The sequence below is a fragment of the Pseudomonas sp. B21-041 genome, assembly GCF_024748675.1.
In the GTDB taxonomy this organism is placed as follows: domain Bacteria; phylum Pseudomonadota; class Gammaproteobacteria; order Pseudomonadales; family Pseudomonadaceae; genus Aquipseudomonas; species Aquipseudomonas neuropathica.
Window position 1 is genome coordinate 1 of the sequence record NZ_CP087175.1, and the last position, 57671, is coordinate 57671.

52 protein-coding genes (1 of these 52 running past the window's edge) are annotated in these 57671 nt (G+C 59.7%); 27 read left to right on the forward strand and 25 right to left on the reverse strand.

The window, feature by feature from the left end; translation table 11 throughout:
• The 4 genes from dnaA to gyrB are packed head-to-tail and all read left to right on the forward strand — an operon-like array spanning window position 1 to window position 6220.
• Window positions 1–1536 carry a chromosomal replication initiator protein DnaA gene (dnaA, locus tag LOY43_RS00005; RefSeq protein ID WP_258709030.1) on the forward strand — a complete coding sequence of 512 codons (1536 nt, stop codon included), beginning with the start codon at window positions 1–3 and terminating at the stop codon, window positions 1534–1536.
• A gap of 39 nt (window positions 1537–1575) precedes the next feature.
• Window positions 1576–2679 carry a DNA polymerase III subunit beta gene (gene dnaN / locus LOY43_RS00010; protein ID WP_007911887.1) on the forward strand — a complete coding sequence of 368 codons (1104 nt, stop codon included), beginning with the start codon at window positions 1576–1578 and terminating at the stop codon, window positions 2677–2679.
• A gap of 14 nt (window positions 2680–2693) precedes the next feature.
• Window positions 2694–3797, forward strand: a complete 1104-nt coding sequence (recF, locus tag LOY43_RS00015; protein ID WP_258709031.1) for a DNA replication/repair protein RecF — start codon at window positions 2694–2696, stop codon at window positions 3795–3797.
• Window positions 3798–3802: 5 nt separating this feature from the next.
• Window positions 3803–6220, forward strand: coding sequence for a DNA topoisomerase (ATP-hydrolyzing) subunit B (gene gyrB / locus LOY43_RS00020; RefSeq protein WP_093429549.1), 2418 nt, complete (start codon window positions 3803–3805; stop codon window positions 6218–6220).
• A gap of 133 nt (window positions 6221–6353) precedes the next feature.
• On the opposite strand, the gene LOY43_RS00025 is transcribed toward gyrB, so the two are convergent.
• On the reverse strand, window positions 6354–7073 hold the full coding sequence (locus LOY43_RS00025; protein ID WP_034152192.1) for a response regulator transcription factor: 720 nt from the start codon (window positions 7071–7073) through the stop codon (window positions 6354–6356).
• Window positions 7074–7242: 169 nt separating this feature from the next.
• Here LOY43_RS00025 and LOY43_RS00030 point away from each other — a divergent pair, with 169 nt between their 5' ends.
• Window positions 7243–8775 carry an ATP-binding protein gene (locus tag LOY43_RS00030; RefSeq protein ID WP_258709032.1) on the forward strand — a complete coding sequence of 511 codons (1533 nt, stop codon included), beginning with the start codon at window positions 7243–7245 and terminating at the stop codon, window positions 8773–8775.
• A 169-nt stretch (window positions 8776–8944) separates the two neighbouring features.
• Here the strand turns inward: LOY43_RS00030 and LOY43_RS00035 are convergent, their stop codons facing one another.
• From LOY43_RS00035 to glyQ, 4 genes are all read right to left on the reverse strand, one after another.
• Window positions 8945–9724, reverse strand: a complete 780-nt coding sequence (locus LOY43_RS00035; protein ID WP_095049578.1) for a 1-acyl-sn-glycerol-3-phosphate acyltransferase — start codon at window positions 9722–9724, stop codon at window positions 8945–8947.
• Window positions 9725–9807: 83 nt separating this feature from the next.
• On the reverse strand, window positions 9808–10347 hold the full coding sequence (gene gmhB / locus LOY43_RS00040; RefSeq protein WP_176471260.1) for a D-glycero-beta-D-manno-heptose 1,7-bisphosphate 7-phosphatase: 540 nt from the start codon (window positions 10345–10347) through the stop codon (window positions 9808–9810).
• A 4-nt stretch (window positions 10348–10351) separates the two neighbouring features.
• Window positions 10352–12406: a glycine--tRNA ligase subunit beta gene (gene glyS, locus LOY43_RS00045; protein ID WP_095049576.1), complete on the reverse strand. Its 2055-nt coding sequence runs from the start codon at window positions 12404–12406 to the stop codon at window positions 10352–10354.
• Entirely contained in the window at window positions 12403–13356 is a 954-nt protein-coding gene (glyQ, locus tag LOY43_RS00050) for a glycine--tRNA ligase subunit alpha (protein ID WP_003187265.1), read from the reverse strand. Before glyQ ends, glyS begins: the two co-directional genes overlap by 4 nt.
• Before the next feature lie 81 nt (window positions 13357–13437).
• Here glyQ and tag point away from each other — a divergent pair, with 81 nt between their 5' ends.
• The 3 genes from tag (at window position 13438) to LOY43_RS00065 (ending at window position 15236) form a co-directional block, all read left to right on the forward strand.
• Complete coding sequence (tag, locus tag LOY43_RS00055) at window positions 13438–13995, forward strand: DNA-3-methyladenine glycosylase I (protein WP_220557226.1); 558 nt, start codon at window positions 13438–13440, stop codon at window positions 13993–13995.
• A gap of 40 nt (window positions 13996–14035) precedes the next feature.
• The gene (locus tag LOY43_RS00060; RefSeq protein WP_095049574.1) at window positions 14036–14923 is read left to right on the forward strand and encodes a lysophospholipid acyltransferase; all 888 of its coding nucleotides are present in this window, start codon (window positions 14036–14038) and stop codon (window positions 14921–14923) included.
• A 73-nt stretch (window positions 14924–14996) separates the two neighbouring features.
• Window positions 14997–15236: a PilZ domain-containing protein gene (locus LOY43_RS00065; protein WP_095049573.1), complete on the forward strand. Its 240-nt coding sequence runs from the start codon at window positions 14997–14999 to the stop codon at window positions 15234–15236.
• Window position 15237: 1 nt separating this feature from the next.
• On the opposite strand, the gene LOY43_RS00070 is transcribed toward LOY43_RS00065, so the two are convergent.
• The 5 genes from LOY43_RS00070 to def all read right to left on the reverse strand — a co-directional run bounded on the left by LOY43_RS00070 (window position 15238) and on the right by def (window position 19914).
• Window positions 15238–15552, reverse strand: coding sequence for a tetratricopeptide repeat protein (locus LOY43_RS00070; protein WP_095049572.1), 315 nt, complete (start codon window positions 15550–15552; stop codon window positions 15238–15240).
• Window positions 15553–15684: 132 nt separating this feature from the next.
• On the reverse strand, window positions 15685–17061 hold the full coding sequence (trkA, locus tag LOY43_RS00075; RefSeq protein WP_064389689.1) for a Trk system potassium transporter TrkA: 1377 nt from the start codon (window positions 17059–17061) through the stop codon (window positions 15685–15687).
• Between the two features lie 22 nt (window positions 17062–17083).
• The gene (rsmB, locus tag LOY43_RS00080) at window positions 17084–18394 is read right to left on the reverse strand and encodes a 16S rRNA (cytosine(967)-C(5))-methyltransferase RsmB (protein WP_095049571.1); all 1311 of its coding nucleotides are present in this window, start codon (window positions 18392–18394) and stop codon (window positions 17084–17086) included.
• On the reverse strand, window positions 18391–19350 hold the full coding sequence (gene fmt, locus LOY43_RS00085) for a methionyl-tRNA formyltransferase (RefSeq protein WP_220557227.1): 960 nt from the start codon (window positions 19348–19350) through the stop codon (window positions 18391–18393). Before fmt ends, rsmB begins: the two co-directional genes overlap by 4 nt.
• 57 nt (window positions 19351–19407) lie before the next feature.
• On the reverse strand, window positions 19408–19914 hold the full coding sequence (gene def, locus LOY43_RS00090; RefSeq protein WP_016984087.1) for a peptide deformylase: 507 nt from the start codon (window positions 19912–19914) through the stop codon (window positions 19408–19410).
• 160 nt (window positions 19915–20074) lie between these two features.
• Between def and LOY43_RS00095 the strand changes: the two genes are divergently transcribed.
• From LOY43_RS00095 to LOY43_RS00110, 4 genes are all read left to right on the forward strand, one after another.
• Window positions 20075–21100, forward strand: coding sequence for a LysM peptidoglycan-binding domain-containing protein (locus LOY43_RS00095; protein WP_095049569.1), 1026 nt, complete (start codon window positions 20075–20077; stop codon window positions 21098–21100).
• Between the two features lie 80 nt (window positions 21101–21180).
• The gene (gene dprA / locus LOY43_RS00100) at window positions 21181–22281 is read left to right on the forward strand and encodes a DNA-processing protein DprA (RefSeq protein ID WP_116254176.1); all 1101 of its coding nucleotides are present in this window, start codon (window positions 21181–21183) and stop codon (window positions 22279–22281) included.
• A gap of 55 nt (window positions 22282–22336) precedes the next feature.
• A complete protein-coding gene (locus tag LOY43_RS00105) occupies window positions 22337–22894 on the forward strand; it encodes an L-threonylcarbamoyladenylate synthase (RefSeq protein WP_093429535.1) in 558 nt (185 codons plus the stop codon).
• Window positions 22895–23134: 240 nt separating this feature from the next.
• Window positions 23135–23809, forward strand: coding sequence for a hypothetical protein (locus LOY43_RS00110; RefSeq protein WP_258709033.1), 675 nt, complete (start codon window positions 23135–23137; stop codon window positions 23807–23809).
• Between the two features lie 64 nt (window positions 23810–23873).
• On the opposite strand, the gene LOY43_RS00115 is transcribed toward LOY43_RS00110, so the two are convergent.
• Window positions 23874–24851, reverse strand: a complete 978-nt coding sequence (locus LOY43_RS00115; RefSeq protein WP_095049566.1) for an NADPH:quinone reductase — start codon at window positions 24849–24851, stop codon at window positions 23874–23876.
• A 150-nt stretch (window positions 24852–25001) separates the two neighbouring features.
• Between LOY43_RS00115 and hemF the strand changes: the two genes are divergently transcribed.
• Both hemF and aroE read left to right on the forward strand, forming a co-directional pair.
• Window positions 25002–25916, forward strand: coding sequence for an oxygen-dependent coproporphyrinogen oxidase (gene hemF / locus LOY43_RS00120; RefSeq protein WP_095049565.1), 915 nt, complete (start codon window positions 25002–25004; stop codon window positions 25914–25916).
• 9 nt (window positions 25917–25925) lie between these two features.
• Entirely contained in the window at window positions 25926–26747 is an 822-nt protein-coding gene (aroE, locus tag LOY43_RS00125; protein WP_258709034.1) for a shikimate dehydrogenase, read from the forward strand.
• 38 nt (window positions 26748–26785) lie between these two features.
• Here aroE and LOY43_RS00130 read toward each other — a convergent pair whose 3' ends face one another.
• The 4 genes from LOY43_RS00130 to betC all read right to left on the reverse strand — a co-directional run bounded on the left by LOY43_RS00130 (window position 26786) and on the right by betC (window position 32314).
• Window positions 26786–27727 (reverse strand): transposase, encoded by a 942-nt coding sequence (locus LOY43_RS00130; RefSeq protein ID WP_220558825.1) that lies wholly within the window; start codon window positions 27725–27727, stop codon window positions 26786–26788.
• Between the two features lie 311 nt (window positions 27728–28038).
• Window positions 28039–29607: a SulP family inorganic anion transporter gene (locus LOY43_RS00135; protein ID WP_258709035.1), complete on the reverse strand. Its 1569-nt coding sequence runs from the start codon at window positions 29605–29607 to the stop codon at window positions 28039–28041.
• Window positions 29608–29862: 255 nt separating this feature from the next.
• Window positions 29863–30783, reverse strand: coding sequence for a choline ABC transporter substrate-binding protein (choX, locus tag LOY43_RS00140; protein ID WP_095049562.1), 921 nt, complete (start codon window positions 30781–30783; stop codon window positions 29863–29865).
• A gap of 16 nt (window positions 30784–30799) precedes the next feature.
• Window positions 30800–32314, reverse strand: coding sequence for a choline-sulfatase (gene betC, locus LOY43_RS00145; RefSeq protein WP_258709036.1), 1515 nt, complete (start codon window positions 32312–32314; stop codon window positions 30800–30802).
• A gap of 114 nt (window positions 32315–32428) precedes the next feature.
• On the opposite strand from betC, the gene LOY43_RS00150 reads away from it, so the two are divergent.
• A complete protein-coding gene (locus LOY43_RS00150; RefSeq protein WP_095125089.1) occupies window positions 32429–33379 on the forward strand; it encodes a choline sulfate utilization transcriptional regulator in 951 nt (316 codons plus the stop codon).
• Window positions 33380–33460: 81 nt separating this feature from the next.
• On the opposite strand, the gene LOY43_RS00155 is transcribed toward LOY43_RS00150, so the two are convergent.
• The gene (locus tag LOY43_RS00155; protein WP_095049559.1) at window positions 33461–34126 is read right to left on the reverse strand and encodes an NAD(P)-dependent oxidoreductase; all 666 of its coding nucleotides are present in this window, start codon (window positions 34124–34126) and stop codon (window positions 33461–33463) included.
• A gap of 83 nt (window positions 34127–34209) precedes the next feature.
• On the opposite strand from LOY43_RS00155, the gene LOY43_RS00160 reads away from it, so the two are divergent.
• Window positions 34210–34536 carry a DOPA 4,5-dioxygenase family protein gene (locus LOY43_RS00160; RefSeq protein WP_095049558.1) on the forward strand — a complete coding sequence of 109 codons (327 nt, stop codon included), beginning with the start codon at window positions 34210–34212 and terminating at the stop codon, window positions 34534–34536.
• On the opposite strand, the gene LOY43_RS00165 is transcribed toward LOY43_RS00160, so the two are convergent.
• Window positions 34537–34938: a GFA family protein gene (locus LOY43_RS00165; protein WP_095049557.1), complete on the reverse strand. Its 402-nt coding sequence runs from the start codon at window positions 34936–34938 to the stop codon at window positions 34537–34539.
• A gap of 322 nt (window positions 34939–35260) precedes the next feature.
• Here LOY43_RS00165 and LOY43_RS00170 point away from each other — a divergent pair, with 322 nt between their 5' ends.
• The 9 genes from LOY43_RS00170 to LOY43_RS00210 all read left to right on the forward strand — a co-directional run bounded on the left by LOY43_RS00170 (window position 35261) and on the right by LOY43_RS00210 (window position 45846).
• Window positions 35261–36568 (forward strand): CitMHS family transporter, encoded by a 1308-nt coding sequence (locus LOY43_RS00170; protein ID WP_095049556.1) that lies wholly within the window; start codon window positions 35261–35263, stop codon window positions 36566–36568.
• 85 nt (window positions 36569–36653) lie between these two features.
• Window positions 36654–37421 (forward strand): TerC family protein, encoded by a 768-nt coding sequence (locus LOY43_RS00175; protein WP_007911817.1) that lies wholly within the window; start codon window positions 36654–36656, stop codon window positions 37419–37421.
• Window positions 37422–37855: 434 nt separating this feature from the next.
• On the forward strand, window positions 37856–39514 hold the full coding sequence (locus tag LOY43_RS00180) for a Na/Pi cotransporter family protein (protein WP_095125091.1): 1659 nt from the start codon (window positions 37856–37858) through the stop codon (window positions 39512–39514).
• Between the two features lie 170 nt (window positions 39515–39684).
• Entirely contained in the window at window positions 39685–41076 is a 1392-nt protein-coding gene (locus LOY43_RS00185) for a pitrilysin family protein (protein WP_095125092.1), read from the forward strand.
• Window positions 41077–41254: 178 nt separating this feature from the next.
• Complete coding sequence (locus tag LOY43_RS00190; protein ID WP_258709037.1) at window positions 41255–42283, forward strand: DUF2914 domain-containing protein; 1029 nt, start codon at window positions 41255–41257, stop codon at window positions 42281–42283.
• A 54-nt stretch (window positions 42284–42337) separates the two neighbouring features.
• Window positions 42338–43486 carry an ABC transporter permease gene (locus LOY43_RS00195; RefSeq protein WP_034152225.1) on the forward strand — a complete coding sequence of 383 codons (1149 nt, stop codon included), beginning with the start codon at window positions 42338–42340 and terminating at the stop codon, window positions 43484–43486.
• Window positions 43483–44286, forward strand: a complete 804-nt coding sequence (locus LOY43_RS00200; RefSeq protein WP_116254167.1) for an ABC transporter ATP-binding protein — start codon at window positions 43483–43485, stop codon at window positions 44284–44286. Before LOY43_RS00195 ends, LOY43_RS00200 begins: the two co-directional genes overlap by 4 nt.
• A gap of 1 nt (window position 44287) precedes the next feature.
• Entirely contained in the window at window positions 44288–45226 is a 939-nt protein-coding gene (locus LOY43_RS00205) for an MlaD family protein (RefSeq protein ID WP_095049550.1), read from the forward strand.
• Window positions 45223–45846, forward strand: a complete 624-nt coding sequence (locus LOY43_RS00210) for an ABC-type transport auxiliary lipoprotein family protein (RefSeq protein WP_095049549.1) — start codon at window positions 45223–45225, stop codon at window positions 45844–45846. Before LOY43_RS00205 ends, LOY43_RS00210 begins: the two co-directional genes overlap by 4 nt.
• A gap of 121 nt (window positions 45847–45967) precedes the next feature.
• Here the strand turns inward: LOY43_RS00210 and LOY43_RS00215 are convergent, their stop codons facing one another.
• The 5 genes from LOY43_RS00215 to LOY43_RS00235 all read right to left on the reverse strand — a co-directional run bounded on the left by LOY43_RS00215 (window position 45968) and on the right by LOY43_RS00235 (window position 50436).
• A complete protein-coding gene (locus tag LOY43_RS00215; protein ID WP_095049548.1) occupies window positions 45968–47197 on the reverse strand; it encodes a nucleoside recognition domain-containing protein in 1230 nt (409 codons plus the stop codon).
• Between the two features lie 217 nt (window positions 47198–47414).
• The gene (gene gltP, locus LOY43_RS00220; RefSeq protein ID WP_034152229.1) at window positions 47415–48746 is read right to left on the reverse strand and encodes a glutamate/aspartate:proton symporter GltP; all 1332 of its coding nucleotides are present in this window, start codon (window positions 48744–48746) and stop codon (window positions 47415–47417) included.
• Between the two features lie 702 nt (window positions 48747–49448).
• Entirely contained in the window at window positions 49449–49913 is a 465-nt protein-coding gene (locus LOY43_RS00225; RefSeq protein ID WP_095049547.1) for an inhibitor of vertebrate lysozyme family protein, read from the reverse strand.
• A 2-nt stretch (window positions 49914–49915) separates the two neighbouring features.
• Window positions 49916–50080 carry a DUF1328 domain-containing protein gene (locus LOY43_RS00230; RefSeq protein WP_003177151.1) on the reverse strand — a complete coding sequence of 55 codons (165 nt, stop codon included), beginning with the start codon at window positions 50078–50080 and terminating at the stop codon, window positions 49916–49918.
• Window positions 50081–50151: 71 nt separating this feature from the next.
• The gene (locus tag LOY43_RS00235; RefSeq protein WP_093429512.1) at window positions 50152–50436 is read right to left on the reverse strand and encodes a hypothetical protein; all 285 of its coding nucleotides are present in this window, start codon (window positions 50434–50436) and stop codon (window positions 50152–50154) included.
• Window positions 50437–50863: 427 nt separating this feature from the next.
• On the opposite strand from LOY43_RS00235, the gene algB reads away from it, so the two are divergent.
• Together algB and LOY43_RS00245 are read left to right on the forward strand one after the other, a co-directional pair.
• Window positions 50864–52210, forward strand: coding sequence for a sigma-54-dependent response regulator transcription factor AlgB (gene algB, locus LOY43_RS00240; RefSeq protein WP_095049546.1), 1347 nt, complete (start codon window positions 50864–50866; stop codon window positions 52208–52210).
• A gap of 10 nt (window positions 52211–52220) precedes the next feature.
• The gene (locus LOY43_RS00245; RefSeq protein WP_258709038.1) at window positions 52221–54011 is read left to right on the forward strand and encodes a KinB sensor domain-containing domain; all 1791 of its coding nucleotides are present in this window, start codon (window positions 52221–52223) and stop codon (window positions 54009–54011) included.
• Here LOY43_RS00245 and LOY43_RS00250 read toward each other — a convergent pair.
• The 3 genes from LOY43_RS00250 to LOY43_RS00260 form a co-directional block, all read right to left on the reverse strand.
• Entirely contained in the window at window positions 54008–55621 is a 1614-nt protein-coding gene (locus LOY43_RS00250) for an EAL domain-containing protein (protein WP_176471263.1), read from the reverse strand. The genes LOY43_RS00245 and LOY43_RS00250 overlap by 4 nt on opposite strands.
• A 76-nt stretch (window positions 55622–55697) precedes the next feature.
• Complete coding sequence (locus LOY43_RS00255; RefSeq protein WP_095049543.1) at window positions 55698–56480, reverse strand: N-acetylmuramoyl-L-alanine amidase; 783 nt, start codon at window positions 56478–56480, stop codon at window positions 55698–55700.
• Between the two features lie 101 nt (window positions 56481–56581).
• Window positions 56582–57671 carry the 3' portion of a diguanylate cyclase gene (locus tag LOY43_RS00260; protein ID WP_258709039.1) on the reverse strand. It continues 989 nt past the right edge of the window, so the window shows 1090 of its 2079 coding nt (coding positions 990–2079); the start codon falls outside the window, past its right edge; the stop codon is at window positions 56582–56584.

Sequence of the window (57671 nt, forward strand, 5' to 3'; positions counted from 1 at the left end):
GTGTCAGTGGAACTTTGGCAGCAGTGCGTGGAGCTTTTGCGCGAGGAGCTGCCTGCCCAACAATTCAACACCTGGATCCGTCCACTACAGGTCGAAGCCGAAGGCGACGAGTTGCGCGTCTACGCACCGAACCGTTTTGTGCTGGACTGGGTCAACGAAAAGTACCTGGGCCGCGTCCTTGAACTGCTGGATGAGCATGGCAACGGCATGGCGCCGGCGCTTTCCTTATTAATAGGCAGCAAACGCAGTTCCGCTCCGCGTGCCGCACCGAATGCGCCGCTTGCAGCCGCGCAGGTTTCCCAGCAGGCCCAGGCAAATGCCACGCCTGTGAGTACGCAGGCACCGATGCAGACGCAGACGCCCGCACCGACGGCCAAGCGCTCGACGCAGAAAAGCCCTGAAGTCAGCGATGAACCGTCTCGCGACAGTTTCGATCCGATGTCCGGTGCCGCTTCGCAGCAAGCCCCGGTTCGCGCCGAACAGCGCACCGTGCAGGTAGAAGGTGCGCTCAAGCACACCAGCTACCTGAACCGCACCTTCACCTTCGAAAACTTTGTCGAAGGTAAATCCAACCAGCTCGCCCGCGCGGCGGCCTGGCAAGTGGCGGACAACCCCAAGCACGGTTACAACCCGCTGTTCCTTTATGGTGGCGTCGGCCTGGGTAAAACCCACTTGATGCACGCGGTGGGTAACCACCTATTAAAGAAGAACCCGAATGCCAAGGTTGTGTACCTGCATTCCGAGCGCTTCGTGGCCGATATGGTCAAGGCGCTGCAACTGAACGCGATCAACGAGTTCAAGCGTTTCTACCGTTCGGTGGATGCTTTGCTGATCGACGACATTCAGTTCTTCGCCCGCAAAGAGCGCTCGCAGGAAGAGTTTTTCCACACCTTCAACGCCCTGCTTGAAGGTGGCCAGCAAGTCATTCTCACCAGTGACCGCTACCCGAAAGAAATCGAAGGCCTTGAAGAACGCCTCAAATCCCGCTTCGGCTGGGGCCTGACGGTTGCCGTCGAGCCGCCGGAACTGGAAACCCGCGTGGCGATCTTGATGAAGAAGGCCGACCAGGCCAAAGTCGAGTTACCGCATGACGCCGCGTTCTTCATTGCCCAGCGCATTCGCTCCAACGTCCGTGAGCTGGAAGGTGCGCTGAAACGCGTGATCGCCCACTCGCACTTCATGGGCCGCGACATCACCATCGAGCTGATTCGCGAATCCCTGAAAGACTTGTTGGCGTTGCAGGACAAACTGGTCTCTGTGGATAACATTCAGCGCACCGTCGCCGAGTACTACAAGATCAAGATCTCGGATCTGCTGTCCAAGCGCCGTTCGCGCTCGGTGGCTCGTCCGCGTCAGGTCGCCATGGCCTTGTCCAAGGAACTGACCAACCACAGCCTGCCGGAAATCGGCGATGTGTTCGGCGGCCGCGACCACACCACGGTGTTGCACGCCTGCCGCAAGATCAACGAACTTAAGGAATCCGACGCGGACATCCGCGAGGACTACAAGAACCTGCTGCGTACACTGACCACTTGATGAACACCAGCGCAGCTTATTAAGGCAAGGGACTAGACCATGCATTTCACCATTCAACGCGAAGCCCTGTTGAAACCCCTGCAACTGGTCGCAGGCGTCGTCGAGCGCCGACAGACCTTGCCGGTACTCTCCAACGTGCTGCTGGTTGTCGAAGGCCAGCAACTGTCGCTGACCGGTACCGACCTCGAGGTCGAGCTGGTCGGTCGTGTGCAACTTGAAGAGCCGGCTGAGACAGGTTCCATCACCGTGCCTGCGCGCAAGCTGATGGATATCTGCAAAAGCCTGCCCAACGACGCGCTGATCGACATCAAGGTCGACGAGCAGAAGCTGGTGGTGAAGGCAGGCCGCAGCCGCTTCACCCTGTCGACTCTGCCGGCCAACGATTTCCCGACCGTTGAAGAAGGTCCGGGCTCGCTGACTTGCAGTCTTGAACAAAGCAAACTGCGTCGCCTGATCGAACGCACCAGCTTCGCCATGGCCCAGCAGGACGTGCGTTATTACCTCAACGGCATGCTGCTGGAAGTGTCCGAAGGCATCATCCGCGCTGTGGCCACCGACGGTCACCGTCTGGCCATGTGCTCGATGAAGGCCGATATCGGCCAGCCGGATCGCCATCAGGTGATCGTGCCGCGCAAAGGTATTCTGGAACTGGCGCGTCTGCTCACCGAGCCGGACGGCAATGTCAGCATCGTGCTGGGTCAACATCACATCCGCGCCACTACCGGCGAATTCACCTTCACCTCGAAACTGGTTGACGGCAAGTTCCCGGACTATGAGCGCGTTCTGCCAAAGGGCGGCGACAAGCTGGTATTGGGCGATCGCCAGGCCTTGCGTGAAGCGTTCAGCCGTACCGCGATTCTGTCCAACGAGAAGTACCGTGGTATCCGTCTGCAACTGGCCAGCGGTCAGTTGAAGATCCAGGCCAACAACCCCGAGCAGGAAGAAGCGGAAGAAGAAGTGGGCGTTGAATACAACGGCGGCTCTCTGGAAATCGGCTTCAACGTGAGCTATTTGCTCGACGTGCTGGGCGTGATGACCACCGAGCAGGTTCGTCTGATCCTGTCCGACTCCAACAGCAGTGCACTGGTGCAAGAGTCCGACAACGACGATTCGGCTTACGTTGTCATGCCGATGCGTCTGTAATCAGCTGACCCTGGATGTCCTTAAGTCGTGTTTCGGTCACCGCGGTGCGCAATCTGCACCCGGTGACCTTCTCCCCCTCCCCCCGCATCAACATTCTTTACGGCGCCAACGGCAGCGGCAAAACCAGTGTTCTGGAAGCCATTCATCTGCTGGGGCTTGCCCGTTCGTTTCGTAGCACGCGGCTGTTACCTGTCATTCAGTACGAGCAACTCGCCTGCACCGTGTTCGGTCAGGTCGAATTGGCTGAGGGTGGGCACAGTGCGTTGGGGATCTCGCGCGATCGTCAGGGCCAGTTCCAGATCCGCATCGACGGCCAGAACGCCCGCAGTGCTGCGCAACTGGCGGAGATCCTGCCGCTGCAGTTGATCAACCCCGACAGCTTCCGCTTGCTTGAAGGTGCGCCGAAGATTCGTCGACAGTTTCTCGACTGGGGCGTGTTCCACGTCGAGCCGCGCTTTATGGCCACCTGGCAGCGGTTGCAGAAGGCCCTGCGCCAGAGAAACTCTTGGCTGCGACATGGTACACTTGACGCCGTTTCGCAAGCGGTTTGGGACAGGGAACTGTGCCAGGCCAGCGCTGAAATCGATGAATACCGCCGCGCCTACATCAAAGCCTTGAAACCAGTCTTTGAACAAACCTTGAGCGAACTGGTTGAGCTTGAAGGTTTGACGCTCAGCTATTACCGAGGCTGGGACAAAGACCGGGAATTGAGCGCCGTACTGGCTGGATCCGTGCAACGGGATCAGCAAATGGGTCATACCCAGGCCGGACCGCAACGGGCTGATTTGCGTCTTAGATTGGGCGCTCACAACGCCGCGGACATCTTGTCCCGGGGTCAGCAGAAGTTAGTGGTCTGTGCACTACGGATTGCCCAAGGGCATTTGGTCAGCCAGGCCCGTCGTGGTCAGTGTATTTATCTGGTGGATGACTTGCCGTCCGAGCTGGACGAGGGCCACCGTCGCGCGCTGTGCCGCTTGCTGGAAGACTTACGCTGCCAGGTATTTATCACCTGTGTAGATCACGAATTATTGAGGGAAGGCTGGCAGACGGAAACGCCAGTCGCTCTGTTCCACGTGGAACAGGGCCGTATCACCCAGACCCACGACCATCGGGAGTGAAGGCATTGAGCGAAGAAAATACGTACGACTCAACGAGCATTAAAGTGCTGAAAGGCCTGGATGCCGTACGCAAACGTCCCGGTATGTACATTGGTGACACCGACGATGGCAGCGGTCTGCACCACATGGTGTTCGAGGTGGTCGACAACTCGATCGACGAAGCCCTCGCCGGCCATTGCGATGACATCAGCATCATTATCCACCCGGATGAGTCCATCACCGTTAAAGACAACGGCCGTGGCATCCCGGTAGACGTGCACAAAGAGGAAGGCGTTTCCGCCGCCGAGGTCATCATGACCGTCCTCCACGCTGGCGGTAAGTTCGACGACAACTCCTACAAAGTATCCGGCGGTCTGCACGGTGTAGGTGTGTCGGTAGTGAACGCACTGTCCGAGGAGCTGGTACTGACTGTTCGCCGCAGCGGCAAGATCTGGGAACAGACCTACGTCCACGGCGTACCTCAGGCTCCGATGGCCATCGTTGGCGACAGCGAAACCACCGGTACCCAGATCCACTTCAAGGCTTCCAGCGAAACCTTCAAGAACATTCACTTCAGCTGGGACATCCTGGCCAAGCGCATTCGTGAACTGTCCTTCCTCAACTCCGGTGTCGGCATCGTCCTCAAGGATGAGCGCAGCGGCAAGGAAGAGCTGTTCAAGTACGAAGGCGGCCTGCGTGCGTTCGTTGAATACCTGAACACCAACAAGACTGCGGTCAACCAGGTGTTCCACTTCAACATCCAGCGTGAAGACGGCATCGGCGTGGAAATCGCCCTGCAGTGGAACGACAGCTTCAACGAGAACCTGTTGTGCTTCACCAACAACATTCCGCAGCGCGACGGCGGTACCCACCTGGTGGGCTTCCGTTCCGCTCTGACGCGTAACCTGAACAACTACATCGAGCAGGAAGGTCTGGCGAAGAAGCACAAAGTCGCCACCACCGGCGACGATGCCCGTGAAGGCCTGACCGCGATCATCTCGGTAAAAGTGCCGGATCCGAAGTTCAGCTCGCAGACCAAAGACAAACTGGTGTCTTCCGAAGTGAAGACTGCGGTCGAGCAGGAGATGGGCAAGTACTTCTCCGACTTCCTCTTGGAAAACCCGAACGAAGCCAAGCTGGTCGTCGGCAAGATGATCGACGCCGCCCGTGCCCGCGAAGCGGCGCGCAAGGCCCGTGAGATGACCCGCCGCAAAGGCGCGCTGGACATCGCCGGTCTGCCGGGCAAGCTCGCTGACTGCCAGGAAAAAGACCCGGCGCTGTCCGAACTGTATCTCGTGGAAGGTGACTCCGCGGGCGGCTCTGCCAAGCAGGGACGTAACCGCAAGACCCAGGCGATCCTGCCGTTGAAGGGCAAGATCCTCAACGTCGAGAAAGCGCGTTTCGACAAGATGATCTCTTCCCAGGAAGTGGGCACCTTGATCACCGCACTGGGCTGCGGCATCGGTCGCGACGAATACAACATCGACAAGCTGCGTTATCACAACATCATCATCATGACCGATGCTGACGTCGACGGTTCGCACATCCGTACCCTGCTGCTGACCTTCTTCTTCCGTCAGTTGCCGGAGCTGATCGAGCGTGGCTACATCTACATCGCCCAGCCGCCGCTGTACAAGGTCAAGAAAGGCAAGCAAGAGCAATACATCAAAGACGACGACGCCATGGAAGAGTACATGACGCAGTCGGCTCTGGAAGATGCGAGCCTGCACCTGAACGAAGAGGCCCCGGGCATTTCCGGTGAAGCTTTGGAGCGTCTGGTAAACGACTTCCGCATGGTGATGAAGACCCTCAAGCGTCTGTCGCGCCTGTACCCGCAAGAGCTGACCGAGCACTTCATCTACCTGCCGGCCGTGAGCCTGGAAATGCTTGGCGACCACGCCAAGATGCAGGACTGGCTGGCCCAGTACGAAGTCCGTCTGCGCACCGTCGAGAAGTCCGGTCTGGTCTACAAGGCCAGCCTGCGTGAAGACCGTGAACGTGGTGTGTGGCTGCCGGAGGTCGAACTGATCTCCCACGGCCTGTCGAACTACGTCACCTTCAACCGCGACTTCTTCGGCAGCAACGACTACAAAACCGTCGTCACCCTTGGCGCTCAACTGAGCACCCTGCTCGACGACGGCGCGTACATCCAGCGTGGCGAGCGCAAGAAGGCAGTCACCGAGTTCAAGGAAGCCCTCGACTGGCTGATGGCGGAAAGCACTAAGCGCCACACCATTCAGCGATACAAAGGTCTGGGCGAAATGAACCCGGATCAGCTGTGGGAAACCACCATGGACCCAAGCGTGCGCCGCATGCTGAAAGTCACCATCGAAGACGCCATTGGCGCAGACCAGATCTTCAACACCCTGATGGGTGATGCGGTCGAACCTCGCCGTGACTTCATCGAGAGCAATGCGCTGGCGGTTTCGAACCTGGATTTCTGATCCCGGTTTGCGTCAAACAAAAGGCCAACGCATTGCGTTGGCCTTTTTATTGGCAGATCAAAAGATCGCAGCCTACGGCAGCTCCTACAGAGATAGGTGTAGGAGCTGCCGTAGGCTGCGATCTTTTGCTCTTTTACTCGGATGCTGCAGACACACTCTCCAACCGATACCCATACCCATAAATCGTCAGCAACTGCCACCCTCGATCCGCCGTCAGCCCGAGCTTGTTCCGCAACCGGTAGATATGTGTATCCAACGGTCGCGACGACGCCATCTCTTCATGCGGCCAAAACCGCTCATATAGATAATCCCGCGACAACGGCCGGCCCAGATTGCTGAACAGACACCGCGCCAGTCGATACTCGCGTTCGGTCATGACGATGGGTTTTCCCTCGCGGGTAACAGTCAGTTCGGCGTCATCGAAGGTCAGGTCGTTGAAGCTCAGCACTTCCGTCGCCGCCGCACGTTGCTGGCTATGCCGACGCAACACCGCAGCCACACGCGCTTTCAGTTCATTCGGCCGGAATGGCTTGCTCACGTAATCATCAGCCCCGGCATTCAACGCCTGGACGATATCGCTTTCGCCATCGCGGCTGGTCAGCATGATCGCCGCCGGTGGCGCTTCCATGTGTTCGCGGGTCCAGCGCAGCAGGGCCAGGCCGGTGAGGTCGGGCAGTTGCCAGTCGAGGATCAGCAGGTCGAAGGTTTCCCGGCGTAGCTGTCGCAACAGGTCTTCGCCACGCTCGAAGCTGTGCAGTGACCACGGCTGTTCGCCGGCATCGGCCATTTGCTGCAGGGTTTGCTCGACCCGGCGCAGTTCGGCGGGTTCGTCGTCCAATATCGCAACGCGCATACGCGGTGGTTCCTTGTTGCTTGGGCAGTTGGGCGTCAACCATAGTCGCTTGGTCATCACCTTGAAAGTAAGCGGCCCGCCGTTGGTCGACGTCCGCTATGATTCTTCGAGTCTACGTCTCAGACCTGTGACCTATGAAAGCATTCATCCTGCCCTGCCCTTTTTCCCCATGAATAATCAGCGCCGGCGCGAAAGCCGTGAGCCAAGTCAGGTGCAGCGACTGTTTCGACAGTTGGTGCGTGAATGGTTGTGGATAAGTCTAGTGCTGTTGCCGCTGACTGCGCTGCTGTCTTATCGCGCGCAGATCAACCTGCACGATGCGCATCCGGCGATGGGCGCATTATTGTCGGTCGTTTGGGTGGCAGGCAGTCTAGGGCTGCTGTTATGGCGCCCGCGCTGGGCGCTTTGGGTCACGTTGATCGGCATGGCGTGCGCACTGCTGGCCAGTACGGGTCTGGCAGAAATGCGCCATTGGTGGTCGCCGACGCCGGCAGTGCTGGGCATGTTGTTCGGTTATCTGATCTGGAACTGGCGGCGCCTTAGTGTGGTGCTGACCTATTTCGGTTGGGAACTGGCGCGGCTGGACAGTGAACCGAAGGTGTTCCCCGAGCGCCGTCGTTCGCAATTTACTGGCGCCGATCGCTTGCAGGGCCAGATCATGGCGCTTGAACAGGCCATGAGCCGTACCCGCGATACGCGGCGGTTCATCGCCGATGGCCTGGAATACCTGCCCGTCGCCACGCTGATCAGCGATCCCAAAGGGCAGATCCTGCTGGGTAATCGCAAAGCTCGTCAGCTCTTCGATAACAATCTGGTAGGTGACGACGTTCTCGATCAACTGGCTCGACTCGGTTATCCGGAGTTGTCCACAGAGCAACGGCCGCCACTGTCGGCCATGCCGCTGCTGGAGTTTCGCGATTACAAGGAACGCAGCTTGCGGCTGGAGCGTGCGGCTTTACTGCCGGTGGATGGAGACACGCCGATCGGTTGGCTGCTCAGCCTCACGGACCTTAGCGCCGAACGTGCCGCCGAGGAGCAACGCAGCGTGTTACTGCGGTTTCTGTCCCACGACCTGCGCGCACCCCATTCGGCGATTCTTGCGCTGCTGGACGTTCACCGCCATCAGGCCGGGGCGGATTCACCGTTGTTCGAGCAAATCGAACGCCAGGTACGTCGCGCTCTGGACCTGACCGATGGATTTGTTCTGTTGGCGAGGGCCGAATCCGAGGCTTATCAGTTTCAACCGACGCTGTTCGCGATGCTGGTGCTGGACGTGCTGGATCAAGCGTTGCCCATCGCCCAGCAGAAACGTATCGAGCTGCTCAACAGCATGGATGATGAGTCCCAAGAGCGGCTGATCTCGGCTGACCAGGGCTTGCTGACCCGTGCACTGTTCAATTTGCTGGAAAATGCCATCAAGTACAGTCCGCCAGACACCACTATTCAGCTGCGTGTGAGCTGTCAGGAAGAATGGTTACGTTGTGAACTGTCGGATCAAGGCAAGGGTATCGCCGCTGATGAATTGCCCGACCTGTTCAGTCAATACCGACGTTTTTCTTCCGCACAGGGCATCGACGGCGTGGGCCTCGGCTTATCGATGGTCAAAGCGGTAGTCGATCATCACGGCGGCAAAATTGAATGCCGCAGCGTGGTTGATCAAGGCACCACCTTCCTGCTTGAGTTACCGCTGATCCCCGAATGATCAGGCACAAAAAAAACCGGCTATATCAGCCGGTTTTTTTACTTCCGAAAAAAACTTATGCACCTTTTACGGTGTTTTATGAGCTTGAGAAATATATAAGTAAATCAATAACTTAATTTCAATATTCAGGCTTTTTCAACAAAACCGTACACAGGTTATCCACAAAATCTCAGACAGCGATCTGATCATTTGCAGCCGGTGCCTGCGGAGCAGGTGGCAGTGAGCCCATTTCCCGTTGAGTCTTCTCGTTCCACGCTTGTACGCGGTCGTTCAGATGAGCAATGGCGCGAGGCCCTGTGCCTTCGGCATACATCGGCTCACCGATGACCACGGTGATCACCCCAGACTTCTTGCCCCAGCCGATTTTCGGCCAGAATTTGCCGGCATTGTGTGCAATCGGCAGGACCGGAAGCGCCGCATTCACTGCCAAAGCGCTACCACTGCGGGAGAACTTGCCGACAGTGCCGTAAGGAACGCGTGTACCTTCAGGGAAGATCAGCACCCAAACGTTGTCCTTGAGCAGTTCATCACCCTTCGCTGCGACTTGTTTCAGCGCGGCTTTCGGGTTGTCGCGGTCAATCGCGATCGGCCGCAACATGGCCATCGCCCAGCCGAAGAACGGCACATAAAGCAATTCGCGCTTGAGCACCTGGCTCAGCGGCGAGAAATAAGCGGAGAGAAAGAACGTCTCCCAAGTGCTCTGGTGGTTCGACTGAATCACGCAGGGCCGATCAGGTACGTTTTCCGCGCCTTTGATTTCGTAACGGATACCGAGGAACACCTTGGTCAACCACAAGGCACAGCGGCACCAGTACACGTTGATAAAACGATAGCGCGCCTTGAACGGCAAAAATGGCGCGATAAAGAAACTCAAGCTGCACCACAGCAGGGAGGTGGTGCCCAGCAGCAGGTAAAAGAGAAAAATCCTGATGGCCCGCAGTATCGACATAGTGACGTTTACCGTTACGGGGCAATGCCCGAATGTTCAAGCGCACTCCCGATCAATCCCTGGTCAGGAACTTCAGAAGTACTCTAGTTGTGGATAAGTTCTGCGGCAATCGCCGCCAGATCGTCAAAAATCAGAGTGCCAACCGGCAGGGTTTTGCCCTGAGTCTTTGCGCCTTTTCCGGTCTTTACCAAAACTGGCTGTGAATCGACGGCTTTGGCGGCCTCCAGGTCACCAAGGCTGTCGCCGACGAACCAGACATTGTTCAGTTCGACGTCGTAATGCGCGGCGATGGTTTTCAACATCCCCGGTTTCGGCTTGCGGCAATCGCAGCCTTCGTCCGGCCCATGCGGGCAATACACGATCAGCCCGACTTCACCGCCCTGCTCCGCCACGAGCGTACGCAGTCGCGCGTGCATGGCATCGAGGGTGGCGAGGTCGTAGTAGCCGCGAGCAATGCCCGACTGGTTGGTGGCGACCGCCACCGTCCAGCCGGCCTTGCTCAACTGCGCAATCGCTTCGATCGAGCCGGGCAGCGGAATCCACTCCTCTACCGACTTGATGTAAGCGTCGGAGTCGTAATTGATCACTCCGTCCCGATCGAGAATCAGCAGTTTCAACAGCAATCCCTCAACCCAGCAGCGAAATGTCGGCAACACCGAGGAACAGACCACGCAGACGCGCCAGCAGCGCGTAACGGTTGGCCCGCACATTGGCGTCGTCGGCATTGACCATCACCGCGTCGAAGAACGCATCGACGGGCTCACGCAATGCCGCCAAGCGTGCCAGCGATTCGTTGTACTGACGCGCTGCCGCCATTGGCTGCACCGCTTGATCCGCTTGCTGGATCGCCGAGTACAGCGAGAACTCGTTGGCGTTGTCGAAGTACTTGGCTTGCACCTCGGTCGGTACCGCGCCTTCGAGTTTGCTCAACAGGTTCGACACACGCTTGTTCACCGCCGCCAGCGCTGCTGCTTCCGGCAGTTTGCGGAAGGCTTGCACTGCTTGCACACGCTGGTCGAAGTCCAGCGCCGAACCCGGCTTCAGGGCACGCACCGACAGGTAAGTGGCAACATCGACGCCTTCGTCTTCGTAACGTGCACGCAGACGATCGAAGATGAACTCCAGCACGGCTTCGTTGAGGCCGGCAGCCTTGACCTTGGCGCCGAACGCAGTCACGGCGAAAGCCACGGCGTCGTTCAGGTCCAGATCGAGTTTTTTCTCGATCAGGATGCGCAGCACACCGAGGGCCGCACGGCGCAGGGCATACGGGTCTTTGCTGCCGGTTGGCAGCATGCCAATACCGAAGATACCGACCAGGGTGTCGAGCTTGTCAGCGATCGCGACGGCTGCACCGGTCAGGGTGGCTGGCAGTTCCGCACCGGCACCGCGTGGCATGTACTGCTCGTTGAGCGCCAGCGCGACGTCTTCCGGCTCGCCGTCATTCAGTGCGTAGTAGTAACCGGCGACACCTTGCATCTCCGGGAACTCGCCGACCATTTCAGTCGCCAGGTCGCACTTCGACAGCAGGCCTGCACGGGCAGCCCACGAGGCGTTGCCACCGATGCGTGCGGCGATGTACGCAGCCAGTTTGGAAACGCGCTCGGCCTTGTCGTAGACGCTGCCGAGTTTTTCCTGGAACACCACGTTCTTCAGGCGATCATTGAAGGCTTCGAGTTTCTGCTTCTTGTCTTGCTTGAAGAAGAACTCGGCGTCGGTCAGGCGTGGACGAACCACTTTCTCGTTACCGGCGATGATCTGTTGCGGGTCTTTGCTTTCGATGTTGGCCACAGTGATGAAACGTGGCAGCAACTTGCCGTCGGCATCCAGCAGGCAGAAGTACTTCTGGTTGTCCTGCATGGTGGTGATCAGCGCTTCTTGCGGTACGTCGAGGAAACGTTCCTCGAACGAGCACACCAGCGGCACCGGCCATTCAACCAGCGCGGTCACTTCGTCGAGCAGCGCTGGCGGCACGATGGCCGTGCCTTCCTGACGGGTGGCCAGCTCTTCGGTGCGCTTGCTGATGATCTCGCGACGCTCGTTGGCGTCGGCCAATACATAAGCGGCACGCAGGTCGGCGAGGTAGCTCGACGGCGAACCGATGCGCACGCTTTGCGGGTGATGGAAACGGTGACCACGGGAATCACGGCCAGCCTTCTGCGCGAGGATGGTGCAGTCGATGACCTGGTCACCGAGCAGCATCACCAGCCATTGGGTCGGACGCACGAACTCTTCCTTGCGCGCACCCCAACGCATGCGTTTCGGGATTGGCAGGTCGTTCAGCGAATCTTCGACGATGGTCGGCAGCAGGCTCGCGGTCGGCTTGCCGGCGATGCTCTGGCTGTAACGCAGTTTCGGGCCGCTCTGATCGATTTCGCTCAGATCGACGCCGCACTTCTTGGCGAAACCCAATGCAGCTTGAGTCGGGTTGCCGTCAGCGTCAAACGCCGCCTGACGTGGCGGGCCGTCGAGGTTGATGCTGCGATCCGGTTGCTGGGTAGCCAGCGCGGTGATCAGCACAGCCAGACGACGCGGTGCGGCGTAGACGGTTTTAGTCTCGTAGCTCAGGCCAGCGGCTTGCAGGCCCTTGTCGATACCGGCGAGGAACGCCTCAGCCAAGGTGTTCAGGGCTTTCGGTGGCAGTTCTTCGGTGCCCAGTTCAACCAGAAAATCTTGCGCACTCATTGTGCAGCCTCCAGCTTGGCCAGTACTTCGTCACGCAGGTCCGGGGTCGCCATCGGGAAGCCCAGCTTGGCGCGTGCCAGCAGGTAGGCTTGCGCAACGGAACGCGCCAGGGTGCGTACGCGCAGAATGTATTGCTGACGCGCGGTCACCGAGATCGCCCGGCGCGCATCCAGCAGGTTGAAGGTGTGCGACGCCTTCAGCACCATTTCGTAGCTCGGCAACGGCAGGGGCTGGTCGAGTTCGATCAGGCGCTTGGCTTCGCTTTCATAGAAGTCGAACAGTTCGAACAGCTTGTCGACGTTGGCGTGTTCGAAGTTGTAAGTGGACTGCTCCACTTCGTTCTGGTGGAACACGTCGCCGTAGGTCACTTTGCCGAACGGGCCGTCAGCCCAGACCAGGTCGTAGACCGAATCCACGCCTTGCAGGTACATGGCCAGACGCTCGAGACCGTAAGTGATCTCGCCGGTCACCGGGTAGCACTCGATGCCGCCCGCCTGCTGGAAGTAAGTGAACTGAGTCACTTCCATGCCGTTGAGCCAGACTTCCCAGCCCAGACCCCAGGCGCCGAGAGTCGGCGATTCCCAGTTGTCTTCGACGAAGCGAATGTCGTGGACCAGCGGGTCCAGGCCAACATGCTTGAGCGAGCCCAGATACAGTTCCTGGAAATTGTCCGGGTTCGGTTTCAGGACGACCTGGAACTGATAGTAGTGCTGCAGACGGTTCGGGTTTTCGCCGTAACGGCCGTCAGTCGGACGGCGGCTTGGCTGTACGTAGGCGGCGTTCCAGGTTTCCGGGCCGATGGCGCGGAGGAAGGTCGCGGTGTGGAAAGTGCCGGCGCCTACTTCCATATCGTAGGGCTGAAGTACCACGCAACCTTGCTCGGCCCAGTATTGCTGGAGCGCGAGGATCAAGTCTTGGAAGGTACGCACGGCTGGCGTAGGCTGGCTCACGAAATTCACCTGTTTCTTGGGCTGCGATTTAAAGAGCGGGAGTATACCCGATTCAGTCGCACCTCCACCCCCTGGAGCCTTATGCCACGCTGCTTTTGGTGTACCGAAGATCCGCTGTACATGGCTTATCACGATCAGGAGTGGGGCACGCCGCTACGCGATGCGCAGGGTTTGTTCGAGTTGCTTTTGCTCGAAGGGTTCCAGGCCGGGCTGTCCTGGATCACCGTGTTGCGCAAGCGCGAGCGTTATCGCGAGGTGTTGTTCGGCTTCGACGTACAGCGCGTGGCGCAGATGAGCGACGCCGAAATCGACGAATTGATGCTCGATCCTGGGATCATCCGCAACCGCCTGAAACTCAACGCCGCCCGGCGTAATGCCCAGGCCTGGCTGGCCTTGGAGGACCCGGTGGCGTTTCTCTGGTCGTTCGTCGGTGATCGACCGCTCATCAATCATTTCAGGGATCGCAGCGAAGTCCCGGCGATCACCCCCGAAGCCGTTGCCATGAGCAAAGGCCTGAAAAAGGCCGGGTTCACGTTCGTCGGCCCAACCATTTGCTACGCACTGATGCAGGCCTCGGGCATGGTCATGGATCACACTCAGGATTGCGACCGCTACGCGCAGCTCGTCAACGGCGGTTAGAATGGCCGCCTCGCGCACCGCACAAGATCAGGAGTGACCTGTGGAAAAGTTTAAAGGCGCCTTGCTGGTAGGCGCTCTGCGGCTGTTTGCCCTGCTGCCATGGCGGGCCGTGCAGGCCGTAGGTTCGGCGATCGGCTGGATCATGTGGAAAACCCCCAACCGTTCCCGCGAAGTGGTGCGGATCAACCTTGCGAAATGTTTTCCACAGATGGATGCCGCCGAACGTGAACGTCTGGTCGGCCAAAGCCTGAAAGACATCGGCAAGTCGCTGACCGAAAGCGCCTGCGCGTGGATCTGGCCGGCGCAGCGCTCGATCGACCTGGTGCGTGAAGTTGAAGGCCTCGACATCCTCAAGGATGCCTTGGCCTCGGGCAAAGGCGTGGTCGGCATCACCAGCCATTTAGGCAATTGGGAAGTGCTCAATCACTTCTATTGCAGCCAGTGCAAACCGATCATTTTCTACCGTCCGCCGAAGCTCAAGGCTGTGGATGAGTTATTGCGCAAACAGCGCGTGCAACTGGGCAACAAAGTCGCTGCTTCCACCAAGGAAGGCATCCTCAGTGTGATCAAGGAAGTGCGCAAAGGTGGTGCAGTGGGCATTCCTGCTGACCCGGAACCGGCCGAATCCGCCGGGATCTTCGTGCCGTTCTTCGCCACCCAGGCGCTGACCAGCAAATTCGTGCCGAACATGCTGGCGGGCGGTAAAGCGGTCGGTGTATTCCTGCATGCGCTGCGCCTGCCCGACGGTTCTGGCTACAAAGTGATCCTCGAAGCCGCACCAGAAGCCATGTACAGCACCGATACCGCCGAATCCTGCGCCGCGATGAGTAAAGTCGTCGAGCGTTACGTCGCCGCGTACCCGAGTCAGTACATGTGGAGCATGAAGCGCTTCAAGAAACGCCCGCCGGGCGAAGAGCGCTGGTACTGAGCTGATTGGCATGATCTGTGGATAACCTCACTAGCGAGGTTATCCACAACCGTTCATCAAAGGGCGCAACAAGATGTCCGAACAACGCAAATCCTTCCGCATCAAGATTACCCACGACAGCTTTGGCGAATGCCTCGGGCAGACGCGCAACCTGTCGCCTACCGGGGTGTTTGTGCAGCATCCGGTTTTGGCTTCTTTGCCCAAAGGCGCAGTGGTTTACGGCGAGGTGCAGGGTTTACCCACAGGCGCGCCGCGGGTGCGGATGGAAGTGGTGACGGTAGATGCCGATGGTATCGGTCTTCGCTACCTTTGACTTATAGCGCCTGACGATCAAGCTTCTTCAGAAACACAGTCATTTCCTTCTCGGCCTGCTTGTCGCCATGGGCGCGAGCCGCTTCCAGACCGTGTTCCCACGCCAGACGTGCGGCGGCGTGATCGCCCAGCGCCAGATGCGCCTTGCCTAACAGTTTCCATGCCGCCGAATACTTCGGATCGAAACCAACACATCGCTGGAAGTGCTCGGCGGCCTTGGCGTTTTCACCCAGATCCAGATAACCCTTTCCCAGGCCGAAGCGCAGCAGGGAGTTATCCACACCCTTGGCGAGCATTTTTTCCAGGGATTCGAGCATTTTTTGCACCCTCGTTTCAGTGATCGTTCCCACGCTCCGCGTGGGAATGCCTCAATGGACGCTCTGCGTCCGCTCTTGGGACGCAGAGCGTCCCGGGCTGCATTCCCACGCAGAGAGTGGGAACGATCAACCTCAGAAGAAGCTCAACCCCACATGGAACAGCTTCTCCACATCGCGAATATGCTTTTTATCCACAAGGAACAGGATCACATGGTCGCCTGCTTCGATCACCGTGTCGTCGTGGGCGATGATCACTTGCTCGTTGCGAATGACCGCGCCAATGGTGGTGCCGGGCGGCAGGCCAATCTTCTCGATGGGCTTGCCGATGACCTTGCTCGACTTCGCATCACCGTGGGCAATCGCCTCGATGGCTTCTGCCGCACCGCGGCGCAGTGAGTGCACACTAACGATATCGCCACGACGCACGTGCGCCAGCAAGGTGCCGATGGTCGCCAGTTGCGGGCTGATGGCGATGTCGATATCGCCGCCCTGAATCAGATCGACGTAGGCCGGGTTGTTGATGATCGTCATGACCTTCTTCGCCCCCAGCCGTTTGGCCAGCAGCGACGACATGATGTTGGCTTCATCATCGTTGGTCAGGGCGAGGAAGATATCGGCGTCGGCAATGTTCTCCTCCAGCAGTAAATCACGATCTGATGCACTGCCCTGCAGCACCACGGTGCTGTCGAGGGTGTCGGAGAGATAACGGCAACGCGCCGGATTCATCTCGATGATCTTCACCTGATAACGGCTTTCGATGGCCTCGGCCAGACGTTCACCGATCTGCCCGCCACCGGCAATGACGATGCGTTTGTAGGTTTCGTCGAGGCGGCGCATTTCGCTCATCACCGCACGAATATTCTCACGGGCGGCGATGAAAAAGACTTCGTCATCCGCCTCGATCACCGTATCGCCCTGGGGCAGGATCGGCCGGTCACGGCGGAAAATTGCGGCGACGCGAGTCTCGACATTCGGCATGTGCTCACGCAACTGCCGCAGTTGCTGACCCACCAGCGGACCGCCGTAATAGGCGCGCACCGCCACCAGTTGCGCTGCACCCTCGGCGAAGTCGATCACCTGCAAGGCGCCCGGATGCTGGATCAGGCGCTTGATGTAGTTGGTCACCACCTGCTCGGGGCTTATCAGCACGTCGACCGGAATCGCTTCGTTCTGAAACAGTTGCTCCTCGCGATTGAGGTAGGACGCTTCGCGCACCCGGGCGATCTTGGTCGGCGTGTGGAACAGCGTGTGGGCGACCTGGCAGGCGACCATATTGGTTTCGTCGCTATTGGTCACCGCCACCAGCATGTCAGCGTCGTCCGCTCCGGCCTGACGCAGCACCGACGGCAGTGAGCCCCGGCCCTGCACGGTGCGGATGTCGAGGCGGTCGCCGAGGTCGCGCAGGCGCTCACCGTCGGTGTCGACTACCGTAATATCGTTGGCCTCGCTGGCCAGATGTTCTGCCAGCGAACCGCCGACCTGTCCCGCACCGAGGATGATGATTTTCATCCAGTCACTCCGTTAAATCCGTTTAGCTGCGCGCTGCAGCGATCTTGATCAGCTTGGCGTAGTAGAACCCGTCATGGCCCCCTTGCTGGGCCAGCAGTTGGCGACCATGGGGCTGTTTGAGCCCGGCCGACGTGGCCAGATCCAGTTCGCGGGCGCCGGGGGTACGCTCAAGGAACGCAGCGATGACTTCGGTATTCTCGGTCGGCAGCGTCGAGCAGGTGGCGTACAGCAGGATGCCGCCGACTTCGAGGGTTTTCCACATCGCGTCGAGCAACTCGCCTTGCAGTTGCGCGAGGGCGACGATGTCGTCCGGTTGACGGGTCAGCTTGATGTCCGGATGACGGCGAATCACACCGGTGGCGGAGCATGGTGCGTCGAGCAGAATGCGCTGGAACGGTTTGCCGTCCCACCATTTCGCGGTATCGCGGCCGTCGGCGGCGATCAGTTCGGCGTTGAGACCGAGGCGTTCAAGGTTCTCCTTGACCCGCACCAGACGCTTGGCTTCCAGATCCACCGCCACCACACCGGCCAGCGCCGGTTCGGCTTCGAGGATGTGGCAAGTCTTGCCGCCCGGCGCGCAGCAGGCGTCGAGCACGCGTTGGCCCGGCGCCAGATCGAGCAGATCGGCGGCCAGTTGCGCCGCTTCGTCCTGCACGCTGATCCAGCCTTCGGCGAAACCTGGCAGGCTGCGTACGTCGGCAGCGGCTTCGAGAATGATGCCGTCGCGACTGTAAACGCACGGCGTCGCGGCAATCCCGGCTTCAGTCAGCAAGCCGAGGTAGGCGTCGCGGCTGTGATGGCGGCGGTTGACCCGCAGGATCATCGGCGGATGTGCGTTGTTCGCTGCGCAGATGGCTTCCCACTGCTCCGGCCAGAAGGCCTTCAGGGATTTTTGCAGCCAGCGCGGGTGAGCGGTACGCACCACCGGATCACGTTCCAACTCAGCGAAAATCGTCTCGCTTTCGCGCTGGGCGTTACGCAGCACCGCGTTGAGCAGGCCTTTGGCCCACGGCTTCTTCAGCTTGTCCGCGCAACCCACCGTTTCGCCGATGGCGGCGTGGGCCGGCACGCGGGTGTAGAGCAATTGATAGAGACCGACCAGCAGCAACGCCTCGACGTCGGCATCCGCGGCTTTGAACGGCTTTTGCAGCAGCTTCTCGGCCAGTGCCGACAGGCGTGGCTGCCAGCGCGCAGTGCCGAAGGCCAGATCCTGAGTGAAGCCGCGATCACGATCCTCGACTTTGTCCAGTTGCGTCGGCAGGGAGCTGTTCAAAGAGGCTTTGCCGCTGAGCACGGCGGCGAGTGCCTTGGCGGCGGCCAGGCGCGGGTTCATTGCGCGTCCACCGCTGCGCCGAGCACGGTGCCGACAGCGAATTTCTCTCGACGGCTGTTGAACAGGTCGCTGAAGTTCAGCGCCTTGCCGCCGGGCAGTTGCAGGCGGGTCAGGCACAGCGCCTGCTCGCCGCAAGCGACGACCAAACCGTCCTTGCTGGCGCTGAGGATTTCACCCGGCGCGCCTTTACCTTCGGCGAGTGTCGCCGCCAGTACTTTCAGCGCTTCACCGTTGAGGGTGCTGTGGGTGATCGGCCATGGGTTGAAGGCGCGCACCAGGCGTTCCAGCTCAACGGCCGGACGGCTCCAGTCGATGCGTGCTTCGTCTTTGTTCAGCTTGTGCGCGTAAGTGGCGAGCTCATCGTTCTGCACTTCGCCTTCCAGCGTGCCTGCAGCCAGACCGGCAATCGCCTGGACCACGGCGGGCGGACCCATTTCGGCGAGGCGGTCGTGCAGCGTGCCGCCGGTGTCTTCGCCGGTGATCGGCGTGACGACCTTGAGCAGCATCGGTCCGGTGTCGAGGCCCGCTTCCATGCGCATCACGGTCACGCCGCTTTCCGCGTCACCGTGTTCGACGGCGCGCTGAATCGGCGCCGCACCGCGCCAGCGTGGCAGCAAGGAGGCGTGGCTGTTGATGCAGCCCAGACGCGGGATATCCAGCACCACTTGCGGCAGGATCAGGCCGTAGGCGACCACTACCAGCAAATCCGGCTTCAGTGCGGCCAGTTCAGCCTGAGCGTCAGCGTTGCGCAAGGTCGGCGGCTGCAACACCTGAATATGGTTTTCCAGGGCGAGTTGTTTGACCGGGCTTGGCATCAGTTTTTGCCCGCGACCGGCCGGACGATCCGGTTGGGTATAGACCGCAACGATCTCGTAAGGGCTGTTCAGCAGGGCCTTGAGGTGTTCGGCGGCGAATTCGGGGGTGCCGGCAAAAACGATGCGCAGTGGCTCAGTCATGAAGGGAGTCTCATAAAAAGAAAAAGGCTTGCCGCAGCAAGCCTTTGAAGAGGGGCATCAAGCGTTCTGGCGGTGCTGCTTTTCCAGTTTCTTCTTGATCCGGTCGCGTTTGAGCGTGGACAGGTAATCGACGAACAATTTGCCGTTGAGGTGGTCGCATTCGTGCTGGATGCACACCGCGAGCAGGCCTTCGGCGATCAGTTCATAGGGCTTGCCATCGCGGTCCAGCGCCTTGATCTTGACCTTTTGCGGGCGGTCGACGTTTTCGTAGAAACCCGGTACCGACAGGCAACCTTCCTGGTATTGGTCCATTTCGTCGGTCAGCGATTCGAACTCGGGGTTGATGAACACCCGCGGTTCGGTGCGGTCTTCGGAAAGGTCCATCACGACGATACGTTTGTGCACGTTGACCTGGGTCGCGGCAAGGCCGATGCCCGGCGCTTCATACATTGTTTCAAACATGTCATCGACCAACTGACGCACTTCGTCGTCCACTACAGCCACAGGCTTGGCGATAGTGCGCAGACGCGGGTCCGGGAATTCGAGGATGTTTAAAATGGCCATAGGCTTTGATTGCTGCACACGTTGAGTAAAGTCGGGCGATGGCCTGGCAGGTCCGAAGATGCAGGCTACCGTTGTGAAGCGTAGCTTGTGCATTTTGCACAAGCGAGCCACGCGGGCTCTGACGGTTCACGCGAATGCACATGATAAAGGGATTCACTGCATGAGGAAAACACTACTCGCCCTGCTGCTGTTGGCCTCGGCCGGCGTGGCGCAAGGGCAAGTGCAACTCAGGGATGGTTTTCCACAGCAATACACGGTGGTTTCGGGGGATACGCTCTGGGACATTTCCGGCAAATACCTGCGCGAGCCCTGGCAGTGGCCACAACTGTGGCGGGCCAATCCGCAAATCGAAAACCCCAACCTGATCTATCCCGGCGACACGCTGACGCTCAGTTATGTCGATGGCCAGCCACGTCTGACCCTTAATCGCGGCGAGTCGCGCGGCACCATCAAGCTCTCGCCACGCATTCGCACCAGCCCGGTGGCCGAGGCGATTCCGAGCATTCCGCTGAAATCCATCAACAGCTTTTTGCTGAGCAACCGCATCGTCGACAAGGTCGAGGATTTCGACAAGGCGCCGTACATCGTCGCGGGTGACGCCGAACGCGTGCTCAGCGGCACTGGCGACCGGATCTTCGCTCGCGGCCATTTCGATCCCGATCAACCGGTCTACGGCATCTTCCGTCAGGGCAAGGTCTACACCGATCCACAGACCCAGGAGTTTCTCGGGATCAACGCCGACGACATCGGCGGCGGCGAAATCGTCGCCACCGAAGGCGACGTCGCCACCCTCGCCCTGCAACGCACCACCCAGGAAGTGCGCCTCGGCGACCGTTTGTTCAGCGGCGAAGAGCGCTCGATCAACTCGACCTTCATGCCCAGCGCGCCAACCACCAGTATCAACGGCGTGATCATCGATGTACCGCGCGGCGTCACCCAGATTGGCGTGATGGACGTGGTCACGTTGAACAAAGGCAAGCGCGACGGTCTGGCCGAAGGCAACGTGCTGGTGGTGATGAAAACCGGCGAAACCGTGCGTGACCGCATCACCGGCCAGCCACTGAAGATTCCCGATGAACGCGCCGGGTTGCTGATGGTGTTCCGCACTTACGACAAACTCAGCTACGGCCTCGTCCTCAACGCATCGCGCTCGTTGGCGGTGCTCGACAAGGTGCGAAATCCGTAAGCGTGCTGCACAAGTTACCAACAGAGTTATCCACAGCTTGTTCCGAATGGTTCGGGGCTTATAACGATCAAGGATGATCCATCATGTTGCCTGTCTGTACACCAGTTTCCCCGGCGGAACTGGAAGCGCGTTTGCGCCTGCACCGCTTGCCCGATGTCGGCCCCAAGCGCTTTGCCAAATTGCTCGAGGCTTTCGGCTCGGCCTCCAAAGCCATCAGCGCACCGGCCAGCGCCTGGCGTTCGCTGGGTTTGCCGGCGACGTGTGCCGAAGCGCGGCGCTGTCCCGAGGTTCGCGACGGCGCCAGCCATGCAATGCGCTGGCTAGAGCGCCCCGAGCATCATTTGCTGATGTGGGACCAGCCGGATTACCCGGCGTTGCTGGCGCAGATTCCCGATCCGCCACCACTATTGTTTGTTGCCGGTGATCCGCAGATTCTGGAAAAACCGCAACTGGCGATGGTTGGCAGTCGCCGGGCATCGCGTCCGGGCATGGACACCGCAGTGGCATTTTCCCGCAGTCTCGCCGGGGCCGGTTTCGTCATCACCAGCGGCCTGGCGCTAGGCATCGATGCCGCTGCGCATCAGGCCGCGCTGGATATTGGCGGGTTGACGGTCGGTGTCCTCGGCACGGGGCTGGAAAATTTTTATCCACAGCGCAACCGCCGCCTGGCTGACGCGATGATTGCGTCCGGCAGCGCAGTGCTTTCCGAGTTTCCGCTGGACGCCGGACCAACGGCGAGCAACTTCCCGCGACGTAACCGCATCATCAGCGGTTTGTCCCTTGGTGTACTGGTGGTCGAGGCCAGTGTGGCCAGCGGTTCGCTGATCACCGCGCGGCTGGCAGCAGAACAGGGGCGCGAGGTTTATGCCATTCCCGGTTCGATCCATCATCCCGGCGCGCGCGGCTGTCACCAATTGATCCGCGATGGCGCGGTGCTGGTGGAAACCATTGAGCACATCCTCGAAGCCTTGCGTGGTTGGCAGCATCTGCCGCTATCCACTGACACGGCGAAAGCCGATCACCCGTTGCTCATCCTGCTCCATGCCGCCCCGCACACCAGCGAAGGCTTGGCTGACAGCAGCGGCTGGACGTTGCCCAAAGTGCTGGCGGCACTCACCGAACTGGAAATGGATGGCCGTGCAGTGTGCGAAAACGGTCGCTGGTTGGCCAGGACACGCTAGGTTTTACAAGGAAGATCGGTAAACTGCGCGAAACCTGTTTGCGGAGAGTTTTTTCATGGTTAACAGTTGGCGTGTGCAACAAGCCGCACGAGAGATTCGCGCCGGGGCGGTGATTGCCTATCCAACCGAAGCCGTCTGGGGGCTGGGTTGCGACCCATGGAACGAAGAGGCCGTGGATCGTTTGCTGGCGATCAAGAATCGTTCGGTGGTCAAAGGCCTGATTCTGGTTGCCGACAACATTCGCCAGTTCGACTTTCTGTTCGAAGACTTCCCGCAAGAATGGATCGACCGCATGGCCAGCACCTGGCCGGGGCCGAACACCTGGCTGGTGCCGCATCAAGGCTTGCTCCCGGAATGGGTGACCGGCATGCACGATACCGTCGCGCTGCGGGTCAGTGATCATCCGCAAGTACGCGATCTGTGCTCGATGGTCGGGCCGTTGATTTCGACCTCAGCCAACCCGCAGGGCCGCCCGGCGGCGCGCACGCGATTGCGTGTCGAGCAGTATTTCCGTGGGCAGATCGATCTGATACTGGGCGGGCAACTGGGTGGGCGCAAGAACCCCAGCGTGATTCGTGATCTGGCGACCGGCAAAGTCATTCGTCCCGACTGATCCAGCCTCGAACATTTGTAACGTGAGTACTCCTCGCCTTGATGGCGAGGAGTACTACAGGTGCCTGCGATTTATCCTGCAATGATGCTGGTTGTTGCGTCGGAAAAATCGTCAACTATTTGAATCAACTGAATTTTCCCACCTGATTATCAGACCGCATTTCGTGGCGGTATCGCCAAAAGCAACCATCCTTTCCCTGCACTCGAAACACTTCGATAAGTTAAGGTCTGCGGAGAAAGAATGGACACTACGGATTTGCAACTCACGGATCACCTGCAGGCGCTCCAGGTGACGTTAAACAGTCATCAGGAGGGTTGCCGTATCGTGATGCTTGAAGCGGGGTCGGATACCCAGGTGTTCGATCGGTTTATCGATCGGCAATTTCGGCTTCGGCTGCAGCATTACATGCTGACGTCCAGGGCGCGGATGCTCGAAACCCGACTGGCGACACGGTCGCGCAGTACCCATTTTCTGCTGTATCGGCACGAGCAACTGCTGGCGGTATTGAGGGCCACTCCGGCGCCGTTCGAGTGGGCATCACTGGCGCAGCAACATGTTTCGCCCACGGTGGCCTTGTCACGCCATGTCGAACTCAGTCGCTTGATCTCGTACGCGCCCAGCCAACAGCCCATTGCCGTCGACAGTCTGCTGGCGGCCGCTGCCGAGTGGGCCATAAAACAGGGCTATCAAGGTGTCACAGCGTTGTGCAGGGCATCGCAGCTACGCCTGTACCAGCGTTTCGGTCTGATGCCGGTCGCCTCCAATCCCTTGCATATCGAACAGCGCGCACGCGGGGATTACTGGGTGTTGTCAGCCGAGTGGCGGCAAATCCTCGCCGCTTTGCAACAGCCTGATTCCGCGACGGTCGGTCATTGGGCGCCAAGACCGTTGGCGGCTCATCCACCGCAGTACTGAACACTCTCGAAGCGTCCTGCCAGTCATGGTTCTGAAACCCTGACTGGCAGGACGCCCGGAGGTATCAAGGCAGCAGGACGGTGGAACCGGTAGTGCGCCGCGCCGACAGCTCGGTTTGCGCCTTCGCCGCATCAGCCAGTGGATAACGCTGGCTGACATCCACCTTCAACTTGCCGCTGATGATCATCTCGAACAGCTCATCGGCCATTCGCTGCAGGTTTTCGGCGTTGTTGGCATAAGTCGCCAGCGTCGGCCGGGTCACGTACAGCGAACCCTTGGCGGAGAGAATCCCCAGATTCACGCCGTCCACCGCACCGGAGGCATTGCCGAAGCTCACCACCAGGCCACGCGGCGAAACGCTGTCGAGGGACGTCAGCCAGGTGTCCTTGCCGACACCGTCATAGACCACCGGGACTTTCTTGCCATCGGTCAATTCCAGCACGCGCTGGGCAACGTTTTCGTGGCTGTAATCGATCGTCGCCCAGGCGCCATTGGCCTTGGCCAGTTCGGCTTTCTCTTTGGAACTGACGGTGCCGATCAGCTTCACACCCAGTGCCTTGGCCCACTGACAGGCTAGCGAACCGACACCGCCGGCCGCCGCGTGGAACAGAATGGTTTCGCCACCCTTGAGTTCATAGGTCTGGCGCAGCAGGTATTGCACGGTCAGGCCTTTGAGCATTACACCGGCAGCCGTTTCGAAACTGATTTCGTCGGGCAGATGCACCAGATTATCCTGGGGCAGCACATGCAATTCGCTGTAGGCCCCCAACGGGCCGCTGCCATAGGCCACGCGATCACCGACCTTGAACCGGGTGACGTCGCTGCCCACGGCATCGACGATCCCCGCACCTTCAGCACCCAGGCCGGACGGCAAGGCGGGCGGTGCGTACAGACCGCTGCGGTAATAGGTGTCGATGAAGTTCAGGCCGATCGCCTTGTTCGCCACGCGGACTTGATTGGGGCCGGGCGCGGCGGGTTGGTAATCAACATATTCGAGCACTTCGGGGCCGCCATGGGCGCGGAACTGGATACGCTTTGCCATCTGCCTGCTCTCCTTGGGTCTTTTGTGAGCCCCCTATCCAACTCCCATGCTTGATCTTCGTCAACTGCGGCGGGCTGTTGTGCGGTGGTATGCTACGCGCCCATTTGCGTCGCCCGTCTGCCGGGGCGCCGCCCGATTCAAGGTGAAGCCATGACGACCCGCACCGACGCCGTAAAGGCCTATCTGCTCGACCTGCAAGACCGCATCTGCGCGGCTCTCGAAACCGAAGACGGCGGCACGCGCTTCGTCGAAGACGCCTGGACCCGGCCCGCCGGCGGTGGCGGTCGTACTCGCGTGATCGAGAACGGCACGGTAATCGAAAAGGGTGGTGTCAACTTTTCCCACGTCTTCGGCAGTGGTCTGCCACCGTCGGCCAGCGCCCATCGCCCGGAATTGGCTGGCCGCGGTTTCGAAGCCCTTGGCGTGTCGCTGGTGATCCACCCGCACAACCCGCATGTGCCGACGTCCCACGCCAACGTGCGCTTTTTCATCGCCGAGAAGGAGGGTGAAGAGCCGGTCTGGTGGTTCGGCGGCGGCTTCGACCTGACCCCGTATTACGGCAATGAAGAAGATTGCGTTCACTGGCACCGCATCGCCGAGCAGGCCTGCGCGCCGTTCGGGGCAGACGTTTATCCGCGCTACAAGGCTTGGTGCGATACCTATTTCCACATCAAGCATCGCCACGAACCGCGTGGCATTGGCGGCCTGTTTTTCGATGACCTGAACGAATGGGACTTCGACACCAGCTTCGCCTTTATGCGCGCCATCGGTGACGCGTACATCGACGCCTATCTGCCGATCGTGCAGCGCCGCAAGAACGATGCCTTCACTGCCCGGCAGCGAGAGTTTCAGGAATTCCGCCGTGGCCGTTACGTCGAGTTCAATCTGGTCTACGACCGTGGCACCTTGTTCGGTCTGCAATCGGGCGGGCGCACCGAGTCGATCCTGATGTCGTTGCCGCCGCAAGTGCGCTGGGGCTATGACTGGAAAGCCGAGCCTGGCAGCGAAGAAGCACGCCTGACCGAGTACTTCCTGCAAGACCGCGACTGGCTGGCCGAGGCCTGAGGACATCTGATGGATCGTTACGTCGTTTTCGGCAACCCGATCGGCCACAGCAAATCGCCGATGATTCACAAGCTGTTCGCCGAGCAGACCGGCCAGCACCTCGACTACAGCACCTTGCTGGCGCCGCTCGACGATTTCGCCGGCTGCGCCACGGCGTTTTTCCAGGAGGGTCGCGGCGCCAACGTCACTGTGCCGTTCAAGGAAGATGCCTATCGTCTGGCCAACAGCCTGACCGCGCGTGCACAACGGGCTGGCGCGGTGAACACCTTGAGCAAACTGGCCGACGGCTCACTGCTCGGTGATAACACTGACGGCGCCGGACTGGTGCGCGATCTGACGGTGAACGCCGGGTTCAGCCTGACCGGCAAACGCATTTTGCTGCTCGGTGCCGGTGGTGCGGTGCGCGGTGCGCTGGAACCGTTGCTGGCGGAACAACCGGCCTCGGTGATCATCGCCAATCGTACGGTGGACAAGGCTGAGTTGCTGGCGGAGTTGTTCTGCGACCTCGGGCCGGTCTCGGCCAGTGGTTTCGACTGGTTGCGCGAGCCGGTTGACGTGATCATCAATGCCACATCGGCCAGCCTCACTGGTGACGTGCCGCCGATTGCACCGAGCCTGATCGAGCCGGGCAAGACCCTCTGCTACGACATGATGTACGGCAAGGAGCCGACGGCGTTCTGCCGCTGGGCCCGTGAACATGGCGCGGCGGTGGCGATGGATGGCTTGGGGATGTTGGCGGAGCAGGCGGCTGAGGCGTTTTTCCTGTGGCGTGGTGTGCGCCCTGATACCGCTCCGGTACTCGCCGAACTACGCCGCCAACTGGCGCAATAAATACCCATGTGGGAGATTCTATGGTTGAGGGGAAGCCCTCAACTGACTTTTGTCTGGTATTCGCTTTGCCCTTTCAGCAAGGCGAATACCACCCGAGCAAGTTTGCGAGCCAGCATCACCAACGCCTGCGTGGTGCTGAAACCCCGTGCTCTTTGGGCCTCGTAAAACCCTTTCCAGGCTTTCGTACGGCTAGCCGACATCGCAGCGTTGTGCAAAAGTCGGCGGGCCTCGGGGTCTCCGCGCTTGGTCAAGCTGCGGCGACCGTCCTTTTGCCCTGATTTCGATACCCTTAAATCCATGCCCAGGAAGGCGATAAACGCATCCGCGTTGCTAAATTCCCCCCGCTGAAACGCCGTGAGCAGGCGCGCTCCGGTCAGAAATCCAATGCCCTCAACTTTCAGGCAACGCTTCAATTGGCCGAGCAAACCGGCTTGTTTGAGCTGATCGTTGATCGTCTTTTCGATCATCGTTTCAAGCCGCTGCATGGATTTTATTTGTTCAGCAAAAGCTGCCTTCAATAGCGGCTCATTCGACCAGCTCTGCACCAGGCCGACCCTTGCCTGGACCAAAGCCGCGCGGCGGCGGAAAAGGCTCAGGAGCTGGCGGTACAGCGGTGATGGCGGGGTCCAGGGGCGCAACTCCTCGGCTTCGTTCTTCAGGTAACGGGCCAGCAACTTGGCGTCCAAGGCGTCGGTTTTGGCGCGGATCTTCACGCCTTCGCGGTAATGTTTGAGTTCATAGCCGCCCACCATGTAAATCGTGCAACCGGCCGCATAGGCCAAATCAGCGAATTCCAGGTGGTAGATGTTGGTTGCCTCAATGGCAATAGACACGGGGCCGAGCAAGGCCTTCAGCCACTGCTTAATGGATGTTTTGGTGTTGGGAATTGCTTCAAGCAGATCGCTATCGGCCTGATAAATCACCAGTTCATTTTTGGCGACATCCACGCCAACGATCGGATTTGATAGAGCGACCGGCATTGCCACAGGATTTCCTCCGGGATAAGGTTTGAGCACTTGAAGGGCTCACCCAGAGGCGCAGGCTTGTTCCTATCGTCGGTCTAGCCAGATGCATTCTTTATCGGCGCTTGGGTGAAAGGAGGAGGGGCGAAATCTCCCACGGTCTGTGCTGCGTCAACAGTCAGAATCGAGCCTTGTCCCTCCTCCTCCCTTCAAGTCCTACCATACAAGCGAGCCTGCTCGCGAAAGCGGTCTGTCTGACACATCAATGTTGGATGTGCAGCAGTCTTCGCGAGCAGGCTCGCTCCCACAAGGATTACCTTGATCGCCAATCAATCCTCAAACCGGATCGGGCATTTCTCTGGCCCTTCCAGTTTGCGTAACTCCTCTACGACCTGCGGCCGCGCCCGGCGCAAGGTCAGGCTGCGATTCTGGCTAAGCAAGCGTCGCGCCTCCTGATGCAACATCTCCACGCCCGAATAGTCGATGAAGTTGATCTGCTGCGCCTCAATCACCACGCGTGCGCCGTGCATGCGCTGCAGACGTACTTGCAGGTAATGGCTGGCGCCGAAAAAGATCGATCCGCCGACACGCAACACATCGTCTTCGCCGTCGCGCCAGTGCTGCACGCGCGGTTGCGAAGTGCGCTTGAGGTAAAAGAACAGCGAGGCCAGCACACCGGCATAAATCGCTGTCTGCAACTCCAGCAGCAACGTCGCCAGACAAGTCAGGGCCATCACCACGAACTCGGCGCGGCTGACGCGCAGCAATGAGCGAATGCCTCGGTGGTCGACCAGCCCCCAGGCAATCAACAGAATGCTCCCAGCCATCGCCGGGATCGGAATGTGCGCAATCAGCCCCGCACCAAAAATTGCGAACAACGCCACCCAGATTGCTGAAAACACCCCGGCCAGCGGCGAGCAAGCGCCCGCCTCGTAACTTAGGCCCGAGCGGGTGAACGACCCGGCCGACAGCGACCCGGAAAAGAACGCCCCGACAATATTCGACAAGCCCTGCGCACGGACTTCCTGATTGGCATCAAGCAATTGCTGCGACCGCGCCGAAATCGAGCGCGCAATCGACAGACTGGTAACCAGGCCGAGCATGCCCACCGCCACAGCGCTTGGCAGCAACCGCAGGATCAAATCCAGATCCAGCGGCAATCCACTGAACGGCGGCAAACGCCCGACAAACGCGCTGACCAGATGCACATGGCCGAACACGCCCGGCCACAACCACACCAGCAAACTGGCCAGCACCAGCGTGATCAACAGCGTCGGCCAGCGCGGCAACAGGTGTTTGAGCAGCAGACCGACGACCACCGTGGCCAAACCCAATACCAGCGAAGGTTTATCCACAGCCCGCAGGTGTTGCAGCAGATCCATCAAACTGGCCAGCGCAGTGGCTTTTGCCGGCAACTCCAGGCCCAGCAGGTTTGGCAATTGCCCGATAGCAATCACCACCGCCGCGCCAAGGGTGAACCCCAGCACCACCGAATGCGAGACGAAATTCACCAGCGCGCCAAAGCGCAGCAAACCGAGCAGCCACTGGAATATCCCCGCAAGCAAGGTCAGCAGCAGGATCAGGGTGATGTAGTCCTGCGAGGCCGGAACCGCTAAAGGGCTGACACTGGCAAACAGCACAATCGAAATCGCTGCCGTCGGACCGCAGATCAAATGCCACGACGAACCCCACAGGCAGGCGATCAGCACTGGGATGATCGCGGCGTAGAGGCCGTACTCAGGTGGCAGACCGGCGATCAATGCGTAGGCAATCGACTGGGGTAAGGCGAGAATCGCCCCGCTGAGGCCGACGATCAGATCCCGTCCGACGCTGGCGCGGGTTTGTCGCGGCAACCAGGTGAGGAAGGGGAAGAGAGAGTGGCGGCTGGGGAAGGCCATGGGTCCTCGCGGTTGGGTTTTGTTCAAGGTTATCAGGGTGCCAGGGCAAAGGCCCCTCACCCTAACCCTCTCCCAGAGGGAGAGGGGACTGACCGTGGTGTTTGTCAGAGATTCACCGATCTGCGATTTCAGAGTTGAGCGCAAGTTTTGAATCCAACAGATATCGGCTCCCTTTCCCCCTCGCCCCTCTGGGGGAGAGGGCTGGGGTGAGGGGGCAACAATCTCAAGCCGGGCACAATTCCAACAGCCCCACGATCAAAGCTTCGCTTTCACCGCCGCCAACGCATCCTTTCCGTCAGCCGTCTTGACGCCATCCAGCCACTTATCCAACACCGCCGGATTCGCCTTGATCCAAGCCTTCGCCGCCTCGGTATTGCTGACCTTTTTGTTCACCACCTCAGCCATGATGCTGTTCTCCATCTCCTGAGTGAACGAAAGATTGGTCAGCAATTTGCCCACATTCGGACACGCCTCGGCGTAGCCTTTGCGCGTTAACGTAAACACGCTGCCGGTGTCGCCAAAGTACTTCTCGCCACCCTTGAGGTAATGCATCTTCAACTGCACGTTCATCGGGTGCGGCGTCCAGCCGAGGAAGGTGACGAATTTCTGTTTCTTCACCGCCCGCGACACTTCAGCCAGCATCGCCTGTTCGCTGGATTCGATCAGCTTCCACTGGCCCATGTCGAAGTCGTTCTTCTTGATGATTTCCTGCAGCGAGATATTCGCCGGCGCACCCGAACCGATGCCGTAGATCTTACGGTCGAACTTGTCCGCGTATTTGTTCAGGTCGGCAAAGTTATGCACACCCGCGTCCCACACGTAGTCCGGCACGGCGAGGGTGAATTCTGTGCCGTCGAGGTTCTTCGCCAGTTGCGTGACATCGCCGGTGGCGACGAACTTGTCATAGAAACCCTGCTGCGCCGGCATCCAGTTGCCGAGAAACACGTCCACCTGGCCGTCCTTCAAACCACCGAAGGTGATCGGCACCGCGAGGGTGTCGACCTTGGCCTTGTAGCCCATGCCATCCAGCAGAAACCCGGTGATGGCGTTGGTCGCGGCGATGTCGCTCCAGCCCGGATCGGCCATTTTCACGGTGTCGCAGCTTTGCTCGGCGAAGGCCGAGGCGCTGCTCAGCGCGAACAGGCCGACCGTCACTATTGTGGATAACTTACGCATGGACGTCCCCTTAACATTATTGGTTTTGGCAGGGTTGTGGATAACGTGCTTTGCGTTCCAGATCGTCGAGGTCGATGTGGTTGCGCATGTATTGCTGACTGGCGTCCACCAGTGGCTGGTGATCCCAGCTCTTCAGCTTGCCGATGGTCAACGCGTCGGCGACAAATCTGCGGCGGCGCTGGCTGGCGAGGACCTCCCGGTGAATCGACTGAATGTCCCACTTGGCCCGTGCTTCGGCGAGAAAATCGTCGAACAGCTGGCGATGCTGCGGCGATTGGCTGAGTTCTTCCAGCTCGCGCGGATCGTTGTCTACGTCGAAGAGTAGGCAAGGGTCGCTTTCACTGTAGATAAATTTGTAGGCGCCGCGACGGATCATCATCAGCGGGCTGATGGTGCCTTCGGCCATGTATTCGCCGAACACTTCGTCATGACCGCCCTGCCCTCGCAGGTGCGAAACCAGTGAGCGGCCATCCAGTGGCAAGCCGGGTTCCAGCGTGCCGCCGGCCAATTCGACGAAGGTTGGCAACAGGTCTGCGGTCGATACGGCAGCGCTGACACGCCCGGCATCGAACTGGCCTGGAGCACTTATCAACAGGGGGACGCGCGCCGCCATTTCGTACCAATGCATTTTGTACCAAAGGCCCTTTTCGCCGAGCATGTCGCCGTGGTCACCGGAGAAGACAATAATTGTGTCATCGATCAGCCCGGTTTCTTCGAGGGTTTGCAGAAGTTTGCCGACGTTGGCGTCGATATAGCTGCAGGCACCGAAATACGCCCGGCGTGCATCGCGAATCTTATCCACAGGCAGTGGCTTATCCCACAGGTCATAAACCTTGAGCAGCCGCTGCGAGTGCGGATCGAGTTCGTGTTGATCCGGAGTTGTAGGCAACGGGATATCGGCATCGTCGTACAAATCCCAGAACGCCTTGGGAATGGTGTACGGGTCGTGTGGGTGAGTCATCGATACTGTCAGGCAGAACGGCTGGTCGCCGTCCTCGCGGATGTGATCGAACAGATATTGCTGCGCCTTGAACACCACCTCTTCATCGAAATCCAGCTGATTGGTGCGCACACATGGCCCAGCCTGCAGCACCGAAGACATGTTGTGGTACCAGCTCGGCCTTACATCCGGCTCATCCCAGTTCACGGCCCAACCGTAATCGGCCGGGTAGATATCACTGGTCAGGCGTTCTTCATAACCGTGCAACTGGTCCGGACCGCAGAAGTGCATCTTGCCGGATAGCGCGGTGCGGTAGCCCATGCGGCGCAGGTAGTGCGCGTAGGTCGGAATGTCGGCAGGGAAATCGGCGGCGTTGTCGTAGGCGCCGATCTTGCTCGGCAACTGGCCGCTGACCAGGGTGAACCGCGACGGCGCGCACAACGGGCTGTTGCAGTAAGCGGCGTCGAACACCACGCCTTGGGCGGCGAGGCGGGAAAGATTCGGCAGTTTGATCGGCGATGGGCCGTAAAACGGCAACATTGGCGCGGCCATCTGATCGGCCATGATGAAAAGAATATTCTTGCGCTTCATGTGATCGCGGCATTCCATAGTGAATATTTATGCGACATTGCTGCGATCGAGCATGGAGTCCATGCTTTATCTGGTAAAGCCCGCGCCGGACAATGACTAGGATAAGCACAGCTTATGTATGAAGCCTTGGGTGATCTGTCCCTCGACCTGCTGCGTGCCTTCGAAGCGGCAGCCCGCCAGCGCAGCTTTACCGCAGCGGCGGTAGAGCTTGGCACCACGCAACCAGCGATCAGTCAGCAGATCAAACGGCTGGAAGAACAACTCGGTACGCGACTATTTGATCGCATTTACCGTGGGATCGAGCTGACCGAAGTCGGCGCGATACTGTTTGAGCAAGTTACTCTCGGTTTGCAGAATATCGATGCAGGATTGAGCGCGATCAGCGCACAACAGCAGCATGAAGTCCTGCAAGTTGCCACCGACTTTGCCTTCGCTGCTTATTGGCTGATGCCGCGCCTGCACCGCTTTCATGAAGCCAACCCGCAGGTCGACGTCAGCCTGGTGACCAGCGAACGCAACCACAACATGCTGCGCACCGATATCGATGTGGCGATCCTGTTTGGCGACGGGCGTTTCAAGCAGGGCGAAAGCCATTGGCTGTTCAGCGAAGAAGTGTTCCCGGTGTGCAGTCCGCAATTGCTCAAGGACCGCGCCCTGCCCTTGCCTGCTCACGCGCTGCTGGAGTTCCCGTTGCTGCACCTGCGTGGGGAGAACAGCAGCAACTGGTTTGACTGGAGCGGTCTGTTTCGCGAGTTGGGCATCACTACACCGCCGGCGCCGGGGCAATTGCGTTTCGACAATTACACGCTGTTGATTCAGGCGGCGATTGGCGGCCAGGGCGTGGCGATCGGTTGGCGGCACCTTGTGGATAACTTGCTGACGCAAGGTCTGTTGTGTCGCCCGATTGCTGAAACGACGCTGTCGCGGTTGGGTTATTACGTGGTGCTGCCGCAACGCAAACGTCGGGGCGCGCTGATTCAGCAGTTTGTCGATTGGTTGATGGCGGAACAGGCGAGCAGTGCTGAGTCGCTTAATGGACTCGCACTGCCTTCGATCGCGGTTTGAAAGTCAAAAGATCGCAGCCTGCGGCAACTCCTACATCTGGAGCGCGGTCCCCCTGTAGGAGCTGCCGAAGGCTGCGATCTTTTACGAATCTGAAGCCGCAACGAAATTCACATGCTGCCCTACATGCAAATTCAGCCTTAGCTCATCGGCAATCCCCACCGCCACGCGGTTCAGCCGCTCCAGTGGCTCGGCCAGTCCCGGTTCGAGATTGCCGCCGACCTGGCTGAAATGCTCAATGGTCAACCCGGCCACGCCGTGTGGCGCATTGACCAGTGTCCAGTGCAGCGGACTGCTTTGCACGGCTTCGCGAATTTCTTCGGCGGCATGGCGTTGCAGGCGATCATCGACGTCCCGCTCATCGAGTACGGCAAAATCCCCCACCAGAAACAGCCGCGACACATTGGCCGCTTGCAGGCCATCGACCAGTGCGTCGACGGCCAGTACCTGCTCGACCGGTCCGAGCACAACGGAGCGTTCAATTTGATCGCTACTGAATGGCAACCCCGGTGCATCCAATAAACAGATCACTGCCGAACTGCCGGCCACGCTCTGATTGATCCGCTCCGAGTCGAACAAATCACCGGTTTTGGTACGCAAGCCCGGACGCGGCGCAAGTGCGGTCAGATCGTCGAGAATGGCGATGACTTCATGCTGACGACGCAGCAACTCAGCCATCAACGCGCTGCCCAGGCTACTCATGGCACCATAGAGCACCACTTTTACCGCCGGGGTTTCGGCATTTTTCATGGCTGATCCCTTTTCTTATACCTTGTATGGCGTGTGACATACGGGTAACGCTGAGGGTTCGAACCGATTTCCGAGGGTTTGCGATGCAAGCGATCAAGGGCTACCACGCCCACGTCTATTTCGACGCCGACACCATCGATCAGGCGCGCGCGTTGTGTGAGAAAGCCGCGCAATTGTTTCCATTGAAAATGGGCCGCGTCCACGAACGCCCGGTCGGCCCGCATCCGGACTGGAGTTGCCAGTTGGCCTTCGGCCCCGAGTTGATCAGCGATGTGCTGCCGTGGCTGGCGCTGAACCGCAAAGGTCTGGTGGTATTCCTGCACCCGGACACCGGTGATGACCTGCTCGACCACACCGAACACGCAATCTGGATGGGCGCGATGCGGTCGCTGGATCTGTCTGTTTTCTGATCACAGCGTTTCTTCGGCTTCGCCCGGCAGATGCTCGTCCAGGTGCAGCCAGGGCAATTGGCTGTCCGTCCAGATGTGTCGCTCGGCGGGTGCCTGCTCTGGGTGATCAAGTGTGGCGATGGTCACGTCGATGCTTTCAGGGCTGAGCAACGTCACCAGCGCCAGTTGCGCGCCGCACTGCGGGCAAAAGAACCGCGCACAACTGGCGGACGAGTCGTAACGCGACGGCGTACCGGCCAGCCATTGGAAACTGGAGCCTGGCACTGTGATCCACGTCGTGACGATGCCGCCGCTGACCTTGCGGCAGATCGAACAATGGCAATGGGCGATATCCTGCAACGCCCCGCTGAACTGATAACGAATGTGTCCGCAATGGCAGCCGCCGCTGTGCAATTGGCTCATGATCAAAGCCCTCCTTCCCGTGTTTATTGACTCTGGTTCGCATCCGACGGCCGGTTGACCGTTCACCCAAAGCTTTCTTCAGCGAAAGGTAGCTGAAAGCTTCCGCGATTAGGATCGCCTCCACTTCCGGCAACAGACCGGTCGGCCAATGCGTGTGATACCCCGCACGAACGGCCCAATTAACAACAACAATGGTGATTCTGATGTCCTCTGTAGCCCGCCTTCGCGCTGTCACTCCTCCCGTACGTCTCGTGCTTCCCGTTCTGCGCTGATCGGCCCGATCTGCTCATTTAACTAGCCACGCTACGCCTGGAGTATTCCCATGCTGACTTTCCTTGGCTTCGCCATGGTCATCACGTTCATGTTCCTGATCATGACCAAGCGCCTGTCCGCGCTGATCGCTCTGATCATCATCCCGATCGTCTTCGCCCTGTTCGGCGGTTTCGCACCGAAGATCGGTCCGATGATGCTCGAAGGCATCACCAAGCTCGCGCCGACCGGCGTGATGCTGATGTTCGCCATTCTCTATTTCGCCCTGATGATCGACTCCGGCCTGTTCGACCCGGCCGTGCGCAAGATCCTCAAACTGGTCAAGGGCGACCCGCTGAAAGTTTCGGTCGGCACCGCCGTACTGGCGCTCGTCGTTTCCCTCGATGGTGACGGCGCGACCACTTACATGATCTGCGTGGCCGCCATGCTGCCGCTGTACAGCCGCATCGGCATGAGCCCGCGGATCATGGCCGGTCTGATCATCCTCGCCGGTGGCGTGATGAACATGACCCCATGGGGCGGCCCGACTGCCCGCGCCGCCAGTGCGCTGCACGTCGATCCATCGGACATTTTCGTGCCGATGATTCCGGCGATGGCGGCTGGTGTTTTGGCGATCCTGGTCATCGCCTACTTTTACGGTAAGCGTGAGCGTGCGCGTCTCGGTGAGCTGCATCTGGTTGGCGATGATATCGATCACAGCGAAATCAGCGTGTCGCAATTCCCGGATGCCCGCCGTCCGAAACTGATCTGGTTCAACGGCGCCCTGACCTTCGGCCTGATGTGCACGCTGATCGCCGGCCTGTTGCCGTTGCCGGTGCTGTTCATGGTGGCGTTCAGTATTGCCATGATCGTCAACTACCCTTGCCTGCAGATGCAAAAGGATCGTGTCGCCGCTCACGCCGGCAGCGTGCTGGCAGTGGTCGGGCTGATCTTTGCGGCGGGTATCTTCACCGGTATCCTGAGCGGCACCGGCATGGTCGATGCGATGTCGAAGAGCCTGTTGGCGGTGATTCCGGATTTTCTCGGCCCGTACCTGGCCGTGATCACGGCGCTGGTGAGCATGCCGTTCACCTTCTTCATGTCCAACGATGCGTTCTACTATGGCGTGTTGCCGGTGTTGGCCGAGGCCGCCAGCCACTACGGGATCACCGCAGTGGAAATGGCCCGTGCCTCGATCGTCGGTCAGCCCGTCCACTTGCTGAGCCCGTTGGTGCCATCGACGTATCTGTTGGTGGCCCTGGCCGGCATCGATTTTGGTGACCACCAGCGTTTCACCCTGAAATGGGCGATCCTGGTTTGTATCTGCATCCTGATTGCTGCACTGCTGTTGGGGACTTTCCCGGTGTTCAGCACTCTATAAGCCCACGACTCACCGTTTCGGGTCCTGGCTTCGCTGTTTGAAGCCCGGACCTTTTTCGGTTTAACAATCGCTCAAAGGAATACACATGGAATGGCTGACCAACCCCGAAATCTGGGTTGCCTTCTTCACCCTGACCGCCCTGGAAATCGTCCTCGGCATCGATAACATCATCATGATTTCGATCCTGGTCAGCCGCATGCCCAAACACATGCAGCAGCGCACCCGGATCTTCGGTCTCGGCCTGGCCATGATCACCCGCATCCTGTTGCTGCTGTCGATCACCTGGGTCATGCGCCTCACCGCCGACCTGTTCGAGGTGTTCGGCCAAGGCATTTCCGGCCGTGACCTGATCCTGTTCTTCGGTGGTCTGTTCCTGCTGTGGAAGAGCTCGCAAGAGATGTACCACGCGCTGGAAGGCGAAGACGAAAGCGACGAAACCCCGGGCGGCAAGGGTGGCAACTTCCTCTACACCATCATCCAGATCGCGATCATCGACATCGTCTTCTCGCTGGATTCGGTGATCACCGCCGTGGGCATGGTGTCCCACGTGCCGGTGATGGTCGCGGCGATCGTCGTGGCGGTGCTGGTGATGATGCTGGCCTCGGGCAAGATCAGCGAGTTCATCGACAAGCACCCGTCGCTGAAGATGCTGGCGCTGTCGTTCCTGCTGGTGGTCGGCACCGTGCTGATTGCCGAGTCGTTCGACGTGCATGTGCCGAAGGGCTACGTCTACTTCGCCATGGCGTTCTCGCTGGCGGTGGAAGCGATCAACATCAAGCTGCGCGGCGCAATGGCCAAGAAGAGACAGCAGCAAGATCCGGTGAAACTGCGCAAGGACATCCCGGGCCAGTAACCCGGTAATCCAGACGCACGCAATACCCCCCCTGTGGGAGCGAGCCTGCTCGCGAAGACGGAGTGTCAGTCGACAAAAATGTTGGCTGATCCACCGCTTTCGCGAGCAGGCTCGCTCCCACATTTGTTTGTGCAACATTCAGTCACTGCGGACCTTGTGGGAGCTGGCTTGCCAGCGATAGCGGAGTGTCAGGCGACATCAATGTTGGTTGTGCCGACGCCATCGCTGGCAAGCCAGCTCCCACAGGAGACGGCGTTGATTTAAAGGGAGTGTATGAAGCGCTTTTCATGACACTTTTGTTTCAATCGACACTTTAGCTGTGCAATGCTGGCGCCCAGACCGTTAGCCAACTACAGCTTAAGTATCAAAAACGTAGAAACCGCGCGGTACCGTCAACTTGCCTCTCTGAGGCACTGCTATTACAGGGGGTCTGCATGCTCACCCTGCTCAATCTGCTTTCCGCCGTCGCCCTGCTGATCTGGGGCACGCATATCGTTCGAACCGGCATCCTGCGGGTGTACGGCACCAACCTGCGCCATGTGATTGGCCAAAACATGTCCAAGCGCTGGCTGGCCTTTGTCGCCGGCATCGTCGTTACCGCGATGGTGCAGAGCAGCAATGCCACGGCCATGCTCGTGACCTCTTTCGTCGGCCAGGGCCTGATGGCGCTGACCCCGGCGCTGGCGACCATGCTCGGCGCCGACGTCGGTACCGCGCTGATGGCGCGGGTGCTGACGTTTGACTTGTCGTGGCTGTCGCCGCTGCTGATTTTCCTCGGGGTGATTTTCTTTCTGTCGCGCAAACAGACGCGGCTCGGGCAGATGGGCCGGGTCAGCATCGGTCTGGGGCTGATCATTCTCGCGCTGCAATTGATCGTCGAGGCCGCTGCGCCGATCACTCACGCTCAAGGGGTCAAGGTGATCTTCGCCTCGCTGACCGGCGATATCCTTCTCGACGCCTTGGTCGGCGCATTGTTCGCGATGATTTCCTACTCGAGCCTCGCCGCCGTGTTGCTCACCGCGACACTGGCCGGCGCCAGTGTGATCAGCTTGCCGGTGGCGATCGGTCTGGTGATCGGCGCCAACATCGGCAGCGGCATCCTCGCTTTCATGAGCACCAGCATGCAGAACGCGGCCGGGCGGCAAGTGGCGCTGGGCAGTCTGCTGTACAAACTGATCGGCCTGCTGCTGATCATTCCGGTACTCGATCCGCTGGTGCACTGGATCGACAGCCTCGATTTCAGCCCGCAGGAAATGGTCATCGGTTTCCACTTGCTCTACAACACTGCGCGCTGCCTGATTCTGCTGCCGTCGGTGGGCCCGATGGCGCGCCTCTGCGCGTGGCTGCTGCCGGAACGGCCGGAGGTCAACGGCACTGCCAAACCGCGTCACCTCGATGCGACGGCACTGGTCACGCCGAGCCTGGCGTTGGCCAACGCCGCGCGGGAAACTCTGCGCATGGGCGATCTGCTCGACAACATGCTCGACGCCACCCTCGATGTGCTGCGCGGCAAGCAGACCGCCGTCACCCAGGAAATGCGCCGATTGACCGACGACGTCGAGGCGCTGTACAGCGCGATCAAGCTGTACCTGGCGCAGATGCCCCGCGAAGACCTCGGCGAGCAGGACAGTCGGCGCTGGGCCGAGATCATCGAGCTGGCGATCAATCTGAAACTGGCCGCCGACCTGATCGAACGCATGCTGCGCAAGATCCAGCAGCAGAAAACCTCGCAGCGGCGCTCGTTTTCCGAGGAAGGTCTGGAGGATCTGGCCGGATTGCAGCAGCAATTGATCGCTAATCTGCGGTTGGGGCTGTCGGTGTTCCTCAGTGGTGACCGCGAAAGCGCCCGCCAGCTACTGCGCGAGAAACGCCGCTTTCGCGCGCAGGAACGTCGTCTGGCCCATGCGCATGTCAGCCGTTTGCAACGCAAGATCGTGCAGAGTATCGAGACCAGTTCGCTGCATCTGGAGTTGATTGCCGACATGAAGCGGCTCAATTCGCTGTTTTGCGGCAGTGCGTATGTGGTGCTGGAAACGGCGGATACCGGGGCGCTGGCGGCGGATGATATTGCCGACATTACGCATTCGCCTTGAACGACTGGGGCTTGGTTTAGTCAGTTACATTGATTCAGCCTTCAGGCCGCTATCGCGAGCAGGCTCACTCCTACAGTGGGGAATGCATTTCAAATGTGGGAGCGAGCTTGCTCGCGAAGGCGATCTGACTGACGACACGGATCTCCAAATCAGCCGTATGGAAGCCTGTTATGCGTTGCCTGTTGTTCGCCTGTCTGTTGCTCGGTTCCCTGCCCGCCTTCGCCCTGGATCGTTTTCAGGTTGAAGGCTATGCGCTGCCCAATGGTTTGCAGTTGCTGCTCAAGCCCGGCACCGAGCGCGGGCATGTTGCGATCCGGTTGGTAGTGGGCGTCGGCCTTGATGATTTCGATTGCGATGACAAGGAGTTGCCGCACCTGCTTGAGCATTTGTTGTTCAGCGGCATCGATGCGACCGGCGAAGGCGGTTTAGAGGAACGTATGCAAGCGCTGGGTGGTGACTGGAATGCGTTCACCAGTAACGCCGACACCACGTTTGTCATCGAAGCGCCGGCGAAAAACCAGCGCAAGGTACTCGACCTGCTGCTCGCTCTGCTCACGCAAACGCGCATCGACGACAACGCGATCAACGCCGCCAAACGTGTGGTCGAGCGCGAGGACGGCGGCCATTACACACGCCTGCAGCGCTTCCTTGATCGTCAGGACCTTGGCCACACCGCGAGCAATCAGCTCGCCGTCGAACTGGGCTTGAAATGCCCGCAGCGCGCCGAGGTCGGTCACCTGACTCAGGAACAACTGGAGAAGGTGCGCGAGGCCTGGTACGCACCGAACAACATGACCCTGATCGTCGTCGGCGAACTCGACAAACTGCTGCCGGCCTATCTGGAACGCACCTGGGGCGCGCTCGAAGCGGTCGAGCCGAGCGAGCACCGTGCACTGCCGGACATCAGCACTAGCGCCGCCCATGAGCGCACCCTCACCCGTGGCTTTATCGGCGACAGCGCCAAGTTGCACTGGCTGGTGCCGGAACCGGTGCTGAACGATCAGTACGATGAGACGTTCGATATCCTCAAGGATTATCTGGATTGGGCGCTGTATCGGCAGATTCGTCTCAACCACGGTTTGTCCTATGGGCCGTGGGCCGAGCGTGAGGTATTTGGCGGCGTCGGTTTCATGAGCCTGAATGCCGATCTGGATCGTGATGACGTCGACGAAGCTATTCAGGTGCTGGAGGACCTCAAGGCTGATCTGCTGAAAAACGGCCTAGACCCGGATACTTTCGCGCGGATCAAACAGGCCTCGATCGCCCATCAGGCTTGGGCGGTACAGGGCAACAGCGCGATGGCGGATTACTACTGGAGCGCCCTCGGTGATTACCAGGACGGCCGTTTTGCCAACCCCGCGCGCGAGCTGCAAGGGGTGACGCTGGAAGCGGCGAACAAGGCCATGCGTGAGTTGCTGTTGCAACCGGGGTATCTGCGGATCGAGAAGCCGTTGATCAGTGATGATCAGGTTTTGTGGTTGAGTGCGGGTGGCTTGGGTCTGGTGTTGCTGGTCCTGATCGGCTGGCGTTTGCATCACCGCCGCCGGCCGGCCGAGCACTAATCCTGTAGGAGTGAGCCTGCTCGCGATAGCGGTCCTTCAGTCACCATTTCTTCGGCTGATATTCCGCAATCGCGAGCAGGCTCACTCCTACAATGAAATGCGTTGGTTTTAAGTGACCATCAGCCTTGCCAGCGCTACTCTGTCGAGGTTTTTTCCCCTCAAGTCGTGAACCGCCCAAATGCCAAAAATACAGCTCCTGATCCAGCGCATTCTCGAACTGATGAAGCGCTATCCCGGGGTCATTGCGCTTGGCGGGTTCATCTCCGGGGTCGGCAGTTTCATCATGGTCGATCGTCAGCAGGGCCTGGCGAGTTGGATCACCGTGATCATGCTGCTCAGCTGGATCTGGCTGATGCTGGAAAACACCCTCACCGGCCTCTTCACCCGCGTGTTCAAACGCGAGATTCCCCAGCCGCTGCTGCGTTACGCGACGCAGATGATCCATCAGGAAAGCCTGTTTTTCGTCCTGCCGTTCTTTTTCATCACCACGACGTGGAATAGCGGACAGCTGTTTTTCACCGGCCTGCTCAGCGTCGCGGCACTGATTTCCATCGTCGATCCGCTCTATTACAAATGGCTGGCGCCACGGCGCTGGGCGTTTCTCGCGCTGCACACTCTGACCCTGTTCGCCGCCCTGCTCACCGCGTTGCCGGTGATCATGCACCTGACCACCGCGCAAAGCTTCAAGTGGGCGCTTGGCATTGCCGTGTTGTTGTCGTTCCCGAGTCTGGCGTCGATCTTCCCGATCCGCACGCTGCGCAATGCCTTGGCGATCCTGTGCATCACGGTCGGCATCGGTGGCGTGGGTTGGGCGCTGCGTTCGTGGGTGCCACCGGCGACGCTGTGGATGACCGACGTGGCGATCAGCACGCAAATGCAGGACCGCACCCCAGGCGCCAGCCTCGACACGGTCAGCGCCGAGCAGATTCGTGGCGATGGCCTTTACGCCTATACCGCTATCAACGCGCCGCGCGGGCTGGATGAGCGGATTTATCACGTCTGGCAATTCAACGGCAAAGAGGTCGACCGCATCGCCCTCGACATCCATGGCGGGCGCAAGGAAGGCTACCGTGCGTGGACGCACAAGCAGAACTTCCCCGGCAACCCGACGGGCAAGTGGCAAGTGCGGGTGTTGACCGAGGATGGCCAGGTGATCGGCGTGCTGCGTTTCGAAGTCACGGACAGCACAGCGATCAAAGAAAAGTAATCCGGTTCGTGCTATTACGTTAGTTCGCATAAAGGCCGAACAAGCACGGAGCTTATGACCAGCAGCTCGATCAGCGGTAATGCTCAACTGGACACGTCGATAACCCCTGCCCGCCTGCGGGTCACGGGGGACTGGACGCTTGCCCATTACGCCGAGCTCAAGCAACTGAGCGAAAAGCTCCACGGTCAGTACGATGCCAACACCCCGATCGACCTCAACAGCCTCGGCGCCCTCGACACCGCTGGCGCTTCGTTGCTGGTCGAACTGCTTGGCTCCGAACGCCTGGGCAAATCCGCCGAACACCCCGATTGCACCCTGACCTCCGCCGACCGCGCGCTGCTGCAAACCGTGTACTGCTCGATGACCGATTTCTGCGTGCCGATCAAAGAGCCGGAAATCAGCGTCAGTGTGCAACTGCTGACGCGCATTGGTCGCGCCGTCGACACCGTCTGGCAGGACACTCTGCAACTGCTCGGTTTCGTCGGCCTGATCATGGAAACCATCGCGCGCAGCCTGTTCCGGCCCAAGCGCTGGCGGATCACGCCGATGATCGCGCACATCGAACAGACCGGTCTCGACGCCGCGCCGATCGTTGCATTGCTGACCTTTCTGGTCGGCGCGGTGGTGGCGTTTCTCGGCGCCACGGTGCTGGCCAGTTTCGGCGCGACGATTTTTACCGTGGACCTGGTCGGGTTCTCGTTCCTGCGCGAGTTCGGCGTACTGCTCACAGCGATCCTGATGGCCGGGCGCACCGCCAGTGCCTTCACCGCACAGATCGGCTCGATGAAGGCCAACGAAGAAATCGATGCGATCCGCACCCTCGGCCTCGACCCGATGGAGCTGCTGGTGGTGCCGCGCGTGCTGGCGATGCTGGTGGCGTTGCCGATGCTGACCTTCCTGGCGATGCTCTGCGGGATTATCGGCGGCGGCGTGGTCTGCGCAGTGTCGCTGGATATCTCACCGGCGATGTTCCTGACGCTCCTGCAGTCGGACATCGGCGTTCAGCACTTTCTGGTCGGCTTGGTGAAGGCACCGATCTTCGCCTTCATCATTGCCGCGATTGGTTGTCTGGAAGGCTTCAAGGTCAGCGGCAGTGCCGAATCGGTCGGCGCCCACACCACGTCCGCCGTGGTGCAGTCGATTTTCGTGGTGATCGTGCTCGACGCGGTGGCCGCGCTGTTCTTCATGGAGATGGGCTGGTGAGTCGTCTACCCCGCGCGCCCTCGGAGGCGGTGATCGAAGTCCGTGGCCTGTGCAATCGCTTCGGCAGCCAGAGCGTGCACGAGAACCTCGATCTGGATTTGTACAAAGGTGAAATCCTTGCCGTGGTCGGTGGCTCCGGCAGTGGCAAATCGGTGCTGTTGCGCAGTATTGTCGGCCTGCGCCGGCCTAGCGAAGGCATCGTCAAAGTGTTCGGCAAGAACCTGCCGAGCCTGTCCGAGCATGAGCGCTCGCTGGTCGAACGCCGTTTTGGTGTGCTGTTTCAGAAAGGCGCGCTGTTCTCCTCGCTGACCGTTACTGAGAACGTCGCCCTGCCCCTTATCGAACACGCCGGCCTCAGCCGCAACGACGCCGAGCACTTGGCTGCGGTGAAGCTGGCGCTGGCCGGGTTGCCGCTGTCGGCGGCGGACAAATACCCGGCATCGCTGTCCGGCGGCATGATCAAACGCGCTGCTCTGGCCCGGGCTCTGGCGCTGGACCCGGACATCCTGTTTCTCGATGAACCCACCGCCGGCCTCGATCCGATTGGTGCGGCGCAGTTCGATCAATTGATCCTGACCCTGCGCGATGCGCTCGGTCTCAGCGTGTTTCTGGTGACCCACGACCTCGACACGCTCTACACCATCACCGACCGCGTGGCGGTGCTGGCGCAGAAAAAAGTGCTGGTCGCCGGCCCGATCGACGTCGTCTCGGAAACCGACGACGCATGGATTCACGAATACTTCCACGGTCCGCGTGGCCGCTCGGCGCTGGACGCCGCCAAATTGCTCAACGAGGTCTGACATGGAAACCCGAGCGCATCATGTGTTGATCGGCCTGTTCACCGTGATTGTGGTGGCAGGTGCCCTGCTCTTCGGTCTTTTCCTGGCAAAGTCCAGTGTCGACACCGAGTTCAAGGATTACGAGATTGTCTTCAGCGAGGCGGTCAGTGGCTTGTCCAAGGGCAGCCCGGTGCAGTACAGCGGGATCAAGGTCGGCGATGTGATCAACCTGCGCCTTGATCCAAAGGATCCGCGGCGGGTGCTGGCGCGGATTCGTCTGGCCGGTGATACGCCGGTCAAGGAGGACACCCAGGCCAAACTGGCGCTGGCCGGGATCACGGGGACCTCGATCATCCAGCTCAGCGGTGGTACACCCGAAAGCCCGAAACTGCGTGGGCATGACGGCAATCTGCCGACCATCGTCGCCTCGCCCTCGCCTATTTCGCGCTTGCTCAATGACAGCAACGATTTGATGACCGGCATCACTGCGCTGCTGCAGAACGCCAACCAGATGTTTTCTGCCGAGAACGTCGAGCGTGTGAGCAAAACCCTCGCCCATCTGGAGCAGACCACCGGCACCATCAACGATCAGCGCGGTGACATCAAGCAAGCCATGCAACAACTGGCGAGCGTTGGCAAACAGGCCGGCAGCATGCTCGAACAGACCTCGTTATTGATGCGCAATGCCAACGGCTTGATCAACGATCAGGGCAAACAGGCATTGGGCAGTGCCGAACAAGCCATGAAGTCGCTGGAGCAAAGTACCGCGACGATCAGCACCCTGCTGAACAAAAACGAAAACTCCCTCGACAACGGCATGCAGGGCCTTAATGGCCTGGCCCCGGCGATCCGCGAACTGCGCGAGACGCTGACCTCGCTGCGCGCCATCTCCCAACGCCTTGAGGCCAACCCCAGCGGCTACCTGCTGGGCCGTGACAAGAACAAGGAATTCACGCCATGAAGCTGACTCGACTTGCCCTCCTCGCCGGCTTCACGCTGATCAGCGCCTGTTCGATTCTGCCCCAGTCCGAGCCGTCGGATGTCTATCGCCTGCCGGCCGCACAGGCGCCCGCCTCGGCCAGTTCAGCGGCGACTCAGTCTTGGTCGTTGCGGCTGAACAAGTTGCAGGCCAGTGAGGCGTTGAACCGGCCGACGATTGCGGTGATTCCGCAGGGCGACGTGATCAGCAGTTACAAGGGCTCGCGCTGGAGTGATCCGGCGCCGGTGCTGGTGCGTAATCGCTTGCTCGATGGGTTTCAGCGTGATGGTCGGGTGACGTTGCTTAGTACCGATGACAGCAACTTTGCGGCGGATCTGGAATTGGGCGGGAGTTTGCAGGCGTTTCAGACCGAATACCAAGGCTCACAGGCCAGCGTTGTGGTGCGCGTCGATGCGTTGCTGGTGCGCGGTTATGACCAGCGCATTCTGGCCAGTCGCCGCTTTGAAGAGCGCCAGCCTCTGAACGATGTACAGGTGCCGGCGGTGGTGGCCGGGTTTGGCCAGGCCAGTGATCGCCTGACCGCCAAAATCGTCGCTTGGGCTGTCGAACAAGGCCAGAAACTGGCCCCCCCAAAACCTTAAGCCCGACACACAACCCCTGTAGGAGTGAGCCTGCTCGCGATAGCGGTGTATCAGTCACCGATGATGGCGATTGATAAACCGCTATCGCGAGCAGACTCGCTCCTACAATTTTGATGTGTGATCAGCCGAAGAACCAGTAGCACACGCCAATCGCGCCGAGCACACCCGCCAGTTCCGCCAGCAACGCACACCCCACCGCATGCCGCGCCCGCTGAATGCCCACCGCGCCGAAATACACTGCCAGCACATAGAACGTCGTCTCGGTACTACCCTGCACCGTCGCCGCGACCAGCGCCGGGAAGCTGTCGACGCCCGAGGTCTTCATCGTCTCGATCAGCATGGCCCGCGCTGCGCTGCCGGAGAACGGCTTGACCATCGCCGTCGGCAACGCATCGACAAACCGTGTGTCCCAACCCGCCCACTCGACCAGATGACGAATGCCATCCAGACCGAAGTCCAACGCCCCGGAAGCACGCAGTACGCCGACCGCACAGAGCATCGCCACCAGATACGGCAGCAGGTTCTTCGCGACGTCGAAGCCTTCCTTCGCGCCTTCAACGAACGCCTCGTAAACCTTCACTTTCCTCAACGCGCCGATGATCAGAAACAGCATGATCAACCCGAACAGCGTGAGATTGCCGAGGATCGACGACAATCCCGCCAAAGCCGTCGCTGAAAGGGTGCCGAGCAACGCCATGAAGCCACCCAACAACAGCGCACCCGGTACCAGATAGGCCAGCACCACTGGATCCCAGATCCGCAGGCGCTGCATGAACGCCACCGAGAGGAAGCCGACGATCGTCGAACAACTGGTCGCCAGCAGGATCGGCAGGAACACCAGCGTCGGATCTGGCGCGCCTTGCTGGGCGCGGTACATGAAGATCGTCACCGGCAGCAGGGTCAGGGAGGAGGCGTTGAGCACCAGGAAGAGGATTTGCGCGTTACTGGCGATGGTGGCACTGGGATTGAGCTCCTGCAGCGCCTTCATGGCTTTCAGGCCGATGGGCGTGGCCGCGTTGTCGAGGCCCAGACCGTTGGCGGCGAAGTTCAGAGTGATCAGGCCAAGGGCAGGGTGACCGGCCGGGACTTCCGGCATCAGCCGAAGGAACAGGGGGCCGAGTACCTTGGCCAGCCACTCGACGATCCCGGCCTTCTCGGCGATGCGCAGAAAGCCCAGCCACAGGGTGAGGGTGCCGAACAGCAGCACCATGACTTCGACCGAGAGCTTGGCCATGGCGAAAATGCTTTCCACCATCGCCGCAAAGATCCCGGCGTTGCCGCCGATCAGCCACTGCGCCAGCGCCGATACGGCTGCCACGATGAAGAAGCCAAGCCACAGGCCATTAAGCATCAGTCAAATCCCCCGAAGAATGCCGCGAATGATAGCGGGGTCGCCAGAAACGACAAACCCCGGATTTCTCCGGGGTTTGTGTGTACCTGCTGCCACCCCATTTACCGGGTTGACCTCAATCTCCTGTAGGAGCTGCCGAAGGCTGCGATCTTTTGATTTTGTTTTTAAAAAGCAAGATCAACAGATCGCAGCCTGCGGCAGCTCCTACAGGGGTGTGTCAGTTCTTGGAGATTTCGCCTGCCGGCAGTTTTTCCTTGCTGCGCCAGTGCGGCAGGGAGTTCCAGTAGCGCTGGCCCTTGGCATCGTCGTACATGCCTTCCCAACGTGCGATAACCAGTACCGCCAGGGCGTTACCAATCACGTTCAGAGCGGTACGCGCCATGTCCATGATGCGGTCGACACCGGCGATGAACGCCAAGCCTTCCAGCGGAATGCCGACGCTGCCCAGAGTGGCCAGCAGTACCACGAAGGACACGCCCGGTACACCGGCGATGCCTTTGGAGGTGACCATCAGGGTCAGGACCAGCAGCAGCTGCTGGCTGATCGACAGGTCGATGCCGTACAGCTGGGCAATAAAGATGGCGGCGATCGACTGGTACAGGGTCGAACCGTCGAGGTTGAACGAATAACCGGTCGGCACCACGAAGCTGCAGATGGCTTTCGGTGCGCCGTAGGCTTCCATCTTCTCGATCACGCGTGGCAGCACGGTTTCCGAAGACGCGGTGGAGTAGGCCAGCACCAGCTCATCCTTGAAGATGCGCATCAGCTTGATCACAGAGAAACCGAACAGCTTGGCGATCAGGCCCAGCACCACGAAGGCAAAGAAGGCGATGGCGACGTAAACCAGGATCACCAGTTTCGCCAGCGGCAGCAGCGAGGCGAAGCCGAAGTTGGCCACGGTCACCGCGATCAGTGCGAACACGCCGATCGGCGCATAGTTCATGATCATGTGGGTGACTTTGAACATGCTTTCCGAGACGCCCTGGAACATCTTCACCAGCGGCTCGCGCAGGTCCGACTGCAGGCTCGACAGACCGAGACCGAACAGCACGGAGAAGAAGATGATCGGCAGCATTTCGCCGCGGGCCATGGCCGCGAAGATGTTCGACGGGATCAGGTTGAGGATGGTCTCGATGAACGCGTGTTCATGCTGCACTTCGGCGGCGGTCGCCTGGTACTTCGAGATGTCCACCGTGCCCAGGGTGCTCATGTCGATGCCGGTACCCGGGTGGAACAGGTTGGCCAGCAGCAGGCCGACAACGATGGCGATGGTGGTGACGATTTCGAAATAGATGATCGTCTTCAGGCCAATCCGCCCGAGTTTCTTGGCGTCGCCCACGCCGGCAATGCCGACAATCAGGGAAGAGATGACGATCGGGATCACGATCATCTTGATCAGACGGATAAAGATATCGCCTGCCGGTTGCAGGACGTTGCTGATCCACCAAGCCTTCTCGGCACTGAAGTGATTGAGCAACGCACCAATTGCAATCCCTAGAACAAGACCGATGAGGATCTGCCAGGCGAGGCTGATTTTTGCCTTCTTCATTATCTTTACCCTTACTTGCGTTTGACTCAGGCACATGCAGGAACTGGAACGCTCTTTAGCGGAAAAGTCTGTGCATCTGCCTCCGTATAAGGTGCCCCGAAGCGCGTATTTACGGCTCTTCGGCAGGCGAAAAAAGGCGCAACTATTCCGATGCAAGGTTGCGCCGTCTAATGCCGTAAACGCCTACCCTATGCCGAATCGGCATGAGCTTTTTTAAATGAAACTGGCGTCCCAACCGGTTCGATTGTGACATTTCGGCCGGCATAAGTGCCGTGAACCGGCCATCACAGCCTAGGTTGGTTGTTTTTTGAACGAGAAAAATCGACGAAATATTTAGGAAAAAGCCTACGCAGGAAGACTAGAAGTCCTACTGTTTAAGTGGTCTCTTTGTCGATATACGGTCGCCATGAAACACCGCGTAATGTTTTCGCGCGCAGTGTCAGCGATAAAAAGGATGAGCTAGACGCTCTGGGTCAATGTTTTGCGTGTTGGAAAGCTCAGCGCAAGTCCGTCGAGCCACTACGGGTCGGCGAACCTGCGGCGCAGCTTTTACCCTGACCCGGCCCTTGCGCAGGCACTCCCTGTCCCCGTAGGTCACTCCGACCCTGCAACAGTCAGAACGTCCCGGCCCCTTGGTCATGCGCCTGCCTTCCTCAGGTGGGCGCAATGGAAGGCAGCAGGGCTGCTGCCATCATGTTCAAATCAGTACCACTTCGGATCTTTCTTCAGGGTTTCCATCAAAAGATCCTGCATGCCCTGATCGGGTTTGCCGAGGAAGCGGTAGGTGGCATGTCGCGTTGGCGACTTGTCGGCCGGCAGTCCTTCGGGCACATCCACGAGCATGGCGTATGCGTCTTTCTTGTCGAAACTGAACGCGACGATCAAGCGGTGGTTCAGGCACTTGTCTGCGGATTCGCAGAGCGGGCCGACCAGATACTGGTCGCCATCTTCAGTCACGGCATTCATCTGCTGGTCAGGCGTGCCGGACAGGTTCATCACCCATTCCGGCAGGCGTTCTTCCTTCTTCACCACGCCTTCCCAGGTTTCGCGATACTGCGGGTCGGAACTCAATAGTTCGTTGACCCGCGCCTGGCCGTCATTGGCCGCCATCGCCATGGCACTGCCGCCCAGAAGCAGGGCGGCTGCCAGTGTCTTTAACACAGTCATCGTTAACCTCGGCCGCGACGGCCAAAGAAGAAGGAAGCGATGAACATCACCAGGAACACGACAAAGAGAATCTTGGCGATACCCGTGGCGGTGCCCGCGATACCACCGAAGCCCAGTACGGCAGCGATGATGGCAATGATCAAGAATGTAATTGCCCAGCTCAACATGGTGATTCTCCTTACTTCTCTATTTAGGGTGTTACGTGTTCTGGCGCTGCGCGCCCGAATTCATCTGTTCTTTAGAAAACCCAACGCTCTTCACGTGGCAGTTGATCCAGCGGCTGCGCCTGATCGACATCCATCATGCGCATCGAGGCGCTCTCGGCCTGGCTGCTGCTGACGGCGCTGAAGTGCGTTTGCGTGTTGTGCTGGATCGAAATCAGCGGCTCAACCTGCTGGCTGTTTTCCCAGCGCAGGTATTGCTGACAGGCGATCAGGGTGATCAACAGCGCCAGTACGCCAAACAGACCTTGCTGAATATGCAGTGGCGAGATACGCACTTGGGCGGCACGTTGGCGAGTCATCCTGGGTTCCTCACTCTTATTCGGTTGGGGCAGTTCATTTCTGCCCGGGCTGAATGAGGTATTGCAGCCTGCATGCCAGTTTTTTAATTGAAAAATATTCAATAAAATCAATTGGTTATAGGCGCGGTAGAAAACTTTCGCGACGCATCCTGCACGATGGGGCATCTGGGATCGTGCGCAATGCACGATTTTTTCGTAGGAGATTTCATTCTTATGGAATTGAGAGCAGGGCGCAGATGTCAGAAAAGTACGCAGGGAATGCCCTGCAAATCGGCATTTGTTTAAAAAACCAACAAAATCAACGTATTGGCCGTAAAGGCAGGAGAGAGCTACCCTCCTATGGCTGGCATCGTTCAGAATCAACCATGCAACTTGCCCGATTTTTCCGGGACTAACCCAAGACCAATCACTATGGAGCGTAGGAAAAATGGAATCTGCCACTGAGCATCAAGGCCGCATTCTGCTGGTGGACGACGAATCCGCCATCCTGCGTACTTTCCGTTATTGCCTCGAAGATGAAGGCTATACGGTTGCCACAGCCAACAGCGCGGCTCAGGCCGACACCTTGCTGCAACGCCAGGTCTTCGATCTGTGCTTCCTTGATTTACGTCTGGGAGAAGACAACGGCCTCGACGTACTGGCGCAGATGCGCATTCAGGCACCATGGATGCGAGTGGTGATTGTCACCGCGCATTCGGCTGTCGATACCGCCGTCGACGCGATCCAGGCCGGCGCCGCCGACTATCTGGTCAAACCGTGCAGCCCGGATCAGTTGCGTCTGGCCACTGCCAAGCAATTGGAAGTGCGCCAACTGTCGGCGCGCCTCGAGGCCCTCGAAGGCGAGATCCGCAAACCGAAGGACGGTCTCGATTCCCACAGCCCGGCGATGAAAGTCGTACTGGAAACTGCACGTCAGGTCGCCGGCACCGACGCCAACATTCTGATCCTCGGCGAGTCCGGCACTGGTAAAGGTGAGCTAGCCCGAGCGATTCACGGCTGGAGCAAGCGCGAGAAAAAATCCTGCGTGACCATCAACTGCCCGTCGCTGACGGCGGAATTGATGGAAAGCGAGCTGTTCGGTCACAGTCGTGGCGCCTTTACCGGGGCCAGCGAAAGCACGTTGGGTCGAGTCAATCAGGCTGACGGCGGCACTCTGTTTCTCGACGAGATCGGCGATTTTCCACTGACATTACAACCCAAGTTGCTACGTTTCATTCAGGACAAGGAATACGAGCGGGTAGGGGATCCGGTCACCCGCCGCGCCGACGTGCGCATTCTAGCGGCGACCAATCTCAATCTCGAAGATATGGTCCGTGACGGGCGTTTCCGTGAAGACCTGCTCTATCGCCTGAACGTCATCACCCTGCACCTGCCGCCACTGCGCGAGCGCGCCGAGGACATCCTGACGTTGGCCGACCGCTTCCTCGCCCGCTTCGTCAAAGAGTATGCGCGTCCGGCACGTGGCTTCAGCGACGAGGCTCGCGAGGCACTGCTCGGCTATCGCTGGCCGGGCAACATTCGCGAGTTGCGCAACGTGGTCGAGCGGGCGAGCATCATCTGCCCGCAGGAACGCGTGGAGATCAGCCACCTGGGCATGGCCGAACAACCGGCCAACAACGCGCCACGAGTCGGTGCCGCGTTGAGTCTCGATGAGTTGGAGAAGGCGCACATCGGCGCCGTCCTCGCCACCGCCGGCACCTTGGACCAAGCGGCGAAAACGCTCGGCATCGATGCCTCGACCCTGTATCGCAAGCGCAAGCAGTACAACCTGTGAGTGCCCGACGATGAAATTGGCGATGAAGTTGCGGACCCGTTTGTTCTTGAGCATTTCCGCTCTCATCACCGTGGCCTTGCTCGGGCTGTTGCTCGGGCTGGTCAGCGTGATGCAAATGGCTGGCTCGCAGGAAACGACGCTGCGTAACAACTTCGTCACTCTCGATCTGGGCCTCAAGCTGCGACAAACCCTGGGTGATCAACTGGTCCTCATGCTCGCCGAAGAACCCGATCCGGTCGCGTTCGAGGCGTCCAAGCAGCAGTATCTCAAGTTGCTTGATGACGGTATCGCCCAAGAGCACATTGGCGATGGCCGCCAGTATGGTTTCAGTCAGGCCAAGGCTGATTACCTGAGTTTTCTTCAGGCCTTTGATGTGTCCCGTGATCCGGCGGCTGCGTTGAGCAGCAACGCCAACCTCCGAGAGCGCTTCAACACGCTGCGCAACGGTTTGATCACTGAACACAAGCATGCACTGGACAACATTAACGCGGTTCAGCATCAAGCGCGCGACCGGGCATTGTTGATCGCCGGTCTGCTGGGATTTGTCGGGCTGGCGGTGTTGATCATCGGCTTCATCACGGCCCACGGGATTGCCCGGCGTTTCGGCGCGCCGATCGAGGCGCTGGCGCAGGCGGCGGACAATATCGGCCAAGGCAATTTTGAAGTGACCCTGCCGATTTCCTCCGCGATGGAAATGAACCTGCTGACCAAGCGTTTCGGCCTGATGGCTGAGGCCCTGCGGGAACATCAGGCGACCAACGTCGACGAATTGTTCGCCGGTCAGCAGCGGCTGCAAGCGGTGCTCGACAGTATCGACGACGGCTTGCTGATGATCGACCGCCAGGGGCATCTGGAACACCTCAATCCGGTGGCTCAGCGCCAGTTGGGTTGGGAAGATGATCGCCTCGGCCAAGGCTTGGGCACCGCGCTGGAGCGGCCGGAGCTGGATGCGCAGTTGCAACTGGTGTTGCGCGGTGGCTCGCTTGAGCGCGCACCGGAAGACCTGAGCATCGAGGTCGACGGCGAATCTCGTTTGCTGACCTACAGCCTGACGCCGGTCAGCCACACGCAGGGGCATATCCTTGGCGCGGTGATGGTCTTGCATGACGTGACCGAGCAACGCGCCTTCGAGCGGGTGCGCAGCGAATTCGTGTTGCGCGCTTCCCATGAGCTGCGCACGCCGGTCACCGGCATGCACATGGCCTTCGGGCTGTTCCGCGAACGAGCGAAGTACGCCCCGGAATCGCGCGAAGCCGATTTGCTCGACACCGTGAACGAAGAGATGCAGCGCTTGATGCAGTTGATAAACGACTTGCTCAACTTCTCGCGTTATCAGAATGGCCTGCAGAAACTCACGCTGGCACCATGCTCCATCGAGGATTTGCTGGAGCAGGCGCAACTGCGCTTTGCCGATTCGGCGGCGGCCAAGGGCATCGCCCTGCATGTCGAAGTGCAGGGACCGTTGCCACGTTTGCAGGCCGATCAGGCACAGCTCGATCGTGTGCTGGATAACCTGATCGACAACGCCTTGCGCCATACCGCCCGCGACGGTCAGATCCGCTTGCAGGCACGTCGGCATGGCGAGCGGCTGATTATCAGCGTCGAAGACAACGGCGAAGGCATTGCCTACGGCCAGCAGGGGCGGATCTTCGAACCTTTCGTGCAGGTAGGGCGCAAGAAGGGCGGTGCCGGTTTGGGCTTGGCGTTGTGCAAGGAAATCGTCCAGTTGCATGGTGGACGCATGGGCGTTTACTCACGGCCGGGGCAGGGCACGCAGTTTTATATGGCGCTCGCTGTCTAGGCTTCATCATCCATGCGTCGCCCGGCAAGGCGCCGGCCACGGGTGATCAGTTCGATGAATTGCACCGCGCTCAGCGCATGGGCGAACAACCAGCCCTGACCGAATTTCACCCCTTCACTGCTGAGCAATTGCGCTTGGGATTCGAGCTCGATGCCTTCGGCAATCACCTTCAAATCCAGCGCCTGGGCCATGTGAATGATGTGCGGGGCGACGCCGCTGCTGGCCGCGTCATGGCCCAGTGCATCAATGAATGCTTTGTCGATCTTCAAGCAGTCCACTGGCAAGGTTTGCAAGTAGGCGAGGCTGCAATAGCCGGTGCCGAAATCGTCGATCAGCACCTGATGGCCAACATCGCGCAGCGCTTGCAGGTTTTCCCGTGCCACCACCACATCAATCAAGCCACGTTCGGTGACCTCGAAGGCAATCTGCCGCGCCGCCACGCGATGCAGTGTGAGCAGCCGCGCCATGACCTGGCCGATGCGTGGCACCATCACGTCGCAGGCTGCCAGGTTGACCGAGATGTATAGCTGCGGATTGGCGCGCAGCAACTGGCCCAGTTGCTCCAGCAGGCGCTGCAGGACGAAGTCGGTCATCTGCCGGATCTGCCCGGTGTTTTCTGCCATGGGGATGAACAGGTCAGGGCTGGTCAGCGTACCGTCGGGGCGGCGCCAGCGCAGCAGGGCCTCGGCACCGACGCAGTTGCGGCTGTCGAGGTCGAAGATCGGTTGATAGAGCACCTGCAGCTCGCCACGGCGAATTGCACCGTGTAGTTCGGCATCCAGAGACTGACGCTGGCGCACCAGTAAGAACACGAAAAATCCGACAAAGGCGCCGAGCAGCAGACACGCCGGGATGATCCACCACCAGACAGCCGGAATGTGCATGCCGGTTCTGGGTGTGATCAGGACCAACTGATACTCCGGATTATCCGTGGGCATGCGGTAGATCAGTCGGGTTTGCGTAACTTGCAGGGCATCGCGACTTTTCGGTGGCCAGTGTTCCGTGGGTGGCCAGGCTTGCGCCGTGCCAAGCACCGGGATAGCACGGGTGCCATGATCGAGCACCACCAGCAGGCTGCTACCGGGAGACAAATCGACCATGTCGGTCAGATGCCCGCGCGAGGTGGCGACGCGGAAATTGCCGCGCCCCAGCATCAGCGCCGCGCGGTTTTCATCAGGTTCGGTGGTGGTGTTCAGCCAATAGCTGTAGGTCGGGCCTTTGATGTCTGGCGCGCGGACCACCGACAGGCCTTCCTGGCGCGGACGGTTGGAGCAGATCCGCGAAGCGTCCATGTAAGCCGCTTCATAGACGAAGCGATAGTTGAAGGTGACTTGCTGCAGGGTGGCGATCATTTCATCGTCACAACTGCGCAAGGGCTGCGCTTCCAGGTCATCGAGACTTTCACGCAACTGGCCAAACAATTGTTCGAGGCGGGCCAGGAAACGTTCGCCTTGTGCGTTCATTTGTTGGCTTTCGTTTTGCTCGACCTGACGCATCGCCACGAACATACCGCCGGCGATCAGCAGGCAGGCACTGAGGACAGCCGCGATCATCGCCAAAAACCAGGGGCGATAAAACCAGCTACGCAGCGTCTCTCGGGTAGCAACCATCATGGAATATCCGAAGAATTACCAATGAGTTATAGCTGCTGATTGCAATTTCGCCCTGACCGTCGGGCGGGCGTCATTATTTTGTCTGATTGAGTACCAGCAACAACGCTGCCGTTTGTGCATCCGGCGTGCCGTCGAAGCGCGAAGGGCGGAAGTGCATCTGGAAGGCGGCGAGGACGTGGCGTGTGGCAACGTCCAGCTCACCGGTCTGCGGTGTGTCATAACCCAAGTGCGCCAACTGTGCCTGGAACCAGCTGATGCTCGGCAGTTCACTACTGTTGAACAGCATTTGCTGGCGCGCTACTGCCTGTTCGTTCGGCCATACGCCCAAGCCTTCGGCGGCGAGACGTTTCCACGGGAACAAAGGGCCCGGATCGAGTTTGCGCAATGGCGCGATGTCGCTATGGCCAATGATGTGGCGCGGGCTGATGCCGTTGCGCTTGCTGATGTCCTTGAGCAGGACGATCAACGATTGAATCTGCGCTTCGCTGTACGGATACCACAGACGGCCGGTCGGGGTGTCCTTGAAGCCCGGATTGACGATTTCGATACCGATCGAGCTTGAGTTTAGCCAGGTACGGCCCTGCCATTGGCTTTCGCCGGCGTGCCAGGCGCGCTGGTTTTCGTCCATCAGCTTGTAGATGGTGCCGCTCTTGTCGTCGCCGATCAGGTAATGGCTGCTGACTTCGCCGTGGGTCAGCAATTGCAGCGAGCGCTCCAGCGAGGCCGACGTGTAATGCACAACCACAAACTGAATGCGGCTGTCGTAATTGGCCGAAGGATGGCTGGTGTTGTAGCGCGGGCCGCTGGCACAACCGGCCAGAACGAGCAGCGAAGCGAGGAGGGTAAAGAATTTCATGGCAGAAGGCAGTACACGCAAGACAGTAATGCAACAGTGTAACGTACTGCCTCGCGTCTCGACGGTCAGTGGGCGGATTTAAACAAAATGGAACAATTTGCTCAGCCCAGCTCGACCCTGTTGCGCCCCGCATTTTTCGCTCGGTATAACGCCTGATCGGCTCTCTTCAATACAAGATCGCTGTGTTCTCCGGCACGGAATGTCGCCAGTCCCATGGAGATGGTGATGGTCACTCGTTCACCCTTGAAGTGGAACGGGCAGGCTTCGATAGCGGCGCGCAGGGTTTCCAGCAATTTTGCGCCGACCGCTGGCGGCGTCGCCGGCATCAACAGAACGAACTCCTCACCGCCGAAACGGGCGATGAAATCGGCGCCGCGCAGACGCTTGCGCAGTACGGTGGCGATGATTTTCAGCACCTTGTCGCCGGCCAGATGGCCGTAGTTGTCATTGATCCGCTTGAAGTGATCGAGGTCGAGCATGGCCAGGCTCAGCGTGTTGCCGTGCAGTTGCCACTGTTTGATTTCATGCTCAAGGCGTTCGCTCCACGCGGCGCGGTTCGGCAGGCCGGTGAGCGGGTCGATCAGTGCTTTCTGCCGTTGTACTTCAAGATGTTCGCGGAAACCCTGGGCTTCCTGCTCCATATGCGCCACGCGTTCGGACAGGCTTTTCAGCCGCGTGGCGACTTCTTGCTCGCGGGCGTCGCGCTGCTTCTGATGCTGGTCCATGGTGCCGAGCAGGCCTTCAAGATGATTTTCCAGCACGTGCTTGAGGTCTTCCAGATCCGCAGCTTCCTGCACGCTGGTCTGCAGGCCGTCGACTTGCTCACGGATCTGCGTGTCCATGGCTTTCGCCGCCGAGCTGTTGTCGGCATGGCCCTCGCTGGCGGCTTGCAGATTGCTCTGAAACGCTTCGAGGCGTTCATTGAGCTGTTGCAGATAGGCTTCGAATTCGTGCTGGCCGCTGTCGGTGATCGCCAGCATCAACGTTGCAAGATCGTCGAGAATCGGGATCAGTTCGTACCAGTTCAAACCGTGTTTTAGCCGCTCACGCATGGCTTCGGCTTGCGGGCGGTGGCGTTCCGGCAGGGTCAGGTCGTCGAGCAGCCCGATCAGGGTGTCTTCGATGTGCTTGGCCACGGAACTGTAAGACGGCTCCGGGGTGTCCGGCAGGGCGAACAGGATGTCGTGCTCG

Bases quoted from the DNA above. Each gene is read 5' to 3' on its own strand.
- LOY43_RS00215 (WP_095049548.1), bottom strand. From the start codon at position 47,197: ATGCTTAATGGCCTGTGGCTTGGCTTCTTCATCGTGGCAGCCGTATCG.
- LOY43_RS00225 (WP_095049547.1), bottom strand. From the start codon at position 49,913: ATGACTGTGTTAAAGACACTGGCAGCCGCCCTGCTTCTGGGCGGCAGT.
- LOY43_RS00095 (WP_095049569.1), top strand. From the start codon at position 20,075: ATGAGGAAAACACTACTCGCCCTGCTGCTGTTGGCCTCGGCCGGCGTG.
- trkA (WP_064389689.1), bottom strand. From the start codon at position 17,061: ATGAAAATCATCATCCTCGGTGCGGGACAGGTCGGCGGTTCGCTGGCA.
- LOY43_RS00160 (WP_095049558.1), top strand. From the start codon at position 34,210: ATGCAAGCGATCAAGGGCTACCACGCCCACGTCTATTTCGACGCCGAC.
- LOY43_RS00150 (WP_095125089.1), top strand. From the start codon at position 32,429: ATGTATGAAGCCTTGGGTGATCTGTCCCTCGACCTGCTGCGTGCCTTC.
- hemF (WP_095049565.1), top strand. From the start codon at position 25,002: ATGACGACCCGCACCGACGCCGTAAAGGCCTATCTGCTCGACCTGCAA.
- LOY43_RS00175 (WP_007911817.1), top strand. From the start codon at position 36,654: ATGGAATGGCTGACCAACCCCGAAATCTGGGTTGCCTTCTTCACCCTG.
- LOY43_RS00230 (WP_003177151.1), bottom strand. From the start codon at position 50,080: ATGTTGAGCTGGGCAATTACATTCTTGATCATTGCCATCATCGCTGCC.
- LOY43_RS00165 (WP_095049557.1), bottom strand. From the start codon at position 34,938: ATGAGCCAATTGCACAGCGGCGGCTGCCATTGCGGACACATTCGTTAT.
- aroE (WP_258709034.1), top strand. From the start codon at position 25,926: ATGGATCGTTACGTCGTTTTCGGCAACCCGATCGGCCACAGCAAATCG.
- LOY43_RS00155 (WP_095049559.1), bottom strand. From the start codon at position 34,126: ATGAAAAATGCCGAAACCCCGGCGGTAAAAGTGGTGCTCTATGGTGCC.
- LOY43_RS00195 (WP_034152225.1), top strand. From the start codon at position 42,338: ATGACCAGCAGCTCGATCAGCGGTAATGCTCAACTGGACACGTCGATA.
- tag (WP_220557226.1), top strand. From the start codon at position 13,438: ATGCCACGCTGCTTTTGGTGTACCGAAGATCCGCTGTACATGGCTTAT.
- fmt (WP_220557227.1), bottom strand. From the start codon at position 19,350: ATGACTGAGCCACTGCGCATCGTTTTTGCCGGCACCCCCGAATTCGCC.
- betC (WP_258709036.1), bottom strand. From the start codon at position 32,314: ATGAAGCGCAAGAATATTCTTTTCATCATGGCCGATCAGATGGCCGCG.
- LOY43_RS00035 (WP_095049578.1), bottom strand. From the start codon at position 9,724: ATGTCGATACTGCGGGCCATCAGGATTTTTCTCTTTTACCTGCTGCTG.
- LOY43_RS00250 (WP_176471263.1), bottom strand. From the start codon at position 55,621: ATGGTTGCTACCCGAGAGACGCTGCGTAGCTGGTTTTATCGCCCCTGG.
- LOY43_RS00065 (WP_095049573.1), top strand. From the start codon at position 14,997: ATGTCCGAACAACGCAAATCCTTCCGCATCAAGATTACCCACGACAGC.
- LOY43_RS00185 (WP_095125092.1), top strand. From the start codon at position 39,685: ATGCGTTGCCTGTTGTTCGCCTGTCTGTTGCTCGGTTCCCTGCCCGCC.
- rsmB (WP_095049571.1), bottom strand. From the start codon at position 18,394: ATGAACCCGCGCCTGGCCGCCGCCAAGGCACTCGCCGCCGTGCTCAGC.
- algB (WP_095049546.1), top strand. From the start codon at position 50,864: ATGGAATCTGCCACTGAGCATCAAGGCCGCATTCTGCTGGTGGACGAC.
- LOY43_RS00130 (WP_220558825.1), bottom strand. From the start codon at position 27,727: ATGCCGGTCGCTCTATCAAATCCGATCGTTGGCGTGGATGTCGCCAAA.
- LOY43_RS00180 (WP_095125091.1), top strand. From the start codon at position 37,856: ATGCTCACCCTGCTCAATCTGCTTTCCGCCGTCGCCCTGCTGATCTGG.
- LOY43_RS00110 (WP_258709033.1), top strand. From the start codon at position 23,135: ATGGACACTACGGATTTGCAACTCACGGATCACCTGCAGGCGCTCCAG.
- LOY43_RS00235 (WP_093429512.1), bottom strand. From the start codon at position 50,436: ATGACTCGCCAACGTGCCGCCCAAGTGCGTATCTCGCCACTGCATATT.
- LOY43_RS00025 (WP_034152192.1), bottom strand. From the start codon at position 7,073: ATGCGCGTTGCGATATTGGACGACGAACCCGCCGAACTGCGCCGGGTC.
- LOY43_RS00105 (WP_093429535.1), top strand. From the start codon at position 22,337: ATGGTTAACAGTTGGCGTGTGCAACAAGCCGCACGAGAGATTCGCGCC.
- def (WP_016984087.1), bottom strand. From the start codon at position 19,914: ATGGCCATTTTAAACATCCTCGAATTCCCGGACCCGCGTCTGCGCACT.
- glyS (WP_095049576.1), bottom strand. From the start codon at position 12,406: ATGAGTGCGCAAGATTTTCTGGTTGAACTGGGCACCGAAGAACTGCCA.
- dnaN (WP_007911887.1), top strand. From the start codon at position 1,576: ATGCATTTCACCATTCAACGCGAAGCCCTGTTGAAACCCCTGCAACTG.
- LOY43_RS00070 (WP_095049572.1), bottom strand. From the start codon at position 15,552: ATGCTCGAATCCCTGGAAAAAATGCTCGCCAAGGGTGTGGATAACTCC.
- recF (WP_258709031.1), top strand. From the start codon at position 2,694: ATGTCCTTAAGTCGTGTTTCGGTCACCGCGGTGCGCAATCTGCACCCG.
- LOY43_RS00245 (WP_258709038.1), top strand. From the start codon at position 52,221: ATGAAATTGGCGATGAAGTTGCGGACCCGTTTGTTCTTGAGCATTTCC.
- LOY43_RS00170 (WP_095049556.1), top strand. From the start codon at position 35,261: ATGCTGACTTTCCTTGGCTTCGCCATGGTCATCACGTTCATGTTCCTG.
- LOY43_RS00210 (WP_095049549.1), top strand. From the start codon at position 45,223: ATGAAGCTGACTCGACTTGCCCTCCTCGCCGGCTTCACGCTGATCAGC.
- gltP (WP_034152229.1), bottom strand. From the start codon at position 48,746: ATGAAGAAGGCAAAAATCAGCCTCGCCTGGCAGATCCTCATCGGTCTT.
- LOY43_RS00115 (WP_095049566.1), bottom strand. From the start codon at position 24,851: ATGGCAAAGCGTATCCAGTTCCGCGCCCATGGCGGCCCCGAAGTGCTC.
- LOY43_RS00030 (WP_258709032.1), top strand. From the start codon at position 7,243: ATGAATAATCAGCGCCGGCGCGAAAGCCGTGAGCCAAGTCAGGTGCAG.
- LOY43_RS00205 (WP_095049550.1), top strand. From the start codon at position 44,288: ATGGAAACCCGAGCGCATCATGTGTTGATCGGCCTGTTCACCGTGATT.
- choX (WP_095049562.1), bottom strand. From the start codon at position 30,783: ATGCGTAAGTTATCCACAATAGTGACGGTCGGCCTGTTCGCGCTGAGC.
- LOY43_RS00255 (WP_095049543.1), bottom strand. From the start codon at position 56,480: ATGAAATTCTTTACCCTCCTCGCTTCGCTGCTCGTTCTGGCCGGTTGT.
- LOY43_RS00135 (WP_258709035.1), bottom strand. From the start codon at position 29,607: ATGGCCTTCCCCAGCCGCCACTCTCTCTTCCCCTTCCTCACCTGGTTG.
- LOY43_RS00190 (WP_258709037.1), top strand. From the start codon at position 41,255: ATGCCAAAAATACAGCTCCTGATCCAGCGCATTCTCGAACTGATGAAG.